54 protein-coding genes, 2 tRNA genes and 2 pseudogenes (2 of these 58 cut by a window edge) are annotated in these 56734 nt (G+C 66.3%); 29 read left to right on the top strand and 29 right to left on the bottom strand.

The annotated features are described in order from the left end of the window. The 3 genes from C2868_RS14585 to C2868_RS14575 all read right to left on the bottom strand — a co-directional run. Positions 1-193, bottom strand: the 5' portion of a protein-coding gene (locus C2868_RS14585; RefSeq protein WP_258034462.1) for an SDR family NAD(P)-dependent oxidoreductase. 311 nt of this gene lie to the left of the window's left edge; only the first 193 of its 504 coding nucleotides appear in the window; its start codon is at positions 191-193; its stop codon lies off the left edge, out of view. A 44-nt stretch (positions 194-237) separates the two neighbouring features. Beyond that, positions 238-1161: an amidohydrolase family protein gene (locus C2868_RS14580; protein WP_157813846.1), complete on the bottom strand. Its 924-nt coding sequence runs from the start codon at positions 1159-1161 to the stop codon at positions 238-240. A gap of 654 nt (positions 1162-1815) precedes the next feature. Next, complete coding sequence (locus tag C2868_RS14575; RefSeq protein ID WP_146048083.1) at positions 1816-2133, bottom strand: helix-turn-helix transcriptional regulator; 318 nt, start codon at positions 2131-2133, stop codon at positions 1816-1818. Between the two features lie 382 nt (positions 2134-2515). Here C2868_RS14575 and C2868_RS17505 point away from each other — a divergent pair, with 382 nt between their 5' ends. The 12 genes from C2868_RS17505 (at position 2516) to C2868_RS14520 (ending at position 13622) form a co-directional block, all read left to right on the top strand. After that, positions 2516-3268: a hypothetical protein gene (locus tag C2868_RS17505; RefSeq protein WP_157813845.1), complete on the top strand. Its 753-nt coding sequence runs from the start codon at positions 2516-2518 to the stop codon at positions 3266-3268. A gap of 1 nt (position 3269) precedes the next feature. Beyond that, positions 3270-3893 carry a M23 family metallopeptidase gene (locus C2868_RS14570; protein WP_157813844.1) on the top strand — a complete coding sequence of 208 codons (624 nt, stop codon included), beginning with the start codon at positions 3270-3272 and terminating at the stop codon, positions 3891-3893. A 23-nt stretch (positions 3894-3916) separates the two neighbouring features. Continuing rightward, a complete protein-coding gene (locus C2868_RS14565; RefSeq protein ID WP_100809635.1) occupies positions 3917-4219 on the top strand; it encodes a hypothetical protein in 303 nt (100 codons plus the stop codon). A gap of 3 nt (positions 4220-4222) precedes the next feature. Then, positions 4223-5665, top strand: a complete 1443-nt coding sequence (locus C2868_RS14560; protein WP_100809634.1) for a hypothetical protein — start codon at positions 4223-4225, stop codon at positions 5663-5665. Beyond that, on the top strand, positions 5662-7158 hold the full coding sequence (locus C2868_RS14555) for an SCO6880 family protein (RefSeq protein WP_100809633.1): 1497 nt from the start codon (positions 5662-5664) through the stop codon (positions 7156-7158). Before C2868_RS14560 ends, C2868_RS14555 begins: the two co-directional genes overlap by 4 nt. Positions 7159-7217: 59 nt before the next feature. Next, positions 7218-8750 (top strand): hypothetical protein, encoded by a 1533-nt coding sequence (locus tag C2868_RS14550; protein ID WP_146048082.1) that lies wholly within the window; start codon positions 7218-7220, stop codon positions 8748-8750. Further along, the gene (locus C2868_RS14545; protein ID WP_100809631.1) at positions 8747-10012 is read left to right on the top strand and encodes a ParA family protein; all 1266 of its coding nucleotides are present in this window, start codon (positions 8747-8749) and stop codon (positions 10010-10012) included. Before C2868_RS14550 ends, C2868_RS14545 begins: the two co-directional genes overlap by 4 nt. Before the next feature lie 17 nt (positions 10013-10029). Next, positions 10030-11838, top strand: coding sequence for a type IV secretory system conjugative DNA transfer family protein (locus tag C2868_RS14540; RefSeq protein WP_232711080.1), 1809 nt, complete (start codon positions 10030-10032; stop codon positions 11836-11838). Further along, positions 11835-12227: a hypothetical protein gene (locus C2868_RS14535; RefSeq protein WP_100809630.1), complete on the top strand. Its 393-nt coding sequence runs from the start codon at positions 11835-11837 to the stop codon at positions 12225-12227. Before C2868_RS14540 ends, C2868_RS14535 begins: the two co-directional genes overlap by 4 nt. Then, positions 12224-12703 carry a hypothetical protein gene (locus tag C2868_RS14530; RefSeq protein WP_100809629.1) on the top strand — a complete coding sequence of 160 codons (480 nt, stop codon included), beginning with the start codon at positions 12224-12226 and terminating at the stop codon, positions 12701-12703. The genes C2868_RS14535 and C2868_RS14530 overlap by 4 nt, the downstream gene beginning before the upstream one ends. 37 nt (positions 12704-12740) lie before the next feature. Further along, positions 12741-13187, top strand: coding sequence for a single-stranded DNA-binding protein (locus tag C2868_RS14525; protein ID WP_100809628.1), 447 nt, complete (start codon positions 12741-12743; stop codon positions 13185-13187). 126 nt (positions 13188-13313) lie between these two features. Beyond that, on the top strand, positions 13314-13622 hold the full coding sequence (locus C2868_RS14520; RefSeq protein WP_100809627.1) for a hypothetical protein: 309 nt from the start codon (positions 13314-13316) through the stop codon (positions 13620-13622). Between the two features lie 48 nt (positions 13623-13670). Here the strand turns inward: C2868_RS14520 and C2868_RS14515 are convergent, their stop codons facing one another. Further along, positions 13671-16442 (bottom strand): AAA family ATPase, encoded by a 2772-nt coding sequence (locus C2868_RS14515; protein ID WP_100809626.1) that lies wholly within the window; start codon positions 16440-16442, stop codon positions 13671-13673. 154 nt (positions 16443-16596) lie between these two features. Between C2868_RS14515 and C2868_RS17840 the strand changes: the two genes are divergently transcribed. Genes C2868_RS17840 through C2868_RS17305 form a run of 3 tightly spaced genes read left to right on the top strand, consistent with a single transcriptional unit; the run spans position 16597 to position 19809 of the window. Beyond that, positions 16597-17850 carry a DNA cytosine methyltransferase gene (locus C2868_RS17840; RefSeq protein WP_100809625.1) on the top strand — a complete coding sequence of 418 codons (1254 nt, stop codon included), beginning with the start codon at positions 16597-16599 and terminating at the stop codon, positions 17848-17850. A gap of 43 nt (positions 17851-17893) precedes the next feature. Further along, positions 17894-18958, top strand: coding sequence for a ParB N-terminal domain-containing protein (locus tag C2868_RS14505; RefSeq protein ID WP_103663511.1), 1065 nt, complete (start codon positions 17894-17896; stop codon positions 18956-18958). Then, complete coding sequence (locus C2868_RS17305) at positions 18955-19809, top strand: hypothetical protein (RefSeq protein WP_146048081.1); 855 nt, start codon at positions 18955-18957, stop codon at positions 19807-19809. Before C2868_RS14505 ends, C2868_RS17305 begins: the two co-directional genes overlap by 4 nt. A 90-nt stretch (positions 19810-19899) precedes the next feature. On the opposite strand, the gene C2868_RS17300 is transcribed toward C2868_RS17305, so the two are convergent. The 10 genes from C2868_RS17300 to C2868_RS14455 form a co-directional block, all read right to left on the bottom strand. After that, positions 19900-21894, bottom strand: a complete 1995-nt coding sequence (locus C2868_RS17300; RefSeq protein ID WP_146048080.1) for a hypothetical protein — start codon at positions 21892-21894, stop codon at positions 19900-19902. A 263-nt stretch (positions 21895-22157) separates the two neighbouring features. Next, entirely contained in the window at positions 22158-22718 is a 561-nt protein-coding gene (locus C2868_RS14500) for a recombinase family protein (protein ID WP_157814048.1), read from the bottom strand. Next, positions 22715-23584: a zeta toxin family protein gene (locus tag C2868_RS14495; protein ID WP_181003474.1), complete on the bottom strand. Its 870-nt coding sequence runs from the start codon at positions 23582-23584 to the stop codon at positions 22715-22717. Before C2868_RS14495 ends, C2868_RS14500 begins: the two co-directional genes overlap by 4 nt. 530 nt (positions 23585-24114) lie before the next feature. After that, a complete protein-coding gene (locus C2868_RS14485; RefSeq protein ID WP_100812810.1) occupies positions 24115-24369 on the bottom strand; it encodes a hypothetical protein in 255 nt (84 codons plus the stop codon). 115 nt (positions 24370-24484) lie between these two features. Continuing rightward, positions 24485-25408, bottom strand: coding sequence for a hypothetical protein (locus C2868_RS14480; protein ID WP_100812809.1), 924 nt, complete (start codon positions 25406-25408; stop codon positions 24485-24487). 6 nt (positions 25409-25414) lie between these two features. Then, complete coding sequence (locus C2868_RS14475; protein ID WP_181003473.1) at positions 25415-25726, bottom strand: glutaredoxin family protein; 312 nt, start codon at positions 25724-25726, stop codon at positions 25415-25417. Next, positions 25726-26178, bottom strand: a complete 453-nt coding sequence (locus C2868_RS14470; protein ID WP_219811481.1) for a hypothetical protein — start codon at positions 26176-26178, stop codon at positions 25726-25728. The genes C2868_RS14475 and C2868_RS14470 overlap by 1 nt, the downstream gene beginning before the upstream one ends. A 2-nt stretch (positions 26179-26180) precedes the next feature. Next, entirely contained in the window at positions 26181-26840 is a 660-nt protein-coding gene (locus C2868_RS14465) for a ParA family protein (protein ID WP_100812808.1), read from the bottom strand. A 280-nt stretch (positions 26841-27120) separates the two neighbouring features. Continuing rightward, positions 27121-27585 carry a helix-turn-helix domain-containing protein gene (locus tag C2868_RS14460; RefSeq protein ID WP_100812807.1) on the bottom strand — a complete coding sequence of 155 codons (465 nt, stop codon included), beginning with the start codon at positions 27583-27585 and terminating at the stop codon, positions 27121-27123. 34 nt (positions 27586-27619) lie between these two features. Further along, a complete protein-coding gene (locus tag C2868_RS14455; protein WP_232711389.1) occupies positions 27620-27850 on the bottom strand; it encodes an AlpA family transcriptional regulator in 231 nt (76 codons plus the stop codon). A 113-nt stretch (positions 27851-27963) separates the two neighbouring features. On the opposite strand from C2868_RS14455, the gene C2868_RS14450 reads away from it, so the two are divergent. Both C2868_RS14450 and C2868_RS14445 read left to right on the top strand, forming a co-directional pair. After that, entirely contained in the window at positions 27964-28554 is a 591-nt protein-coding gene (locus C2868_RS14450; RefSeq protein WP_100812806.1) for a hypothetical protein, read from the top strand. Next, positions 28547-29686, top strand: coding sequence for a site-specific integrase (locus C2868_RS14445; protein ID WP_100812805.1), 1140 nt, complete (start codon positions 28547-28549; stop codon positions 29684-29686). Before C2868_RS14450 ends, C2868_RS14445 begins: the two co-directional genes overlap by 8 nt. Before the next feature lie 37 nt (positions 29687-29723). Here the strand turns inward: C2868_RS14445 and C2868_RS14440 are convergent. The 5 genes from C2868_RS14440 to serS all read right to left on the bottom strand — a co-directional run bounded on the left by C2868_RS14440 (position 29724) and on the right by serS (position 33645). Beyond that, positions 29724-29815, bottom strand: a tRNA-Ser gene (locus tag C2868_RS14440). An 89-nt stretch (positions 29816-29904) separates the two neighbouring features. Next, positions 29905-31167 carry an LCP family protein gene (locus C2868_RS14435; protein WP_103663510.1) on the bottom strand — a complete coding sequence of 421 codons (1263 nt, stop codon included), beginning with the start codon at positions 31165-31167 and terminating at the stop codon, positions 29905-29907. 39 nt (positions 31168-31206) lie between these two features. After that, positions 31207-31291, bottom strand: a tRNA-Ser gene (locus tag C2868_RS14430). Between the two features lie 153 nt (positions 31292-31444). After that, positions 31445-32383 carry an HAD-IIB family hydrolase gene (locus C2868_RS14425; protein ID WP_103663509.1) on the bottom strand — a complete coding sequence of 313 codons (939 nt, stop codon included), beginning with the start codon at positions 32381-32383 and terminating at the stop codon, positions 31445-31447. Continuing rightward, positions 32380-33645 (bottom strand): serine--tRNA ligase, encoded by a 1266-nt coding sequence (gene serS / locus C2868_RS14420; RefSeq protein ID WP_100812802.1) that lies wholly within the window; start codon positions 33643-33645, stop codon positions 32380-32382. Before serS ends, C2868_RS14425 begins: the two co-directional genes overlap by 4 nt. A gap of 69 nt (positions 33646-33714) precedes the next feature. On the opposite strand from serS, the gene C2868_RS14415 reads away from it, so the two are divergent. Genes C2868_RS14415 through C2868_RS14405 form a run of 3 tightly spaced genes read left to right on the top strand, consistent with a single transcriptional unit; the run spans position 33715 to position 37516 of the window. Next, a complete protein-coding gene (locus C2868_RS14415) occupies positions 33715-35007 on the top strand; it encodes a diacylglycerol kinase family protein (RefSeq protein ID WP_100812801.1) in 1293 nt (430 codons plus the stop codon). A 2-nt stretch (positions 35008-35009) separates the two neighbouring features. Then, positions 35010-36389 carry a deoxyribodipyrimidine photo-lyase gene (locus C2868_RS14410; protein WP_100812800.1) on the top strand — a complete coding sequence of 460 codons (1380 nt, stop codon included), beginning with the start codon at positions 35010-35012 and terminating at the stop codon, positions 36387-36389. A 41-nt stretch (positions 36390-36430) separates the two neighbouring features. Continuing rightward, a complete protein-coding gene (locus C2868_RS14405; protein WP_100812799.1) occupies positions 36431-37516 on the top strand; it encodes an LLM class flavin-dependent oxidoreductase in 1086 nt (361 codons plus the stop codon). Between the two features lie 66 nt (positions 37517-37582). Here C2868_RS14405 and pheA read toward each other — a convergent pair whose 3' ends face one another. Both pheA and C2868_RS17295 read right to left on the bottom strand, forming a co-directional pair. Then, positions 37583-38551 carry a prephenate dehydratase gene (pheA, locus tag C2868_RS14400; RefSeq protein WP_100812870.1) on the bottom strand — a complete coding sequence of 323 codons (969 nt, stop codon included), beginning with the start codon at positions 38549-38551 and terminating at the stop codon, positions 37583-37585. 110 nt (positions 38552-38661) lie between these two features. Beyond that, positions 38662-39087, bottom strand: a pseudogene (locus tag C2868_RS17295) (HNH endonuclease signature motif containing protein); the annotation flags it as partial. Positions 39088-39158: 71 nt separating this feature from the next. Between C2868_RS17295 and C2868_RS14395 the strand changes: the two are divergent. Beyond that, positions 39159-40423 (top strand): IS3 family transposase gene (locus tag C2868_RS14395; protein ID WP_100813234.1). Its coding sequence is split into 2 segments (ribosomal slippage): positions 39159-39510 and positions 39510-40423, totalling 1266 coding nucleotides; the frame shifts between segments, so codons are not numbered across the junction. Here C2868_RS14395 and C2868_RS14390 read toward each other — a convergent pair. Together C2868_RS14390 and C2868_RS14385 are read right to left on the bottom strand one after the other, a co-directional pair. Next, positions 40406-40750, bottom strand: a complete 345-nt coding sequence (locus tag C2868_RS14390) for a hypothetical protein (RefSeq protein WP_146048078.1) — start codon at positions 40748-40750, stop codon at positions 40406-40408. The two genes, C2868_RS14395 and C2868_RS14390, sit on opposite strands and share 18 nt — an antisense overlap. A 105-nt stretch (positions 40751-40855) precedes the next feature. After that, a complete protein-coding gene (locus tag C2868_RS14385) occupies positions 40856-41317 on the bottom strand; it encodes a DUF222 domain-containing protein (RefSeq protein ID WP_146048077.1) in 462 nt (153 codons plus the stop codon). 167 nt (positions 41318-41484) lie between these two features. On the opposite strand from C2868_RS14385, the gene pgm reads away from it, so the two are divergent. The 3 genes from pgm to C2868_RS14370 all read left to right on the top strand — a co-directional run bounded on the left by pgm (position 41485) and on the right by C2868_RS14370 (position 45383). Next, positions 41485-43125: a phosphoglucomutase (alpha-D-glucose-1,6-bisphosphate-dependent) gene (gene pgm, locus C2868_RS14380; RefSeq protein ID WP_100812796.1), complete on the top strand. Its 1641-nt coding sequence runs from the start codon at positions 41485-41487 to the stop codon at positions 43123-43125. Between the two features lie 84 nt (positions 43126-43209). Then, on the top strand, positions 43210-43875 hold the full coding sequence (locus C2868_RS14375) for a TetR/AcrR family transcriptional regulator (RefSeq protein WP_100812795.1): 666 nt from the start codon (positions 43210-43212) through the stop codon (positions 43873-43875). Continuing rightward, positions 43872-45383 carry a carboxylesterase/lipase family protein gene (locus C2868_RS14370; RefSeq protein WP_100812794.1) on the top strand — a complete coding sequence of 504 codons (1512 nt, stop codon included), beginning with the start codon at positions 43872-43874 and terminating at the stop codon, positions 45381-45383. The genes C2868_RS14375 and C2868_RS14370 overlap by 4 nt, the downstream gene beginning before the upstream one ends. Here C2868_RS14370 and C2868_RS14365 read toward each other — a convergent pair. From C2868_RS14365 to C2868_RS14355, 3 genes are all read right to left on the bottom strand, one after another. Next, complete coding sequence (locus C2868_RS14365; protein WP_100812869.1) at positions 45356-46192, bottom strand: site-specific DNA-methyltransferase; 837 nt, start codon at positions 46190-46192, stop codon at positions 45356-45358. The two genes, C2868_RS14370 and C2868_RS14365, sit on opposite strands and share 28 nt — an antisense overlap. Positions 46193-46248: 56 nt before the next feature. Beyond that, positions 46249-47298 carry a lipoate--protein ligase family protein gene (locus C2868_RS14360; RefSeq protein ID WP_100812793.1) on the bottom strand — a complete coding sequence of 350 codons (1050 nt, stop codon included), beginning with the start codon at positions 47296-47298 and terminating at the stop codon, positions 46249-46251. Between the two features lie 70 nt (positions 47299-47368). After that, positions 47369-48229 (bottom strand): alpha/beta fold hydrolase, encoded by an 861-nt coding sequence (locus C2868_RS14355; RefSeq protein ID WP_100812792.1) that lies wholly within the window; start codon positions 48227-48229, stop codon positions 47369-47371. Positions 48230-48304: 75 nt separating this feature from the next. Here C2868_RS14355 and C2868_RS14350 point away from each other — a divergent pair. The 4 genes and pseudogenes from C2868_RS14350 (at position 48305) to C2868_RS14335 (ending at position 52134) form a co-directional block, all read left to right on the top strand. Then, positions 48305-49918, top strand: a pseudogene (locus C2868_RS14350) (DHA2 family efflux MFS transporter permease subunit). Positions 49919-50062: 144 nt separating this feature from the next. Beyond that, positions 50063-50449: a MarR family winged helix-turn-helix transcriptional regulator gene (locus C2868_RS14345; protein WP_100812868.1), complete on the top strand. Its 387-nt coding sequence runs from the start codon at positions 50063-50065 to the stop codon at positions 50447-50449. Beyond that, positions 50446-51732: an MFS transporter gene (locus C2868_RS14340; RefSeq protein WP_100812791.1), complete on the top strand. Its 1287-nt coding sequence runs from the start codon at positions 50446-50448 to the stop codon at positions 51730-51732. The genes C2868_RS14345 and C2868_RS14340 overlap by 4 nt, the downstream gene beginning before the upstream one ends. A gap of 129 nt (positions 51733-51861) precedes the next feature. Next, positions 51862-52134, top strand: a complete 273-nt coding sequence (locus C2868_RS14335; RefSeq protein WP_100812867.1) for a Rho termination factor N-terminal domain-containing protein — start codon at positions 51862-51864, stop codon at positions 52132-52134. 9 nt (positions 52135-52143) lie between these two features. Here C2868_RS14335 and C2868_RS14330 read toward each other — a convergent pair whose 3' ends face one another. From C2868_RS14330 to C2868_RS14320, 3 genes are read right to left on the bottom strand one after another with little or no spacing between them, the layout of a single operon-like run. Continuing rightward, entirely contained in the window at positions 52144-52989 is an 846-nt protein-coding gene (locus C2868_RS14330) for a transglutaminase family protein (RefSeq protein WP_100812790.1), read from the bottom strand. Further along, positions 52986-53918, bottom strand: a complete 933-nt coding sequence (locus C2868_RS14325; protein WP_100812789.1) for an alpha-E domain-containing protein — start codon at positions 53916-53918, stop codon at positions 52986-52988. Before C2868_RS14325 ends, C2868_RS14330 begins: the two co-directional genes overlap by 4 nt. After that, entirely contained in the window at positions 53912-55603 is a 1692-nt protein-coding gene (locus C2868_RS14320; protein WP_100812788.1) for a circularly permuted type 2 ATP-grasp protein, read from the bottom strand. Before C2868_RS14320 ends, C2868_RS14325 begins: the two co-directional genes overlap by 7 nt. 122 nt (positions 55604-55725) lie before the next feature. On the opposite strand from C2868_RS14320, the gene C2868_RS14315 reads away from it, so the two are divergent. Beyond that, positions 55726-56734: the 5' portion of a molybdopterin-dependent oxidoreductase gene (locus tag C2868_RS14315; protein ID WP_100812787.1), read on the top strand. 575 nt of this gene lie beyond the right edge of the window; the window shows 1009 of its 1584 coding nt (coding positions 1-1009); its start codon is at positions 55726-55728; its stop codon lies off the right edge, out of view.

Genomic DNA, 56734 nt, shown 5'->3' with positions numbered 1-56734 from the left:
TTCGGCCGAATGTGGAGAGCACCCGCGATACTGCGCGTTCCACGGATTCCGGATCACGCACATCCGCACTGATGGACAGCCCATGGCTCGATACCTTCTCCTCAGCGGCCCAATCGAGACTGGCAGTCACGTAACCGGCGTTGACCAAACCCGCGATGACGGCTGCCCCGATCCCAGAGGCCCCGCCGGTCACCACTGCGACACGAGGTCGCTTGGGATCGCCGTCGGGCACCACGACTAGACCGAAGCGGCAAGCATCTCGCGATGGTCATCAACGTGTGACGACTGAGGGGCATCCAGGCCGAGAATCCTGGCGGCGTTTCCGAACATGATCTTGCCGAGAGCATCGTCGCCGATTTCGAACTGTGCGAACCTCTCGTATGCAGTTATCGGATTGAAGGGAAATGCGCTCGCGTAGACGACCTGATCCTGTAGGACCGTGCCGGCAGCTTCCAGGAACGGCTCGGAGCCAGGGAGCGCGTAATAGATGGACGCCTCGAGATAGATGTTGCTTCGGCGATACGCAAGCGCGATCAGTTCAGTGACATGGGGGTAGGTGCCGTGAGACATCACGAACGTCACCTCAGGGAAGTCCTCCGCGACGATGTCCATGGCCCACGGATCGGCGAATCGCCCGCACACCGGTCCGACCGTCACCACCACGGGGATCTCGAGCTCGGCTGCCGTCTCGTAGATGGGATAGAACTGCCGGTGGTCGGGCGTCTGCCGGAATCCCTCCGGGTCAACCGACACTCCTCGCATGCCAAGCTCTCCCACGGCTCGCCGCAACTCCTTGGTGGCAACGCGACGCATGCCAGGGTCAACTCCTGCGAACCCGATGAGCTTTCCGTCTGACTTCTCGACGCACTCCGCAATGTAGTCGTTGGTGAAGCCAACGGTGGGTGACGACGGATCGCCCACCTGCCGCCCCGTGAACACGCCGAGCGTTACGTCCGACTCGCCAACCTCCGCCAACCAAGACTCGAAGCTCTGCTCACCTGGGTACGGCCCGAACTTGGGGCGGGCCCACAGCTTCTCCGCCGCCGGGCCGGAGCAATGCTCCATGTATGTCGGTGTATTCGGACGCAACCGGAAGTCGATGATTCCCACGTTGTAACCCTTCTCGCTGATCTGATGAGCCTCTCCGGCTGTGTTCATCATCCGCAGAGTCGAATGAACAGTCCAATTGAATCTTCTGCGCCTTGCCATAAGCGCAGCTAATTTGCTCAGCTTCGGGATCACGAGATTTAGATTCCGGACGGCATAAGCGTGCGCGCACTCTGGCGTTTCTTCGCACGCCCTCAAGTTGTCCGCGACGTAGCTTGGAGACTGACGGAGCATGACCCGCTTTTCGCGACACCTGAGTTGAGACGATGATCGTCTCGGAACGAGTCCGTGAGATGCCCACCATATGAGCCGGAGTTTGGCGTCGAGCAGTTGATCTTGTCGCGCAGTTCAAGCCTGTCGCGCAGGCGGCGCGTGATCTCTGGATCAGCGAGTCATGCCTGCGGAATTGGATGAAGCGCGAGGCGGTCGACAGTGGACGCAAGGCGGGGGTGACGACCGACGAGCACAAGCAGCTCATCGAGTTCCGGCGTCGGAACCTGGTGTGGAGGTCGCAACCGGGTATTGGAGATGGAGATAGAGATTCTCAAGCACGCCAGCGCCTACTTCGCCCGGGAGAACGTGCTCCCAACGGTTTCGCCGGACGATGCACCTAGCGAGAGGTGCTGGTGGTGTGCGGGCGTGGTCGAATCATGAGGCAGTTCCGTGATCCCGACCGCAGGAACCCGACCATCAGTCAGCGACGAGGGTCTAGAGTTCGCCGATCGCTTGCCCGAGCTGCAGATACATGTCGCTGACCGCAGCGTCGTTGACCTGATATCGAACACGCTGCCCCTGACGGACCTCATCCATCGGCGGTTCAGAAATCAGTAGGCCCGATGTCATCAGCGCTGCAAGGGACTTAGCAACCGTCGGAATCGGTATCTCGAGCGCCCGCGAGATCTCAGCGCGAGAAGCCGGTCCGTTGGTCCGAAGGAAACCGATGATGCCCGCGCGCACCATATTGCCAAGGGCTTTGATGGGGTCCTCCGCATGCTCGCTATGACGAGGGCGGGCGTATTTGGGCACGGGACTATTGTGGCGCACCGGCTCCGCGAGCACTCGACAAACTGGGTAATTTAGTGATTCACATGATGAGTGTATCTCTGTAGTATCCACATATGTCAACCGCTAGATCAACCCCGCAGTCGCTCAGAGTCAGGCATAGCCGAGCCATGTCCCCCATACTCCCTACAGACAAAGGCGGATCAACGCGGCTATTCTGCGAACGGCCAGTTTTTTGCACAACCACACTCGCCCACGACGGACCCCCGTGGCGCGAGCACCGAAACATTGCGCCTCACCCTTTACGGTTCTTTCGCGCCTGCATAGGATGCCGGAAAGGCAGCTCGAGCTGGCCCCACCGTCGCGTCTCGCTCCACTGCTCACAACCAGCAGGGAGGCCAGTGCCATGACGACGCCGCAGACACCACGCCGTTCGACCGGACTGCCCTGGGCAATTGCCGGCGGGGTTGTCCTTGTTGGCGGCATCGCGGCGCTCGTCGCTGCGGCGATCATCAACACAACAACATCCGATGCTGGACCACGCACCTCGCCTCCCAGCACCAGCGCGAGCGGCGCGCCCTCGGCCGCGCCGCCCACGCAACCAACCGAAACGGGCGTCGTAGACGACGGCGTTACGGTGCAGGGTTGGGTCCCTGAGCCGATAACGCGCGATGAAGACGTCTATATCCGCGCAGCACTAGCAGCCGCCGCGACCTTCGACACCACCCTCGCAACACGAGACGAATGGCTGGCGTACCTCGACACATGGTTTACACCGGATACGCGATACGCATCAGGGGTTGATCGAGAAGCTCAGCTTGATCAGGCTCGCCTTGAACTCCGCCAGTCCGTCGTTCTCCCCGAAGACATGTGGAACTCCCTCGCGGCAGAAGACGGCCGAGTCGAGGCAGCCGCGTCGGCGGAGATCGCCTACTCCCCCGTGCCGGAGAACCCCCCTGGAGACATGTTCATCGGCGAAGCGGATGTGCTGCTCACCTTCACATCCAAGACAGAGGGGGCACAGGAGACGAGCTACGAGCAGACGGCGCGCGTTCGCGTGCAGGTACTGTGCGGCGGCGAGTCAATCCCGACCCTCGGCTCGGCGCAGCAGGTTGGCGATTGCAAGGTCGTTCGCTTCTTCGGCGCGGACGGCAGTTGACATGCCGCATCCCTCAGTCGTTGCCGCCGGTATCGTCGCGCGGTCAAAGACGTTGCGCCGCCTGGTTCTGCTCGCGGTGCTGGCGGTAGCCCTGGCGGGCGGAGCTATCGTCACTCCCCTCGTTGCGCTTCCCCTTGCCATCGCAGCGCACGGTACACCCGCAGTGCAGCCCGGAACGATCGACGGACGCACACCGGTCGTCGTCGGCGAATGGGGCTACCCACTCGCGGGCGATTACACCAAAGGTCGCGGTTTCGGCTTTCACCCGGTCAAGGGATGCTCCTACTGCCCCGCGGACCACAAGGGCTATGACATGTCGCAAGGATGCGGCGCGGCCATATTCGCTGCCGGCCCTGGCACCGTCACAACCGCCGGCAGCATGGGCCAGTTCGGCAACAGCGTTGTGGTCGACCACGGCGATGGCATCCAAACGATCTACGCCCATCTGGAGTGGGGCTCGATCGCCGTCGAAAAGACTCAGCAGGTCTCGGCGGGCACGCGCCTCGGCGCCGAAGGGACGACGGGCCTCTCCTGGGGATGCCACCTGCACTTCGAACTGCGCATTGACGGCGCCCGCCTCGACCCCGCACCATTCATGGCCGCCCGCGGTCTTCCCCTCGCCTGACCGACGAACACCAAGGAGCCCGGATGCCACTCAACGACCTACTCGTCCCGTTCGACGTGGACGTCCCCGAAATTCAGCCCGACTTCTCGGCGCCCTTCTTCCAGGGGTTTCAAGTCATCGCGTCCTACATACTGGCCGGCGCGATGATCGTCGTATTCATCATGCTGGTCATCGCGGGTGCCGCCCTCGCTTTCCGCGGACTCGCGCCCGACCGCGTCAGATCGTGGGCGGGCGAGAACATCGCTTGGATTTTCATCGCCGCCGCCATCCTGGGCGCCGCGAGCGGCCTGTTCGCCTGGTTCGTCAACTTCGACTTCGGATTCTGACCTATGCGTCGGCTCGGGATGTTTCTCCTCGGCACGCTGGTCGCTGGCGTCGCCGTTGTGGGCATCGCCGAGCCGGCACACGCAACAGCCGAAGCGTCGGGCACCATTCGGGTGGACACGGCAACGCCCGTCACGGGTCAGACGTGGTCTGCGCCGACGTTCCCGGTGACCTGCTCGAGAGAGACCGATCAGGTCAGTTGCACCCCCGAAAATGCCGCCGACATCAAGGCGCAGCGCTGCTTCACCGGCGTACTGGTCGCGGGCGAGAACGCGATGGTCTGCACGACATACGAAGGACACCACCAGAAGCTGAAGGATGCCGGAGGCAAAGAGCTCACAGTCGGATACGACTGCAGTGTGGGTGATCTCGTCTGCGTCAGCTTCGAGAACGCAGGCCGCGGCATGGCCCTGGCAACGACAGGCGGACTCTTCGTTCTCGCATCGAATATGCGGTTCGACACCTCAAGCACCCTATGGGCCGCGGCCGTCGAAGAATGGTCCTTCTGGAACTGGGCTGTGCTCGCGGTCGTCTTCGCAGCCATGATCTGGGCGATCGCAGCCGCCATCGTCGCACGGGACCGCGACCAACTCGTCGGTGCAATCATCCGGTCCTTCATCGCGATCCCCGCCGTCCCGATCACTCTCTGGCTCACCGGGCATGTCGTCAACGCTGTGGACGACATGGCGATGTACATCCTGACCCGCGACGGAGACTTCGCCCTCATCTCTACGCTCCAGAGCGTGATGTGGGCAGGCGGTCACGCGAACTACTTCTTTGCGTTCCTCATCCACGGCCTTCTGATGATCGCAACCGTGCTCCTCACATTGGTCTTCGCCTTCCGAAACCTCGCCCTCGCCGTTCTCATCATGGTCGGGCCGGTCGCATGGATGATCTTCCCGGTTCGCGGAATCGGACCGCAGTGGGTGGTTCGCTACCTCAGCGCGGTCGTCGTTCTGCTCCTCACCGGGCCACTCACGATCGGATTCCTCGCGCTGATCATCAACGGGCTATCGACAGTCCGCACGATCTGGGACCCTCAATCTTGGCCTCTGCTCATCGGCCTCGTTCTGGTCGCGTTCGCCCCCTTTGCGGTCTTCGGCCTCTTCACTTTCACGGGCGCCGTCGCCGCCGACTCGTTGGGTTCGCGGCTCGGCGGTCAAGCGGGCCGCATGGGCGCCAACGCTGCGCGAAGCGCCTCGCGTCTTCCCTCTCGCCTCGGCAGTGCGCCCGCAGGTGTCTCGCCCGGATCGACACGTGGCCGCGCTGGCAGCACCGGCCCATCCGCGACCACTGCGAAGAGCAGTCCCTCGCGGCCGACATCCGGACCGACCTCGCCCGCTGGATCAGGCGCTTCCGGATCGACCCCACCGAAACCAACGGCAACATCCGCTACTTCCACGCCCCCGACGCCCGCCGCGTCTCGACCCGTGAGGAGCACACCGTGACCGCCACCGCCGCAGAACACGCACGCCCGGTCCGACTTCCCCGTCGCTCCCGCCAAGGGGTTGTACTCGGGCTCGACCCGTGGCAAATCGGATTCGTCGCCGCAGCCGCCCTTGTCCTGCTCATCGGTGTCAATGGGTTCGGTCCCGCGGGCATCCTCTACGCAGCACCCGTCTATCTCCCCGTAGGACTGGTCGCCGTGACGACCGTGCGGGGTATCTCCGCGCCCCGGATGCTGGGACTTTGGCTCTCGAAACAATTACGGCACTCCGCAGGCGCTACGACCCACGCCTACCGTCCAGAACGCGTCCAGCTCGAAGGAACACTCAACCTGCCCGGCACGCGCGCGTCCGTGCAGATGTGGGACGTCGACGGGCTCGCCTGCGTCTACAACCCGCACGACCGATCGGTGTCGGTAACGGCGGAACTCGAAGTGCAGGGATTCCTCATGAAGGACACCCCCGACCGCCACGACCTCGCACAACAGTGGGCGCAGGTACTCGCCACGTTTACGCAGCGCGTCGGCGTCAAACGCGTGACGCTGCAGGAACGGACGACGCCCACCACGATCCGAGCGGGCCGCGAACACTTCGAGTCGAGCGCGCATCGTGCGGGCATCGACGACGACGCAGACGTGACAACGAACTATCGACAGGTGATGGATGCTTCGGAGCGCTTCGCCGTCGCCCACCGCAACTACCTGACGCTGACCTTTGACCTCGTCGCGCTCGGCCCGCAGGTTCGCGCGCTCGGGGGAGGCAAGTCCGCGATCCAGGCACTCGCCCATGTCGAGGCCAGCAACATTGCCGACGCCCTCCGCTCAGCCCGCATCACCGTCCGACGGTGGCTAACGCCGAGAGACATCGCGAGCCTGGCTCGCACCGCGTTCGATCCAGAGTTTCTGTCCACGGTGCAGAACCGCGACGCCGAGAACACCGGTGTCGCATTGAACGCAATCGGTCCGATGTACCTCGAAGAGCCGCGCGGCAAGAACGGCGTCGTGATCACAGACTCAGGAATTCACACCACCATGTGGGTGCACGAATGGCCTCGGTCCGATGCGGCGGTCGGGTTTATCTCCCCCCTCGTATTCGCGCGTCATCCCGTGACCGGCGAAGCGGTGACGCACATCTTCTCGATCGTGCTGACCCCGGTGCCCGTGAACAAAGCACTAAAGCGCATCCGTGAAGAGAAGAAGGTCTGGCGGGGCAACGAAAGGTTGCGCGCCAAGCGTGGCGCTGACGGCTCCGCCGCTGACGAAGCGGATTGGCTTGCCCTCGAGAAGCAGGAGGACGAGCTTGTCGCCGGTCACGGTGAATTCCGCTATGGCGCGTACCTGACCGTCACGGCACCTGATGAGAATGCTCTCGAACAATCGATCGCTGGCGCCCGCAACGCTCTTTCACGGGCAGGCATGGAGGCGCAGATCCTGTACTGCCAGCAGGCCGAGGCGCTGCTGGTGAACGCGCTGCCGCTCGGGCTGGGGGTGAAGTGATGGCCCGCCGAACCTTCGTCGTCTCCCCCGCCGGTCAGACGCGTGCCGAGCGTCGCGCGGTGCAGCGCGAGATCGCCGCACGAATGCGGGAAGCGCAGCCGACCAGAACCTCAAAGCGGGACCGCGCGCTACCGGAGCCAGCGGTACCAGGTCCTTTCGGCCCGGGACTCACCGAAGGGGGCTACTGGAACCTTTCCGCTCCCGTGATCCCAGCCCACCAAGCAACGTCCCAGCACCTCGCTGGAATCTATCCCTTTGTCGCGGACGCGGGACTTGGCCACCGAGGTCCGATTGTTGGCGTCGACCTCAATGCGGACGCGCTCTGGCATTTCTCACCGTGGGAGGCCTACGCGGATCCCACGGAGCGTGGGTCCTTCTCTACCAACGTCCTGGTGCTGGGGTCGTACCGGTCGGGCAAGAGTTCAACGATCAAGACACTGATTACCCGCTCCATTCCTTTCGGACACCAAGCGGTCGTCCCCTCAGACCCGAAGGGTGAATGGGTGGTCGTTGCTGAGGCCGTCGAAGGCACCGTCATCAAACTGGGTGGGGCAACAGGCGCCCGACTCAATCCCCTCGATCGCGGCCCTCGCCGCACGGGTAGCAGTGATGAGCAGCACGAGCAGATGGTGCGCCAGCGCCGCATCGCGACGCTCATCTCGCTCGTCGAGATGGCGGTCGGCGGCACGAAGCTGTCTGCGGTCGAACACGCGTGCATCCACCTCGCTCTCGAACGCGCGATCTCGGCAACGGGCGACGATCCGACGCTTCGCGAGGTCTACCGTCAGCTCGCCCGCATCGGCGCGGGCGAACTCTCCGACGAACCTGAACTCAGCGCCGCAGCCTCGCAACCTCGATTCGTACTGCGGCGGTTTGTCGAAGGCGACTTGTCCGGCCTGTTCGAGGATGAATCCACCGTGCAGTTCGACGATGCATCCCCACTCGTCGTCGTCGACACATCCGAACTCTTCGCCCGCGGCGACCTCGTCGCGCAGCTCACCCAGGTGTGCACCACATCGTGGGTCCAGGCGGTCATCTCGGATCGCGAGGCAAAGCGCACGCGCTATGTGGTCCGCGAGGAGGGGTGGCGGGACATGACCTCGCTCGCTGCCCTCCAGATGTACCAGCAGTGGCTCAAACTTTCACGCCACTACGGCATCAGCAATATCGTCATCCTGCACAAGATGGGCGACCTCGACGCAGTCGGCGAGGCCGATTCGCAGGAGCGAAACCTCGCCTACTCGATCGTCGGAGACATCGAGAACAAGTTCGTCTTCCGGGTCAACCACCAAGAACACGCGAGCCTGCGAGACCGTCTCCAAATGCCGACCGCACACGTAGACATGGCTCGGCAGCTCAGGAAGGGCGAGTTTCTGGCCTACGTCGGCCAGTTCTCGTACCTCGTCGATTGCTTCGCGACGTCCACCGAGTGGGAGTACGACCTGTTCAAGACCGACGATGCCTTGCTGCCCGCTGCCGAAATCGCGGGGTTCAGCGAGTTGATCACGCCGCTACCGCTAGACGACGTCTGGCCCATCGACGACGGCACCGATTTGGCCGGATGGCTGAGCGCTGAGAAGGAGACAGGATGACCATTGCCACCAGACCGCTCGTCTACGCCAACGTGAGCGGCGATACCGCGGAGTTCATATCTATCGATGGAGACACCGAGAGGCTTCACGCGGCTCCGGCAGAAGACATCCGTGCATCGATCGTCCGTCGCGCGATCGCCGAAGCGCAGGTAGCGGGCTCCGAGCTTGAACTGGTCACCTCCGGCGACCGCGGCGATCATCGCCTACTCATCCGTACAGACGGCAGCGTCGAGGGGGTCAAGGTCGACGAACCCGTTGACGAATCCGCCGACAGTGCGACTGATGTCGCGACCGGCGCCGTTGCGATCGGTAGCGAACAGCCCACCACCCGCCGCGCCGCTCGCACCGAGCGCCGATCCTTCATCACCACGGACGACGAGACGGAGCGCTCGCCATCCACAGGATGGCGCGCCATCCTCGCCCGTCTCGGCATCACCGTTCGTGCCTCTGCAGAGGAACTGCGACGCGAGGCCGACCAGCGAGCGGTCGCGCAACACTGGGCCGGGTGCCGCACCATCGCGGTCGCCAACGGCAAGGGCGGCGTCGGCAAGACGATGACCACCGCGATGCTCTCCGCCGTTTTCGCCCGCTACGGCGGCGGTCCCGTGCTCGCATGGGACAACAACGACACACGAGGGACCCTCGGCTGGCGCACGGAAAGCGGACGCTACGACTCGACCGTGCAAGACCTGCTGCCCGCCGCCGACTGGCTTCTCTCCCCCGACGCACCAATCTCTGACATCGCCAACTACGTCCACCACCAGACGCAAGACCGATACGACGTGCTGCGTTCCAACCCCGAGCTTCTCGCCGCCCGACAGCGCATCGAAAGCACCGAGTTCGATCTGTTGATGCGTGTCGCCGCGCGGTACTTCCGCATGGTCGTTTTCGATTCCGGCAATGACGAATCCGCCGAGCGCTGGCTGAGGATGGTTGACGCCTCCTACCAGCTCGTCATCCCCACTATCGCGGCACGAGAATCGGCAGAGTCGGCCGCACTGCTTCTCGAAGCGCTGTTGGCGCGCGATGACCACTCGGCGGAACTGGCGCGAAATGCCGTCGTCGTCGTGACTCTCTCGGAGCGTGCATCGGCGTCTGAGATTCGGCCAATCGTCGAGGGATTCACTGACCTCGTCCGCGCCGTGCACGTCATTCCCTTCGACCCGGCGCTGAAATCAGGTCCGCTGCGCTTCGACGCGCTCCGCCCGGTGACTCAGCGCGCATGGGTGCGCACGGCGGCATCGGTCGCGGAGAAGCTGTAGCGAGTAGGACTCCACTCATGGTGAGCGACGGTATCTGGCCCAAGATCGCGGCGATCGGCATCGCCGCGGTCATCCTGCTCAACATCGGATTCGCCTTCGCTGCCGAGGCGGTCACACAGATCGTGTGCGGCGCACGACCCACGCCGACTGGCTTTCTGTCGGGACTGTGGCTCGCGCTCTCCGGCGATTCGGGGACGTACACGATCGACAGATGCGCCCTGCCTGTGACGGCGATCAGGGTCGCCGATCTCGCGCTCGTGCTCGCAGTCGCCTTCGTGTCGGCGTGGGCCGGGGTCGCGTACTCGCGCTATCGGCAGTCAGATCGCTACTTCATCAACGATCTGCAGAGCCGACCCGGGTTCGCCCCCGCATCCGAGATTCGCAAGCACCTCTCCGCGCGAGCGGTTCTCCGTCGCGCACCTCAGTTGCGTCCCGAACTCTTCCAGCCGAGCCCGACAGACGTCGGTTGGCGGGTCGGTTCGTCTCGAGGACTGGATGTCTACGTGTCGATCGAAGACTCCGTCGCGCTCGAGGGTCCGCCCCGCTCGGGCAAGGGGTACCGCGTCCTCGTCTCCGCAATCCTCGACTGGTCGGGTCCGTTGATCACCACCTCAACGACGAACGACAACCTCACCGCCACCATGAAGATGCGTCGGCGTCGCGGTGCCGTCAGCGTCTTCGACCCTCAGGGCCTGTCGGGCATCCGTGACGCCATGAGGATCAGCCCTTTCGCGGGATGTGAAGACCCGCTCGTGGCTCTCCAACGAGGTTCGGCGATCATCACCGGCACCGCGCTTGGAGCCTCAACGACCAACGGCGAATGGGCCCAGGCATCCACCATCGTCCTCTCCCGCCTTCTGCACGCCGGGGCGGTCGGCGGACGGTCGATCGCCGACCTCTACGACTGGGGGACGAGCCCATCGCTCGCGCGGTCGGCAGTTGAGGTGCTGCGCTCCGATGGCGCGCCTGGGTGGGGAGACAGCCTGGAAGCCCTCGTCTCGGGCGACGAACGACTCGTGTCATCCACCTGGTTCGGTGTGCAGAACGCGGTTGCGCCGCTAGCTGTGCCGCAGATTCGAGACGCACTCTCGCCGCGATCCGGCGATCCGCGCTTCGATGCCGAGGAGTTCCTGACCGGCGAAAACACGCTGTACTTGGTTGGCTCATCGTCGGGGTCCGCCGCGATGGGCGGGTTCCTCGGTGCTCTTCTCGACGACGTCGTTGAGCTCGCACGCCGCAAAGCGCTCGCATCCCCGAGCTCGCGACTCGCACAACCACTCGGCTTGATCCTCGATGAGATCGCGAACATGTTCCGATGGGCGAACCTGCCACGCACGATGGCCGACGGCGGCGGCCGCGGCATCTGCACCTTCGTCGTACTGCAGGCCCTCTCCCAGGCCGAGACCGCCTGGTCACGGGCCGAGGCAGACACGATCTGGTCCGCCGCAACGGCCAAGATCCTTCTCGGCGGCGCAGCGCAAGTCGACCACCTGCGCGACATCGAAGCCATCCTCGGCTCACGGGAACGCCGCCGCACCCAGCGATCCTGGAGCAGCAGTCAGGCCGGCGTGAACACGAGCGAGCAGCACGACCGACTGCCCCTCATGACAGTCGACGAGATCCGTCGAATGCCTCAGACCGTCGGCCTGCTCGCCTACCGCAACCGCCGAGGCGTGCTCCTCGACCTCGCCGGATGGGACAAGCGCGCTGACGCGCGAGCGGTCAGCGCCGGCAAGCGCGAAACGGAACGTGAACAACGCGCCGTGTTTGCCGAGGACCTCGCGCGAGCAACGGGACCCGCCGCGAACGAGACCCCGGAACCATGACCAACATCCGGAAACCCCGCCGCCTCAACTCCTACCGCCGTGGCTATCTGCGCTCACCCGCTTGGTTCGCCCGTCGCGACCAGTGGTTCAGAGACGAACGGCGCCGTACGGGCACCGTTGCCTGCGCGGCATGCCTTGTGGACGGCACCGCCCGAACCCTGGAACTGCACCATCTCGACTACTCCGGCGTCGAGCGCACCGATGCCGGCTGGCGCGCGCACGAAGCGCACTCGGACCTCGCCGCTGTTCACCCCTACTGCCACGAACTGCTGCACCGACTGCTCGACCGCGACCGGCTGTTGGCACACCACCGTGATCGACGGACAGCATCCCTCTCGGCGCTTATTCGTCTGCGACGCAAGTTGCGCGCGATTGGAGGCGCGGCATGACTGATGAGACCGACGAGGCATACGAGACGATGCTCGCCGCCGAACTCGCCGAGTGGGATCCAGGCGACCGCCGCGGAAGCTCCGCGCCCCTGGGCGCCGCCGTCGTCGATTGGAAGGAGCTACCCGACGCGCAGGCGGCCGACGCGTGGCGAGCCCTGCGCGACTGGGTCGAGTGGCTGACGATCCGGTACGACGTACCCGTAACTGGCATCCCGGACTGCTGGTGGAAACACGGAGCGCTCGTGGAGGAACTCTCCGCCCTGCACACGGCCCACCGCGCGTCGTTCGATGCAAGCGACAGCGGCTACGGACCCATCGGGTGGCACGAGCGCCTCGCACAGGCGCGCGGCCGCTGGCGGCAGGCCTACGCCGGCGGCTGCGCCCACGGGCACCAGCCGCAAAAGCCTCGCTCATGGTCGTCCGCGACCGACGAGCAGGAATGGGATGCGTGGACACGCCAGTCTCACGCGCCATAACGCACCGACCGGTGCATGACAGAAAGGAACGAAAACCATGTCCACACGAATTCCGGTCACCATCGAGGGCAACCTCACGGGCGACCCCGAACACGGCACCGCCGACAACGGCACCGACTACGCGCGGTTCAGCGTCGCGGTCAACGATCGCCGACGCAACGAGCAGAGCGGAGAGTGGGAAGACGCGGGCTCGGTCTTCCACCGCGTCGTCGTCTTCAACAGCCAAGCACGTCACGTCGCCGACTCCCTGCGCAAGGGCGACGCCGTGCTCGTCGCTGGCGATTTGCGGTTCTCGACCTACACCGACCGCGAAAGCGGTGCGACTCGAGAAGCACGGGACATCGTCGCGGACAACGTCGGGGCGTCGCTGAAGTTCGCCGACGTCGAGGTCGAGCGATCCCCAAAAGCTAACGGCCCCGTAGCTCACGCTCCGGGGCCGGAAGCCACACCGGTTTCGCACACCGGTGCAGGGTTCGCTCGCTGACCATCCGCAAAGACAGAGCGGGCGGGAGTTACGTTACTCCCGCCCGCTCCTGCATGTCACGGATGAGGGTCCGTGATGGCTTCCTTGGGTCGTACCATTTAGAACATATGTTCGATCGGAGGAATTGTGGGCACGAATCGTCGATATGCCGCCCAGATCGACGAGCGCATGAACCAGAAGATCCTCGACCAGCTCGCGGCAAGATATCCGATCCAGGCACTCACCGAGCGCGAGCTACGCCTCGACCTCTACCCCGTGACCGCCGATCCTCAACCACGGCGCGTGCGCGCTTGGGTCCGATTCGGCGCGATCGCCTCGCAGATCGAAGGAGACGCGATCGCTTGGACTCCTCGAGCCGTGCAAGTCGAGTTTCGGTTGGACGGTCGAGATCAACGCGTTTGGGTCTGGGCATCGGCCGTCGACCGCGTGGAGTGATCCCGGCCTCTCGCGGCGATCATCTCGGGCCGTGAGCCTGGATAGCCGTCAGCTCAGTGAGGCTCCGCCAGGGGTCAGCATCGGCGAGACGATCGGATCCGACTTGACGATCTGCGGCCTTGCACGCGGCTCGATACGCGACCCAAGCGTGGTCGCCGCCCGGCCAACCTCGAGCCACGCCGCCTGCCGATTCTCTTCCATCGTGGGTTCCATCGAAGGGCGCAGCATCCGGGTCGCGAGCTCTTCGACTGCGTCCACGCCGGGACCGAGGGCAATCACGGAGTTCACAGCGCGTCCTCTGGTCATCCCGACATACATGCCGGCCGCATCGACGCCTAGACCAACGAGCGCGGCCTCCGTGCTTTCGCCTTGGATGCCATGGACCGTTGACGCGTAGGCGAGATGCACGTGCTCAGCGACATAGTCAAGAGGGACAAGTCGCGTATCGCCAGAGTCAGTAACACTCACGAGCCGAACTCCTTCCGGCTCGATGCGACCAACCGTCCACATCGCGCGATTTTCGACTCCCAGGCCCTTATCGTTCCGCCGCGTCTGGACAACGTCGCCCTCCACCAACCACTGATCATCCTTGCCGATGACGGCGCGTGCCGAGTCGAGTTCGCCCTGGTCTACCCGTCGCTGTTGGATAGCTTCGTTGATCGCCTGGGCTTCCGCGTTCGTGGCTGTCACCAGCGCCACGCGCCTACCAGCAGTTGCCCACGCGAAGTACTCATCAACCATGATCTGCTCGGCCTCCGCCTCGTTCGCGGCGCGACGGATCAGCCCCCGAGCACCAAGCTCATGCGCAACGTCGAGTGCGTCGTCCTTCGTGCGCGGTTCGCGCATGCGGAGCGTCAGCGCGGCATAGGTGGGATCGCGGAAGCGATGTACCGCGGTGAGTTCGACGCCCGCGGTCGAGCGCCGCGCCATGATGGCCATGGCACCCGAGTGTCCGACGGGGCGAGCTTGTAGGTGATCACCGACCATCGCGATTCCGGCACCGGTCTGAGCGGCGACGGCTGCGAGTGCGTTCGCGACCCGCAAGTCGACCATTCCGGCCTCATCTACGACGATCCGATCGCCGGCCGTCATACGGAATCGGCGGGGCCCGCCGTAGACCTGCCCCGTCGCGTCCGTGTCGCCCACAGTGAGTTGCCGCCATTGCTCAGCGCCGGCGGCCTCGGTGTGCCAGCGCCATCCGTAGTCGAGCAGCAGAGCGTGCAAGCTCGATGCACTTGCACCGATCTCGTGGGCGGCGACGCTCGCTGCCTTCTTCGTCGGCGCAACCACGAGCATCGCCCTGCCCTGCCGCTCGAGGGCTCGCTTTGCCGTCACGAGCATCGTCGTCTTGCCCGTGCCGGCGGGACCGGTGACCGCGACCAGCCGATCCGTCCCGGCGATCGCCGAGGCAGCGTGGAGTTGACCCGTGTCGAGCTCACGTCCTTCGGGTAGGACGGTCGTCGATATGTCTCGGACGACTTCGAGCGGAACCCTCGCGCCCTGCTCGGAGAGGCGCTCGAACTGCTCGGCGAGGTCGGTCTTGAGAACAGCCGTCGTGACCGCCATGAAGCCCTTCACATGGGACGGGACGCCTGCACGGTCATCCAGCAGATTCACAACGTCGCGAACGGCTCGCGCGACTACATCGTCGATCACGTGCTCAAGCAGTTGGCGGTCAGCAATGACGCCGGATGCGGCAACCGCTCGCATCGCGCCCGCACGGATATCGAACATGCTGAACCGCCCGCCGCTGCTCGCCGACCGGTTGTCCGCATCAACTACGGCCATGCGCGCGAGCAGATCGCGGTCGAGATCTGCGATCACGACCTGGTGCGGCTCAGCAGGCGACCGAGAACCGAGCAGCGCGGGATCGAGCGATGCAAGCTCGTCGCGGGCCCATTGCTCCCAGTCGCCCTCATCAATGTCGTCGGGTTTGTTCGGGCGTCCCTGCGCCCACGCCCACCGATCGATCGCTGCGAGAACGTCGTGCGATGGCTCCTGTCCCGGGTGTCCGGCGCGCCACTCCGCCGTCTTCGCCTGCCGGTTTGTCTCGATTTGGTTCGATCGGCGCGACATAGGCCGCACGGCATGTGCGAGCTGAGCGATCTCGCCCCTCTCATCGAGGGTGTACCCGTGGCGGGCCAGCGCGGCGATCCATCCGGGATCGGTCCGGGCGGCGATCTCGCCCTCTGCGTTGACGACCGTGTGCAGCTTCATCGCGACCCGCGAGTCGACGTTCGACCACCTGCCATCCAGCCCCTGCACCTTGACGTTCAGCCACAGGTGCCGGTGGATGTGCGGGTCGAGCGCCCGAGACCGTCGGTGGCGCAGCTCCACGACTTCGATGCGCTGAAGATCCTCACGGATGCTGCCGCCGGCCCCTCGCCGAGCGTTGAGTTCGCGCTGCCATGTCTTGACGATGCGGTCGCGGAGGCGATCTTGGAGCGCCTCGAACTCGGCAGCAAGCTCGGGGTGAATCAGTGAGGCGAGGCTGAACGATTTGGGGGCGTTGATCGTCCCATCAAGTACGAGGTCAGCATCCGGTGATTGGAGGTCGCGTCCCCGACGTTCCCCCGTTGCGGGGTCTTCGCCATTCACCCACCGGCGAAGCGACGTCTGGTCGAGGCTGTCCTCGAGGATCCGTCCCGCCTCGACGGTGAGTCGGGGGACGGATGCACCGGCGGAGTACGCGGCGAGCGCGTCAGTGCCCAGCGGCGCAGCGATGTGCGAGTCACACGTGCCTTCGAACGCGTACGCGACAGCCTGACGGACTCCCCCGGAGTCGACGCCCCGCTTCCATCGCTCGAGTCCACCTCGCATGAGGCGAGGCTACGCGAAAATGTTAAATCCCGACAGCGTTACACAGAAAGTGCCTGCGTGCATCGTCTCTCCGAAGGTCGATCGTCTCCATGCGCCAGCGCGAGCGCGCCGGCTGGCGTGGCTCGCTTCGACTTGACTTGGTGCCGCGAATGGTGTGAGCTCGGGTTGGAAAGGAAGTACTTTGACGACGCTTCTGTCTTGCTTCAGCGGGGTGGGCGGTCTCGACCGGGGTCTTGAGGCCGCTGGGTTCGTCACGCTCGGCTGCCTAGAGATCGATAGGGACGCGCGCGCCACGCTTGCAGAGAATCGTCCCGCTTGGCGTTTGCTTGAGCCCTCCGACGTCGTCGAGGCGGGTCGCGCTCTAGCTCCCCAGGACGTCGGAATCGCCCCGCGGGAGTTGACGCTCTTGGCAGGTGGCCCGCCCTGTCAGCCATTCAGCAAGGCTGCGCAATGGGCTGCGCCTAAGCGCGGCATCAAGGACGACAGAGGGACGACTGTCGACGGCATGATGGATCTCGCTGCATCGTTCCTGCCGAGAGCGATCCTCATGGAGAATGTCGCTGGTTTCTTGAGCGGAAAGAACAATGCAACCGCACGCATCAAGAAGCGGCTTCGGGAGATTAATAGCATGGCCGGTACGCGGTACCGGCTCAGGTCCTGGGTGGTAGATGCGGCGGACTACGGCGTCCCCCAGCACCGAGCGCGTGCCATCATGATTGCATTTCGCGACGGTGAACCCGCGCCATCTGTTCTTCCACGACCGCACGGGGAGGATCACCGCACCGTTTGGGATGCATTGGAAGACCGCGTTCCGGATCCTGTTCCATCAGCTAGGGGCGGGTATGCGGACTTGCTGACTAGCATCCCGGAGGGCAGCAACTACCAGCATTTGACAGCACGAGGGGGCGGCGAAGAAGTCGAACTTTTCGGCTACCGGACCAGGTATTGGTCCTTCCTGCTCAAACTGGCGAAGGATCGGCCAGCGTGGACCCTGCCCGCGAGCCCTGGGCCCTCGACGGGCCCGTTCCATTGGAGCGGCCGTCCGCTTGCGAGTTCGGAGCGCATGCTTCTCCAGGGCTTCCCAGCAGACTGGCGTCTTACAGAGAACGAACGTGTCAATGTAAGGCTCGCTGGCAACGCCACCCCCCCGCCACTCGCCGAAGCGATGGGAAAGCTCATCCTGCACTTGCTCGAAAAACCCGGTGAACCAATGAACGCAGAGACAATTCGGGCCTCGCTAGCAACCACCAGAAGCACCAAACCCGTGCCGCCTCCTGCCGACCCCGCACCTCTTCCCCCTCGATGGAAGGCAGTAGTGGGACCTCAGATCCCACATCCGGGGAAAGGCGCGGGGCCCGCTGGCTACCATCGCGCCAGCTCGTCCAATAGCGTCATCGTTACGGACTGAGCCAAACGGACTCACCTCCGATCACCCACGGGAGACACAACCGATGGATCAGGCCCATCACGAGGATCGCGCATCATTGATCTACCTGCGTGTAGATGAGTTGACACTGGACACGCGGAACCCGCGTTTGGTGACGGCGGCCGCACCGAGCCAGAAGAGTCTTCTCCGTCAGCTCTATGAGCAAGAATCGCTAGACGAACTCGCGCAGTCCTTCGTTGATAACGGCTACTTCGCTGAAGAGCCCCTGGTTGTCGTGAAAGAGAACGGCGAGTGGGTTGTTGTCGAGGGCAATCGGAGGCTAGCCACCCTGAAGCTTCTGCTAGATGAGAGTCTGCGAGCCGATCTGAAGGTCGATGGGTGGCCCGAACTGTCCATCGCCCAACGAGACCGCATAGTCGAAGTCCCGTGCGTCAAGTACGACAACCGAGAGGAAGTGTTCCCCTTCCTCGGCTTTCGGCACATTACCGGTGCCAAGAAGTGGGCCCCCTTCCAGAAGGCTCGATTTATAGCCCAACTCATTGATGCAGGACGATCCCTCGACGAGGTGGAGGACCTGATCGGAGACAACTCCCAAACAGTGAAGAAGCTCTACCAGGATTACATTGTCTTCAACCAGATCAAGACTGAGCTGGACATGCCCGAGCGACCCATCCGAGATCGCTTTTCACTACTCGAAGTGACGCTCGGTCAACGACCCATTAAGGCCTTCCTCGGTATCCCCAAAACCCTTCCCAAGCAGGCAACCGACAAGCTCGTCCCAGAGGAGAAGCTAGACGCTCTTGAGGAAGTGGTCGGATGGGTTTTCGGAACGCCGTCGCGCGCGCCGATACTTCTCGAGTCACGCGCTATCTCAAATCGATTGGCGCCCGTGCTCGCTAGCTCAGAAGCCACCGATCGCTTGCGCTCCACGGGCGACTTGGAGTCCGCCTATGAATACAGCGCTGGCGAGAAGGAGTTCCTGCTCAAGAAGATTCAATCCGCCGAGCGCGCAATCAGAGACGTTTCTGGTCTAGTCTCCGTCTACCTGGAAGACCCCGACGTCGTCCGCGGAGTCTCGCGACTCATTCAACTCGCGCAGGGACTGGAGAAGCTGGTAGACGAACTGTGACCATCGATCTTGCGTTCCCGGCCGGAGAAGGCCCAGATTTCAGAGAGGTAGCGGATTGGTGCGAGTACACCGCTCTGACGCAAACAGCAGACTTCAAACGCGGCGATCTGAAATCGGCTATCTCGCGCGAAAACATCTCTTCCGCCGACCTCTTGGAAGAGCAGGCGTGGGCCGAACTCACGACTAGGGCGGGACTCTTCGGAGCGACCTGGCCGCTAGAACTCGACGGATCTCGGCTGCGACGGGCGGCTGCGACAGAGGACGCGCGCACTCTCTACCGTTACCTTTGCCTGCTCGGGATGGGTCAACTCGATAATGTCGACCGAAAACTCTTCGAGGAGATCGTTCGTGCGATATTCGCTGTAACTTTTGGCGAGAACACAATGCGTATTGGTCACCCGGCCTCTGCCGGGATGAGCACCTCGTTTCGCGAGCGCGCAAAGCACTACGCGACCGCTGCGGGACTCACGTCAAGCGAGTACCTCAATGACCCTCTACCTGATGACAAGGATCTCGGTCTTGACGTCGTGAGCTGGCACGGTACCGGGGACAACCGCGGCGGTGAACTCCACTTCCTCGTACAGTGCGCAACCGGGAAAAACTGGCCAGAAAAGGGGGATGACATACATCTGGGCACAATTTCGCCTCATCTCAATTGGGCTGTGACACCTGTCCGTGTGTTCTGCATTCCTGCGGTCGCACATCTCCCTGAGCAGCAATGGATTCGATTCTGCCGAAGGGCAGGACTCGTTCTCGACCGACCGCGGTTGATCGAAGCAGGGACGAACATAGAACTTAGCGATGCACTTCGCACAGCAATCCATACCCGCGAGGTGGCTCTCGTCGGTTAGCCGCCGCGGCGCACCGCACATGATGACGAACTAGGGGATTTCCGAGGGACGAGCGTGGTGAGGACGTGCGAACGCCTGGCATCGAAGCCGCTAAAGTGCCACTACTCGGCGGCCTCGTTCCACTAGATATGGCCTAGCGACGGAAGGATCTCGACCCGATTGCGCCTCCGTCGATCCCGGCAGCCGCTCGACAGGTCCCCATACCTTCCACCAATATCGAAACCGGACGAGAGGCTGCCAGCTGTCAACTGCGGCGGCGCTGAGGGGGCCAGGTGCCGCTTCTATCTGAGCAATCAGCGAACCTACCTCCGTCAGCACGCTCGTGAGCCTGAGATTCGGCTCTTCCAGAAGCCCGAGGCATCCCAGGATCGCCCGAGATGTAATGCTCAGACGCACCACCAGCAGCCGAACGTCTCCTTCCTCCCATATGGGCGGAAGTCCATCTATCGCATCTAGCGCGTCATCGACCGCGATCCAGCTGACCGATCGCAGTGCGGCAGGCCAAGCCTCAAACGCGCGACGTGCATCAAGATTCGCGGGCAAGAACGCACCAAGAGGCATCACCCCCAGCTCGCGATGTGCGAGATCGAGAGCATCTTTGCTCTCGTCCAGGGCCGCGGCGCTCACATTGACGCGGGGAGTGGTTTCATTCAGCACTGATACCTCGAAAACGCGAGCGCGTGGCAAGAGACCCCTGACTGTCACTAGTGCTTGGAAGCAAGGATTTACGTCAGCCACACCCAACCGCTCGACTTTGACGCGAACGACCGCGCCCGCGGCCGCAAGATCGACCAGTCGTATCCCGTTCGAACCGAAAAATGCCTCAGCGCGCGACCACTCAGGCATCCGATTGAGGTCTCCTGCCGCTGGCCAGCCAGCCGGCTCTGACGCACGCATTGCTCGATCAAAGGCAAGAGCCGCGTGACAGCCGCGGTCGAAAGCGACCAACCGCCGAACGCAGTCCTCGAGGGAACTAAGAGTGATCACATCACCCTCGCCGCGTAGTACCTCGTCGAAGCCATCCCATTCGAGGGTCTCGTGAGCAAAAGCATTCCGGAGGCCCACAAAGACCGAGGAGATGGCCAATCGGCGCAGGAACTCATCACTAGCTAGCATCGCGTCTCGGACGTTGGAAAGACTTGGCGGCTCCGTCCATCGTCCTGCTCGCAACGACAAGATCGCCCAAACAAAGGGCCGGATCGATCCCTCGACGAGGTGCCGGTACGCACCCGTCAGTAACTGCGCGCGACGATCACTCGATGCTTCCGCCGCGACCGAGGCCATCGCCTCCATCACAAGAGCATGAGTCTTCCGTCCAATAGTCTCTCTTGATCTCAACGCTGCACTGAGTTCCCGACGCACACCACGGCTCTCGCCGACCGATAAGGCATCGAGCACGATGTGCATCGTCCAGGCAGCTAGTGGTGGATCCGGAGAACTCGCAATCCAGCCCACTACAGCCACTCCCGCAGATGCGTCAGAGACCGGCGCGAGGCCGAGGGATAGGAGATGCTGGCCAACTCGCGACATAAGCTCGTTCGTCCTGTACGCGAAGTGCCCAATCACTATGTCTGGTCGGAAGACACCGCGGTCATCAACCGGCTCCCGATCCCCACCGAACATCGTTCGGAGGGGGGATACGTCTCCGCGAGCTGACCTGATTGCCGTGAGGTACCGTTCGCTTACTATCTCCGCCGGCAGCGAAACCTCACGGCCTGCGCGGACGCCATTCAGCTGATCTCGAACCGTCTGGCAGAGTTCGCCCAATACGCCGACCGCCAACGCACTGCCAAACGGCTCGAAGCGCGCGAGGGCGGAAAGCCTCTCGCGCACCGCCGTCAACGAGTGCGTTTGTAGCTGTGCCCAGTCCCGCAAGTCGTTGAAGTTAACGCTGGAGGGTTTGTCAAGACCCAGCACTTCGGTAGCATCTCGGATCAGCGCGATGAGCGACTCCGAGTGGGTTCCCGTTACTTGGGGCGTCAGCGGAATCGTTGAGACGAGCGGGAAGTCGCGCTTCAGCGTCTCGTCTAGCCAGCGTTGGAGACTAGCGATCGCTCGGGACCGAGCATCCTCCGGCAACACCATGCGACAAAGCTAGCGCCCTGTCTGCATGTGCGACGGAGATGGCCGGTTCGTCGCGCGACTAGTAGGAACGCTTCAGCGCCTGTGAGCTGCGTAAACAACTCTTGGTCGCGTCAGTCTTGAGAGCCGATCTCTATCCCAACCATTCGAATCGCCCCCGCCCGACGCGACGATTTTCCTGTGACGAATCTCTCCTGCAATAGCCGGAACGAGCTTCAGTAGCTCCGACGTGTGTTGATCTCGCAACCTCACGATTTTCAGTTCGTCTACACGGTACGGAGCGCGCGACGAACGGCGCTGGCGCTCACGCCCACGACATTTGCAATGTGAGCCACCGATCGGCCGTGGGATCGAAGCTCGGTCGCAATGCCGATCTTGTCGGGAGTCATGACAGAAGGACGCCCCGCCCTGCGGCCCTCCATCCTGGCGGCTCGGAGTCCTGCGCGAACGCGGTCACCGAGCAAGGCGCGGCGGACATCATCCAACGCGATCAGGTAGGCGCTTGTTTCTGAAGTGGACGCCGGAGCCAGATCTAGTTTGGGTTCGGCGATAGACCGAAAGTAGATCGAATCATCGTCGAGGGATCGCAGCGTAGAGACGAGGTGGTTCAAGCTGTGCGAGAGCCGCGCGGCGCTCGTCACCACGAGAGTGTCGCCTGCGCTGAGCCTCGCGAGGCATTCCTTGAGCTCAGGCCGATCGCGCGGGTGCCCCTCCCCCGCATCGACGAAGACCTCTTCCGCGCCGTGCGCCTTGAGCACGGCTACGTCCTCATCAATCGGCGCACCTGCGCGCAAGGTCCGGGTGTAGCCGACGACGCGTGAAGTCATCGGCCGATCACAGGCATCTCGGGAGCAGCTGTCGTAGACGGATCGCTCGTCGGCAATGCGGAGAGCTGGCGGCGCAGCGACTGGGCCTCGGCCGCTAGACGAGACTCCAGTTGCGGGCCTGTGGTCGAGCTCGCGGGCAGGTTCATGGCCGGGACGACCTCGCGGAGAGCCACCTGATGCAACTCGATGAGCAAGGCGAGATCTGTGGCTCGCGGCGGTAGCGAGCGGGCAAAGTCCGTGATGCGGCGCAGCTCTCCTAGCCATTCGACTGCGGCTCGCTTCGTGGGTCCGCCCGCGCGGGCGCGATTGAACGAGTCGCTCGAACCGGTGGGCAGTCCGTTTCCGGACCCGTCGAGCATCGTCACCTCTACGCCCCGTTCGGCGGAGACCGCGGCAAGCACGTCGCGGACATCGGTCCAACGTGCATCGTGTTCAGCGACGGATACCTCGACGGCATGGCCTGTCCGTTGGATCTGCCGAAAGTGTGCCGACGCGACAGCAAGCAGCGATTCTGCGCGCCGAGGCACAACAACGACCATTTGCACTTGGTAGCGGGCATCGAGGAACTGCGTCGCGACGCCCAGCGCCGCGAAGGGCGTGCGGAAGTCGCCTTCGATAATGAGGGGGCGTCGCACCTCACGGGCATGGGAGATCGCCGCACGCAGCCACTCAGCAACATCCGCGTTCACGCTCGCAGTCGATGCCGTGCCCGTCTCTGCGACCGCAGCATGAAGGGCGCGAAGTTCCGTCGACGAGAGCACCGTGGCGGTCGGCGAGGCGTCAAGCGCACGCGCGATCGCTCGTCCCCGGCCGCTCCCCGGCCCCCCAGCAATGAGAGTGAGGTGAGGTGAAGTATCCCCATCCACAGGCGGGAAAAGGATTGGCTCGATAGTGCGTTCGTATTCGTTGAGGGGATCTCTGCTGCCCCCTGCTACGACGTCGCTCACGTGTTGCTCGCAACGCTTGAACCGCGTGATTCGAGTTCAGCCGTGAGCCGGTCCACAGCCGCACGATCGAACCCATTGACGGCGTTGGCCTGCGCACGAAGCCTGACGACGGAGTCCAGCGACGCACCGCCCTGTTGGGCTCGCTGGAGAAGCTGGGACGCGAGCGCGCTGGCTCCCTCACGCATCTCGTCGTACGCAATGGCGTCATTCACACGCCATGCAGATTGGCCAGCCGCCATGTTTTCCGCCTCCTGGCGCGAGTTTAGCTGGCTAAACCGAAAAGGCTGAAGCGGTATTTCGGCGTTCCTGTCCTTCGCCGTGATATCTAGCTTCCTCACGGCGGTCTGCGGTTGTCAGGGGCACGGCGCCAGCCGTGTCGCAACGCGACGCGAAGCGCCCTTGACGGCCGCGCGACGGCGCGTACGATCGCGGATCACCGGCCGAAGGGATTACTCGCGTGCGAGAGAGCTGATGTCTCTGATGAAAGCGCGCCGGTCGGCGGCGGGGTCGGTGATGAGTCCAGCGATGCGCAACCGCCACACCCCGCGCGCTGGCCCCTGCAAGCCGACGAGTGGCTTGATACACCAGGCGACGTCCTCGCCGAGCGTGTAACCCGGCTCCTCGGTCGCGCGCTCGGGGTAGTAGGTGAAGGCCGCAACAGCAACTCGCGTGATGGTCGCTTCGACGTCTGTTCTATCGATCATGCTGGTCCCTTCGTTTCGTGCGCGCAGGAGCGGCTGCGCCAATATTCTCGTTCCCCGCGATGCACAGGGCTAACTCGCGAGTGAGCACCACACCAACGACGCGCCTGGGGAGGAATCATCGCCCCATTCCTCTCGTCTGAGAGTTCGGGCCGGCGTGTGGTCGGGCGGCGTCTCCTCGCTCGATGACGCGCTTTTCGCCGATCCGGAGCCGTGCATTGATCTCGCGCGCAACGTTCTCCATGCGTTGCTCTTCGGCGGAAAGTCGGCCCGGTACATCGTGTCGGAGTTCGGGGTTGCGGGCGGCGTAGTGGGTGGTGCGGGCGCGGTAGCAATCGCGTTGCCATTCGTCGAGGAGACGTTGCGGCGTGCGACCTTCGTCGCGGAGGGCAGCGACCGCGTTCGCGTCCCGATGCGGCGCGAAGAACAGCGTGGCGCTCTCGAGGTTGGTGTCTCGTTCGGTGGATGTTGCGCGGTGTCTCCTATGCGGTGGGAGCCCGGCCTCGATGCGGCGGCGTTCTCGTGCCTTCCAGGCGCGAGCCGCCGCGAGTTCGCGTTCCTTGTTTGCCGCGTAGTACTCGCGCCTTCTTGCCTTGATCTGCTCGGCATTGCGTTCATAGTGGCGGCGTGCGTTTTCCTTCTTCTGCTCCGGGTCGTCCCGATACTTGTCACGGCGTTTCGCCGCCCGTTCTTCCTTGTGCCGCTCACGCCACTCCGCGTTCGCACGTGAGCGTTCCTCGCGATACGCGTCAGGATCTGCGGCCTTGCGTCGAGCAAGGTAGTCACGCTGGTACGCGCGACGTTGCTCGATGTTGGCGTGATAGTAGTCGCGCGACTTCCTCGCGTTCTTCTCGCGGCGCTCTTCCTCACGGCGCTTCTGCTCCGCGGCGCGGCGGTTGCGGTCCACCTCGTTCCGGTTGATCCGTTCGCGGTTCGCGGCGTCGTAGTTCCTCCGGTATTCGCGGATGTGATCCTGGTTGTTCTGCCGCCACTGCCGCTTGTACTCACGGATCCGCTCGCCCGCCTCCTCCGATTCCTCCATCGGGCATCACCGCCCGATCCCGGCCATGAACGTGGCAGCCGGACCGGATGCTGGCGAATGGGTCGTGCCTGCGCTGGCGAGCCGGTCTACGAAATCGGGCCGGAATCCTGACCAGTGGTGCTGCGGCTCATTGTCGACGATGACCACGGGCGCTTCGCTGTACCCGAGATCTTCGGTGATGAAATCGCGAGCCGCCAGATTGCCCACATCCGTCACGTCAATCACGGCGAAGCGGATGCCGCTCTCCTCCAACTTGCGGATCGTCAGCCGACACCGCTGGCAGGACGGCCCGGTCGAGTAGACGTTCACGGACAGCATCAGGACAACTCCCGCGCCGTTCGTTCGACAGCCGACGCCCCGATCCTTGGCACTCCTGAAGTTGCAGAGTCCGGGACTCCTGAAGTCCGAGAGTGCGGATGTTCGGAAATCACGGACTGCAGGAGTGCGTCCTCGGTGTCGCCGACGAGCTGATCCGCGTTCGCCAGCAGCAGGTCGATCGCAACGCGGACGAGCGTGTTCTCGGTGATCCGCTCCTGACGGTCGGTGCGGCGCCGCATCAGTGCGCGAGCGAGTTGGGTGAGCTCGACATACTGGTCCTCCCGCAGCCGAGTTTCTTTCCGGGTGAGACGTGCGTATTTCGCCACGCCTCGCACGAGCGGAGGGGCTTTCGCCTCCATCTCATTGGCCATTGCGCGCCCGGTCGGCGGGGCAAGTGACGTGACGCGCGCTCGCGCGTCACCCAGCTGTCCTGCAAGGTCGATCTTGCCCATCGTCACCACCTCGAGTGCAGTCCGGACTGCAGGTGTGACGTCAGCTCGAATCCGACGCGGGTGATGTCGGCGATCGATCCCTCGGTGCGGCGGGTGTCGGCGAGGTTGGTGACTAACCGTCCGAGCATCGGAGCATGGGCGTGGATCAGGTACTGGCGCAGATAGGACTGGAAGGTGAGCAGTCCGAACGAATCCTGCAACACCGTCTGCCACTGCTGGTACTGGCCCGGGATACGCCCGTCCACGCGGTTCAGCAGCACCCGGTAGGGCAGTCCGCGCGGTTCGATCAGGCGGGTGACCGTGCGGAGCGTGGGGTCGATCGCCATCGGCTCGGGGACGACCGGAACGATGACGTAGTCCGCAGCGTCGAGGACAGCCTCGAGGGTGCGGGTGTCTTCGAGACTTCCTGGAGTGTCGACAACGACGAGGTCGTACAAGTCGTCGAGTTCACGCAGTCGGGTAAGCACGCCAGGGTCGTGGTCGTCGGCGAAGTCGAACGGGATGTGTGCGGCCATGTTCTGCGCCCACCACGTGGTTGAACCCTGCGGATCGACATCAACGACCAGCATCCGAAATGTCCTGGACAGGTGAGCCGCCAGTTGCATCGCGACGGTCGTCTTGCCGACCCCGCCCTTCTGATTTGCCACGGCGACGATTTTCACGACGCACTCCCGAAATGCCGGACTTCGGAAGGTCGGATGTGTCGGAGTACGGAAGTCCCGAGGTTCGAGAGTGTCGGAGTTCCGACGCCAGCCGTCCCTCCCCGTAGCCGGATAGCCCGGATCCGCGGATTTGCCGTTCGGTGTTCCCTTCTCTGTTCATCTCCCTGATCTCTCACTACTAGTGAGACAACAGACCGATATGCGCGCGACGTGACGCCGATAGCCCTCTCGGCGTGATGCCGATACCGACAGGACACGAAACCGACACCCGCTGTCGGCCCTATCGGTGTCCTGCCCGGATGCGCCCCGACAATGGCCTGCCATCGGACGGAGCGCCGACACTGTGGATAGTGCCGTTCGCTGCGGCGAACCTCTGGCGATGCATCCACGCTTGATCCTTCTCGCGGTACTCCTCGGGAACCGCGGGGAATCGGTAGATGCACGACAGCCACCTTCCGTCTACCCGCCGGTCGCGAGCGACGTGCACCAGTCCCGACTCGCCGAGCACCTTCACCACCCGCTGCACGGTGCGTACGTTCAAACAGGTACGACGTGCGATCGTTGCGTACGACGGGTAGGCGTACCCCTCGGCCGCGCTCTCCAGCTCCGCCAGGCACAGCAGCACCAGCTTCTCGGCCGGGGTCAGTGGCACCCAGGGCACATCTTCCAGACCTGCGGGCGTATCGGTCGCGATCCTCGGGCGGTTGTCCGTCTCCCACGCCCAGTTGCGTGCGCTCAAGCTCATGCTCGGCCTCTGACCTCGTCATCCACGTCACGAGTCACACCGCCTCGGACGTGCGATCGCAGGTTGACGCCTCGATCCACTCCTCCAACTCGTCGAGCGCGTAGACGATTGTGCGCCCGAGCTTGCGGTACCGCGGACCCTTGCCCTCGTACCGCCACATCGCGAGTTTGCCCTTGGTCACCCCCGGGAGCATCGCCGCGACTTCATCCGGGCTGAGGAACGTGTGGGCCAGTCCCGTTCGCATCGTGTTCGTGGTGTTTGCCATGATCCAACTCCTTTGCGTATACCCGACAAGGTTTGACGAGAGTGAATCAGATGTGACAAACTACGTCAAGGTTATACATGCATATTCGTGACGCGGAGAGGCAAACTAAGGAGGTGAAAATCGACGTGCGAACACTCGAAGGCGACCCCGTCACCTGGCGCGACGCCACACTCCCGATCGGGTCCGCGTTGCGCATCGTCCCGGCCTTCCGGGCGACCATCGAAGAAGACGACGTCCCGCACGAAACAACCGTGCAAGCCCGCTACGACCGTGAACTCGGCCGCTACCGTGTCACGTCCGTCAACGTGGTCATCGCCGAACCCGGCGGCGAGATCAATGGCGCCGCGCTCCGCCGCGTGCGCGTCCAAGAAATCGTGCAGGCAGCAACACCGTCATGCATCGCGATCTCCCTCGACGACGGGAACGACCCCACAACTGTTAGCGAGCTAACAACTGCAGAGGGTCGTCTCGTCCCCGAGTGGATGGCCGAACAGGCACGGCAACGCGCTAACAAAGAAGCGCGGATGGATCTCGTCGAACTGATCTACAGCGCCGCCGCGCTCTCGGGTCAGCCCCCCACCAAAGCCGTCCAAGCCGAACTCAACGTGCCCTACCGCACCGCCGCGGACTGGATCTCCAAAGCCCGCACCGCAGGACGCCTCGAAGGCATGAGCTACATCGCCGGCCGACAGGCGGATGGGTAGCGTCCACTCATACGACTCCGCGAAAGGCCGCCGGTATCTCGTCCGGTACCGCAAGCCGGATGGCAGCAACGGCGCCAAACGAGGGTTCAGCCGCAAGCGAGATGCGGAACTCTGGCTCGCTGACGTCGAGTCCAGCCGGGCGCGCGGCGAGTTCATCGATCCGAAAGCGGCACGCGTCACGATCAACACGCTCGGCCCAGGGTGGGTCGAAAGCAAACGTGCTTCTATGAAGCCGTCTTCGTTCGCACCCGTCGAGACGGCATGGCGCCTACGTGTTCAACCCACGTGGGGTCGTTGGGCTTTGTCCGACATCCGACACTCGGACATCAAAGACTGGGTCGGCAAGCTCAGCAAGCAGGTCGGCGCCACGGTCACTATCCGGACTTTCGGTGTGCTTGCAGGCATCCTGGACGATGCCGTACACGACAAACGCATCTCGCTGAACCCAGCACGCGTGGGCGACATCCCACTACCCCGGAAGAAGAAGCGCACCCACCGGTATCTGTCCCACGAGCAGGTTGCCGCCCTCGCACGGGCATCAGGCAGTCACAGGCTGCTTGTGCTGGTCCTCGCCTACACAGGCATCAGATGGGCGGAAGCTACAGGGCTGCGCGTCCGCCACATTGACTTCGAACGCGGGCGTCTTCGGATCGAAGACAACGCAGTGGAAGTAGGCAACAGGGTGCATCTGGGAACACCGAAGTCACACAAAAGCCGCGCCGTGCCTGTGCCGCGCTTCGTCTTGGAACACCTCCGCCTTCATACCTCGCGCCTTGACGGCGACGCGCTCGTCTTCGCGGGCCGGGATGGCGGCTACATGCGCCGCACTCGGGCTAGCGAAGGATCGCGATCTTGGTTCAAGGTCGCCCTGAAGGAAGCGAACTTGGCCCTCATGACTCCACACGACCTGCGTCACACTGCCGCATCGCTCGCGGTTCAATCCGGCGCGCACGTCAAGACCATCCAAAGAATGCTCGGACACGCGTCCGCGGCGATGACACTCGACGTGTACAGCGATCTCTTCGACGACGACCTTGACTCGGTTTCGATCGCGTTGGATGCAGCTGCGTCCCGTTCGGGTGTTCTCAATTTGTTCTCGAATGAGGACGAAGCACCCGAGCAACGATCCTGAGACCCGCGTGAATACGCCACTATGTCGCAGAATTCTGTGGCGGAGACGGAGGGATTTGAACCCTCGGTCCCCGTAAGGGGACTCCACCTTAGCAGGGTGGTGCACTAGGCCGGACTATGCGACGTCTCCAGGCATTCCGACGCGAACGTCGCGAATGCACTCCGCAATACTAACCCGATAAGCACCCTCGCTACGAAGCGAGGGACGCCGCGATCGGGTCAGCCGTTGCCGTTCGAGCAGGTGTCCTGCGCCGCGGTCGATCCGGTGATGGCGGAAGGGAGCGCCACGGAATCTTCGGCGGGCGCGATGGGAGCGCCGGAGGTGGCGGCGTCGGTGGGGGCGACCGGCTCGGTCGGCGCGGGCGTCTCGACGATGACACCGTCGCCCTGGCTCGCCTTGCCCGTCAGCTGCAGCGGGCGGTTGGTCTCGAGCGCGGCCCACAGCGCATCGGCAGCGGCGTAGTTGGGGACGACCTTGTTCGAGTCGGAGGGGTCTCCGTTGACGGGGTACTGGATGAAGACAATCTCGTCGAACGGGACGTTCTTCACCGCGAGCGCGATCTGCGTGAGCGTCAACGGGTTCCGCAAGGTCTGGCTGGGGGTGACGTTGGACAGCGCCGTCGTGGCGAGTCCGAACAGCGTGGCCGGGTTCGACAGCACCTGCTCGCTGACGAGCTTGCGCGCGAGCTTCGACATGTACTGCTGCTGGTTGCTGATGCGGCCGAGGTCACCGCCGTTGCCCACTCCGTGTCGCGTGCGCAGGAATTGCAGCGCCTCGATTCCCTGCAGGGGAACGATGCCCGCGGGCAGGTCGAGACCCGTGTGATAGTCCTTGATGCCGTTGGCGATACAGACCTCGACACCACCGATGGCGTTCGTGATCTCGATGACGCCACCCCACGTGACGGCGGCCGCGAACGGGATGTTCTGACCCGTGAGCTCGGAAATCGTCTTGACGGCGCACGAGAGCCCCCCGTACGAGAACGTCGAGTTGAGCGGCTGCTTCGTCATCGCCGAGGTCGTGCGGCCCGTGTCGGGGTCGGTGCACTCGGGGATCGGGATCATCAGGTCGCGCGGAAAGCTGATCACCGTGACACGACGCGGCTCGTCCGAGATATGGACGAGCATGTTGACGTCGTTGAGCTCGCCGCCCGCATCCGCGCCGGTGCACCGGTCGCCGAAATACGCCGCGTAGGCGGGCTCACAGGCATCCGTTCCCGCGACGAACAGGTTGACGCCACCCTCGATCTCGCCGATGTCGGGGGGAACCGACTCCTGCCCCTCGAGTTCTACCGCGCTCTCCGAGAAATCCGCAACCGCGGTGTATGTCGTGTAGCCCACGACACCGAGGCCGCTGACGAGCACCACGGCGAGCGCGACCGCGACGAAACGCGCGATCTGTCCGCCGATGCTCGGGGACGAGAGGATGCCGTGACGCGCGACGGTCCTGCGGCGCCTGGCGTCCTTCGTCGTCTCGCTCACTCGTGTCCTTTCGGCGGTCGGGTCCACCGTGTGATTGTGCGGAGGGTGTGGGATTCGAACCCACGGGACATTGCTGCCCACTGGTTTTCAAGACCAGGTCCATCGGCCGCTCGGACAACCCTCCCGGCGAAGCACCTCGGCACTTCGTCGACAGGCACCGAGTGTACTCGACGGACAGTCGCGGCCTATTTTCGCAGGAAGTGCTGTCAAGGCCCTGAAAGCGGATGCCTCGGCGCGGCGAACCCGCAGAGCCAGCCCAGCCCGCGCACCGAACGCGCTACAGGCGGCGGAGGATCTCCGAAACGCCACCCTCTTGCACCGACAGGGTGATCTCGCCCGCCGCATCCCGCACCTCTTGCGGTCCCTGCGCCATCGCGATCGCGCGGCCACCCTTTTCGAGCGCCCAGCGGAACATGCCGACGTCGTTCCGCCCGTCGCCCATCACCAGCACCCGGTCGGGCGGAATGCCGAGCCAGCGGCGCACCAACTCGAGCGCCGTACCCTTGTCGACACCCTGCGGCGCGATGTCGAGCCATGCGGTCCAGCCGATCGCGTACGAAACCTGGTTGAGCCCGATCTTGTCGACCAGACGCAAGAAGTCGCCCTCGGCGTGCTCGGGCGAGACCACGACGACGCGGCAGACCGGATGCTTCGCGAGCTCCTCGAACGGCACCCGATGCGCCGCGAGCAGGTTCCAGTCCTCGAGGTAGTCGGTGTAGTACCGGTCGCCAGCCGGAAGTTCGACGAGGTACTTCGCGTCGGGCAGGTGCTCGCGCAGCAGCGTCAGCACCTCGGTCGCGTCGAACGTCTCGGTGTGAACGCGCTCGTAGTGCACCTGACCGGCATCGCGGCGCTGCAGGATCACCGCGCCGTTCGAGCAGACGACATACTCGGGATCGAGTTCGAGAACGCGCAGGATGCCTCGGGTTCCTTCCCAGCTGCGCCCCGTCGCGAGCATGACCTCGTTGCCCGCCGCGCGCGCATCGGCCACGGCCTCGACGATTCCCGGGCTGAGCGTCTCGTCCTCGAGCAGGACCGTGCCGTCGATGTCGAGCACGATCAGCAGCGGAAGGGTCGTCAGTTCCGGGTCGGCCGAGTCCTGGGCGACGTGTTCGATGATCTCGGCGGCTTCATCGCGGTCGACGACCTCGACCTCGCCGGTGTCGGGGATGCGGTCGCGGACGTTCGCGCCCCCCGCGTCTGGAGCCTCCGTCACGCGATCGGCTCCAGGACCTCGAGCCCGCCGAGGTACGGACGGAGCGGCTCGGGCACCCACACCGAACCATCCGCGCGCTGGTGCGTCTCGAGCAGCGCAACGATCCAGCGGGTCGTCGCGAGCGTGCCGTTCAGCGTCGCGACCGGCTGGGTGCGCGCCCCGTCGGGCCGGTGACGGATGTCGAGGCGACGCGACTGGTACGTCGTGCAGTTACTCGTCGAGGTCAGCTCGCGATACGCATCCTGAGTCGGGATCCACGCCTCGATGTCGAACTTGCGTGCCGCGGACGACCCGAGATCTCCCGCCGCGACGTCGATCACGCGGTACGTGAGCCCGAGCTTGCCGAGCATCTCTTCCTGCCATCCGAGAAGCCGCTCGTGCTCGGCCTCGGCCTCTTCGGGCGTCGTATAGACGAACATCTCGAGCTTGTTGAACTGGTGGACGCGGATGATGCCGCGGGTGTCCTTGCCGTGCGACCCCGCCTCCCGGCGGTAACAGGTCGACCATCCCGCGTAACGGAGCGGCCCGTCGGCGAGATCGAGGATCTCGTCCTTGTGATACCCGGCGAGCGCCACCTCGCTCGTGCCCGTCAGGTACAGGTCGTCGTCGGGCAGGTGATAGACCTCGTCCGAGTGCTCGCCGAGGAACCCGGTGCCGCGCATGATCTCGGGCCGCACGAGCGTCGGGGTGATGAGGGGCACGAATCCCGCCTCGAGGGCGGAGTTGAGGGCCAGGTTCATGAGCGCGATCTCGAGGCGCGCGCCGATGCCCTTCAAGAAGTAGAAGCGCGCGCCCGAGACCTTCGCCCCACGCTCCATGTCGATCGCGCCGAGCTTCTCGCCGAGTTCGAGGTGATCGCGGGGTGTGAAGTCGAAGGTCGGGACCTCGCCGACACGGCGGATCTCGACGAAGTCGGCCTCGCCACCGGCGGGCACGCCGTCGATGATGATGTTCTCGATCTTCGCGAAGGCGGCATCCGCTGCTTCTTCCGCCACGGCGACAGCGGCCTGCGCCTGCTTGACCCGGTCGGCGAGACCCTTGGCCTCGGCGACGAGCGCGGCCTTCTCGTCCTTCGGCGCCTTGGCGACGTCCTTACCGAACGCATTCTGCGCCGCGCGGAGCTCTTCGAACGTCGTGATCGCGGCACGACGTTCGCGGTCCGCGACGAGCGCGGCTTCCACGGTTTCGGGCGAGTGCCCGCGGGCGACCTGGGATCGGGTGACGAGGTCGGGGGCATCACGAAGAAGCACGGGGTCGATCATTCGTCAAGTCTAGTTGCGCTCCTCCCGCATGATCCCCGGGTCGACGGCGGCTGAGCCTAGGGTGGGACCATGACTGCGGCATCCTCTCCTCCCCCCGACGACGCCGCGGCAACGTCCGACCAAGAACCGGTGAATCCCGCGGTCCCACGCGACGCGGAGAGCCTCGACGACGTCGACGGATTGCCGAAGGGATTCGACGACGAATCGGAACCCGTCGACGGCCCGGAAGACAACCCCGACCCGGCCGAGGCGGCGAAGCCCGACGACGTCATCCGCGAGCCCGAGGACATCGCGCCCGACAAGGCGGACGGTGAGACCGGTGAGGCGCGACAGGTAACCCCCGAGGGCGAGACGACGTCGATGGACGCCGACGACCCGTCGCCGAAGAAGCGCGCCGCGCTCGTCTACAACCCCATCAAGGTCGACAAGAATCGTCTGCGCAGCCAGGTGACCCGGCTCTCCGCCGAGGCCGACTGGGCCGAGCCCCTCTTCTTCGAGACGACGGTCGACGACCTGGGCGACGATGTCACACGCCAGGCACTCGCCGAGGGGGTCGACGCCGTGATGGTCGCGGGCGGCGACGGCACGGTGCGCGCCGTCTCGGAGGCCATGTCGGGCACCGGCGTCCCGCTCACCATCGTTCCGAGCGGCACGGGCAATCTGCTCGCTCGCAATCTCGGCCTGCCGCTCGGGGACTCCGAACCCATGGTCGCGGCCACCTTCGCCGGGACGACGCAACCCGTCGACATCGGATTCGCCGACATCCGCCGCACCGACGGCAGCCGCGAGCGCCATGCCTTCGTCGTCATGGCCGGCATCGGCCTCGACGCGGCCATGATCGCGAACACCAACTCGCAGCTGAAGAAGACCGTCGGCTGGGTCGCGTACGTCGACGGAGCGGCCCGGTCGCTCGCCACGGCGAAGCCCTTCCGCGTGATGTACCAGATGGAGAGCGGTCGCCTGCACGCCGCGAAGGTGCAGAGCGTGCTGTTCGCGAACTGCGGGGCGCTCCCCGCGGGCATCGCCCTCATCCCCGAGGCCTCGGTCGTCGACGGACTGCTGGATGTCGCGGTCATCCAGCCCTCCGGATGGCTCGGATGGCTCGGCGTCTGGCGCAAGGTCTGGTGGGACAACAGTGTCCTGCGCCGCTTCCGCGCCGGCCGCCGGGTGCTCGAGCGCCGAGGCCGCAACAGCTCCGTGCGGTTCCTGCAGGGTGAGGGCATCGAGCTCGCGACCTCACCCGCCCAGCCGATCGAACTCGACGGCGACGAACTCGGCGAGGCCGTACGCATCCGGTGCACGATCGAGCAGGGCGGCCTGAGCGTCGTGGTCCCCCGCGGCCACGACACCTCGAACTTCTGACGATGTCGTCCGCATCACTCGTCTGGTTCCGCGACGACCTGCGGGTCGCCGACAACCCCGCGCTGCGCGCGGCGATGGAGCGCGGCGGGCCCGTCGTCGCCCTGTACGTCCTGGATGAGGTGTCTGCCGGCATCCGTCCCCTCGGCGGCGCCGCACGCTGGTGGCTGCACGGCAGCCTGACCTCGCTCGGCGAGCGCCTGCGCGAGCTGGGCGTCCAACTGGTTCTGCGCCGCGGAACAGCCGAAGACGAGGTGCGACGAGCGGTGACGGATGCCTCGGCCGGCGCCGTGTTCTGGAACCGGCGTTACGGCGGCGCCGAGCGCAGCGTCGATTCGACGCTCAAGGCCGGGCTGCGCGACAACGGTGTGATCGTGGAGTCGTTCGGGGCCTCGTTGCTGTTCGAGCCGTGGACCGTTCGCACCGGCGCGGGGCAGCCCTACTCGGTCTTCACGCCGTTCTGGCGCGCGTGCCGCAACCTGCCCGCGCCGCGCACGCCGATGCCGGCCCCACACGAGCTCACCGGAACGACCGATATCGCCAGCGATGCGCTCGAAGGCTGGGCGCTGCTCCCCACCCATCCCGACTGGGCGGCGGGCCTGCGTGAGACGTGGGTGCCGGGCGAGCCCGCCGCACGCGCGCGGTTGCGGGAGTTCTTGCGCGACGACCTCGACGACTACGACCGAGCACGAGACGAGCCCGCCGCGGGCGTGACATCCGGCCTCTCGCCGCGCCTGCGCTGGGGCGAGATCAGCCCCCACGAGGTGTGGCATGCCACCGTCGCCGATGTGCAGGGCGGCGACGGCGCCGGCGGTCCGCGAGCCGTCGCGGCGCAGCGATTCCTGTCCGAGATCGGATGGCGCGAGTTCGCCGCGCACGTGCTGTTCCACAATCCGGATCTCGCCACCGTCAACCTGCGCCGCGAGTTCGACGACTTTCCGTGGCCACGGCTGAAGCCGACCGCCCTGGAAGCCTGGCAGCGCGGACGCACGGGCATCGCCCTGGTGGACGCTGGCATGAAAGAGCTCTGGCACACCGGCATCATGCACAACCGGGTGAGCATGGTGACCGCCTCGTTCCTCATCAAGAACCTGCTGATCGACTGGCGGCACGGCGAAGAGTGGTTCTGGGACACGCTGGTCGACGCGGACGGCGCCAGCAACCCTTTCAACTGGCAGTGGGTGGCGGGCTCCGGCGCCGACGCCGCGCCCTACTTCCGAGTCTTCAACCCCGAATTGCAGGCGAAGAAGTTCGACCCGCAGGGCGAGTACATCGGCCGGTGGGCACCCGAGTACGGGCGCGGCGGGGCACCCGAGCCGATCGTCGACCTCGGGGAGACGCGCAAAGCCGCACTCGACGCGTACGAGCGGATGCGTCGCGGCTGACGCGGGAATGCCGGACCCCGCTGTCGTGGTTGACCCACCTGATGACTTCTCACGCAGCTCCCGCACTCTCGGTCCTCGACCTGATCCCCGTTCGCGCGGGCCAGAACAGCGCGCAGGCGATCGCCGCATCCCTCGACCTGGCGCTTCACGCCGACCGTCTGGGTTACCGACGGTATTGGTTCGCCGAGCACCACAACATGCCGGCGGTCGCCTCGACGACCCCACCCGTTCTGATCGCGGCCGCGGCCTCACGCACCCACCGCATCCGTGTGGGCTCGGGCGGCGTCATGCTGCCGAACCACGCGCCCCTGATCGTCGCCGAGCAGTTCGCGGCGCTCGAGGCCATCGCCCCCGGCCGCATCGATCTCGGGATCGGTCGCGCCCCCGGCAGTGACCCCGTCATCACCCAGCTGCTGCGGCAATCGGGCGCGACGAGTGACGTCGATCGATTCCCCGACCACATCCGCGACATCCTGGCCCTGTCATCGCCCGAGGGCGCGACCCTGCGGTTCACGAGCGGGGGCGAATACACCGTCCACGCGACACCCGCGGCGTCCGGTGTTCCCGAGGTGTGGCTGCTCGGTTCGAGCGACTACTCGGCGCAACTGGCGGCCTCACTCGGCATGCCGTACGTGTTCGCCAACCACTTCTCGGGTGAGGGCCTCGAACGCGCGCTGTCGCTCTACCGCGACCAGTACCGCCCCACCGAGGCGCACCCCGAGCCCCGCACGCTGCTCACGATCAACGCCGTCGCCGCGCCGACCGCAGAAGAGGCGGACGCGCGGGCCCTGCCGCAACTGCGAATGATGGCGCGGCTGCGAACGAACAAGCCACTCACCCCGCTCGAGACGGTCGAGCAGGCCGAGGCCGCACAACGCGATGGCACGGGCGGACTCTCGGACGGCCTGGCCGTGTCGTTCATGGATGCCGCGCGCTCGCGCTGGGTGATCGGGACCGGTGCGGACGTGGCATCCGCTGTCGCGTCCTTCGCCGCGAAGCACGGTGTCGACGAGGTCATGCTGTCGCCCGTCGCGGGCGCATATGACTCCGAGGCGCTCGAGGCATCCGAGGGCCGCGCGCAGACGCTCGAGCTCGTTGCCGAGAGCCTGCTCACGCCGACCCCCTGACGCACCGTCAGCAGTTGCCCGAGGGTCGGCGTTACCGATGGCGCGATGGCGGCGCGCCTGCGGTGATCAGAGCCCGGGTTCGCCGCTCAGCAGCCCGCGCAGCCAATCGCGAGCCTCGACGAAGATCTCGTCCGAGTAGCGGTCGGGGTAGCGCACGACCACGCGATCCGCGCGCGGGTACGACCCGAGGAAGATCACCTGGGGGCTGAAGCGCCGAAGCCCGAGCAGCGCATCGGCCATCCGCTCGTCCTGGATGTGTCCGTCGGCGTCGATCACGAATCGATAGCGGCCGAGGGCGTCGCCGATCGGACGCGATGCCAGCAGGCTGAGGTTGATGCCGCGGGTCGCGAACTGCTCGAGAAGCTCGAGCAGCGCGCCCGGGTAGTCCTTCGGCAGTTCCACGATCAGCGAGGTCTTGTCGGCACCCGTCGGCGGGGTCGGAGCGACCGTCCGCCCGACGAGGACGAACCGCGTCACGGCGTTGGGGTTGTCGCCGATGTTCTCGGCCAGTACTTCGAGGTCGTGATGCTCGGTGATCGTCGGTGGGGCGATCGCGGCATCCGCCTCGCTCGTGCCATCGAGGAGTCCGACGGCGCTCGCGACATTGCTCGCGGCGGGGATGTGCGAGTGGGCGGGCAATTCTCGCGTCAACCACTGCAGGCACTGCCCATAGGCCACCGGATGCGCCGCCACGAGCGACACGTCGGCCAGCTTCGTCCCCGGGCGGGCGACGAGCACGAAGTTCACCGGGACGAGGTACTCGCCGATGATCCGCAGACCGGGCACGGTCGCGAGGGCATCCTGCGTCGTCGAGACGCCGCCGTCGATGGAGTTCTCGATCGCGATCATCGCCGCATCCGACCGGCCCTCGACGACGTCCGCGAGCGCCTCGCCGACGTTGCGCACCGGAACCCACTGGTGACCGCGGGCCTCGGGGACCTGCGCGAGCGCCGCCTCGGTGAACGTGCCAGCCGGTCCGAGATAGCTGTAGGTGCGGCGGACGGGTTCGGCGGCGGGTTCGAAGGCGGCTGTCACGAGCACTCAGCCTAGTCCCGCGGGTGCGCGGCCCGTTTGGGTGGTTCAGTGACCGGTGGTTCAGTGACCGGTGGCTCCGTGGCTGGGCGTGCGGGCGCAGCGCCCCATGCCTAGAAGGGTGGTGGGTCGGTGCTCGGCGTGAAGTGGACGGCGGGGGGTGGTTTGTCGATGTAGACGTGCCCACCCGGCGACGTCCATTCGAGGATTCCGCCGCCGAGTTGGCGGACGGTCCAGCCCGTTTCGCCTTTCAGGGTGTGGTGTCTCTTGCAGAGGCACGCCAGGTTGCAGGCATCCGTAGGCCCACCCAATGCGTAGTCGAGGGTGTGGTCGCGGTCGCACCGGTGGGCGGGTTGCCGGCACCCGGGGAACCGGCAGTGCTGATCCCGTGCGCGCAGGAACCGTTTCATGTCCGCCGACGGGGTGTATCGGTCGACCGCGAGAACGCACCCGGTGATCGGGTCGGCCAGGACCCGTTCCCACCCCGTCGCGTGCCCCGCGAGCTGCCGGGCGGTGGCGGGGTCGATCGGGCACCGCCCGGGGGCCCTGACCCCAGTTCTTGGACACGCTGAATCCAGCATTTTGCTGGGGAAGCGAGATGATCAGAATCATGGTTAGGAAGAACTACTCCGACGGGTTCCGGCGGCAGGCCGTGGACTTGTACGAGTCCACTCCCGGGGCGACGGTGCGTGGCATCGCCGCTGATCTCGGGATCGAGCGCGGCACGTTGCGGCTGTGGCTGGAGCGGCACGGGACGGGCCGGAAGACGGCTGCGGACGGCACCGCCGCGCGCAGCCCGTTCAAGGCGTCGGCGACCTCGCCGACGGCGGATGCGGGGGCGGATGAGACGCCCGCGCAGCGCATCGCACGCCTGGAGGGGCGGGTCGCGCAGCTGGAGGTCGAGCAGGTCAAGCTCGTCACCGAGCGTGAGATCCTGCGGCAGGCGGCCAAGTATTTCGCGGGGGAGACGAACTGGTGAACCGCTTCCAGTTCGTTGAGGACCTCTCAGCCACCTACCCGGTGAAGCGGTTGTGTCAGCTCGTCGAGATCACGAGGTCCTCGTTCTACGCATGGCGGGCCGGCGCCGCCGCCCGGCGGGCGCGCGCCGCGGAGGACGACGTTCTGGCGGGGCGGATCCGCGCCGTCCACGAAGGCGACAACACGATGGGCGCGCCACGGATCACCGCCGAGCTCAATGACGGCGCCGCGCCGTCCGAGCGGGTCAACCGCAAGCGGGTCGCCCGCGTGATGCGAGACAACGAGATCCACGGGTACCAGCGCAAGCGGCGGGTGCGCACCACCGTCCCCGAGCCGTCGGGACAGGTCGTCCCCGACCTGCTGAAACGGGACTTCACCGCCGAGGCGCCGAACCAGCGGTATGTCGGCGACATCACCTATCTGCCGCTGGCTGACGGGCAGAACCTGTATCTGGCGACCGTGATCGACTGCTGCTCGAGACGGCTGGCCGGGTGGGCGGTCGCGGACCACATGCGCAACGAGCTCGTCGAAGATGCGCTGCGTTCGGCGAGGCTGACCCGCGGCAGGCTGACCGGGTCCGTGTTCCACTCGGACCACGGATCGGTCTACACCTCCAAGGCCTACGCGGGACTGTGCAAGCGGCTCGGCGTGACACAGTCCATGGGCGCGGTGGGCACGAGCGCTGACAATGCCCTCGCGGAGGCGTTCAACGCGACGCTCAAGCGCGAGGTCCTGCAAGACCGGGCCGTGTTCGCCGACGAGGCCTCCTGCCGTCGCGAGGTGTTCCGGTGGCTCGTGCGCTACAACAACACCCGCCGCCACTCCTACCTCGGCTACATCGCGCCCGTCGCATTCGAAGCCGAACTCACCGCCGCTACGCTACCGATAGCGGCATAATCCCACCCCGTGTCCAAGAACCGGGGGCAAGGCCCCGGCCAGCTCCGCGGGCTCATCCGTCACCCCGGCCAGAGCGAGGGCGGGGACGGTGACGTTCACGATCGCGCGGATCGCACCCAACCCGCCGAAGCCGTCTGAGAGTCCGGCACCGGTTTCGACGGTCGGTGTGGTGGTGAGCAGCATGTCCGCGACGAGGTCGGCACGAATCTGATCCAGGGTCCGGGCGTCGGCCGGGTCGGCGTTCTTGATCGCCTTAGCTTGTTGCGTGATCCGGTCGTGCATCGCATGCGCGAGGACGGCGGGTTGGATGGTGCTGAACTCCGCCATCCCGTCCCCGATGTCCCGCACACACGCACCCCGACCCGCGCGCGCTTCCCGGTGCCGCTCCGCCAACGTCCGCGGCTGCAACGACTCCGCCAATCGCGCCAACGTCTACCCGAGCCGCCCCGGTGTCGTTCCCTCTGCCCGGGCCAACGCTGCAGCCTCGAACTCCGACCGCGCCTCGGCATCGGCAAGGGGGAGTCCGTGTTCCATGATCACCGCGACATGTCCGGCACTGACGCGCCCTGCGTCCCACGCGTCGAACGTCGAGGGAAACGCCTCGGCAAGGGTCGCGGCGTCGTTCATGCGGCGTTGCACCGTCCGGTCGGACATGTTCGCCGCGACACCCAACTCCGCCGCCAACGCCCGCACCGGCAACTCCGCCTCACGCGACGAGACCGACACCAACTCGGCAACCCGCCGCATCCCGAGGTCCGCCGCATCCGCCAACACCCGCGCCTGTGCGGCTTGCGCCCGCGCCACCGTCCGGGAAGCCTCCGCGAACCGCACCGCCAGATCACGCGCGGCAACATCGACATCCTCACCGGATGCGAGACATGTACTCGAATGCATGTTCGAAACTCTACGGACGACCACCGACATCCGACGCCCGAAAAGCACCGAAATCACGCCAAGACCGAGCGCGAAAGATGAGAGTTCACTCACATGGCCGACAGATGCCACCGCCAGCCGTCCACGAGGAAGTGTCGTCGAGCGCCCCGGCGAGGCAGACTAGGACGATGAGCCGCGCAGGACAGCCAGCCGAAGCATCCGACCTGATCGACGTCGACGCATTGATCGCCGCCTACTACGACCTGAAGCCGGATGTGTCGATCCCCGAGCAACGCGTCGCGTTCGGCACGAGCGGCCACCGCGGCTCGTCGCTGTCGACGAGCTTCAACGAAGACCACATCCTGGCCACGACCCAGGCGATCGTCGACTATCGCACGTCGCAGGGGATCGCGGGCCCCCTCTTCCTCGGACGCGACACGCACGGGCTCTCGCTGCCCGCCGAGCGGACCGCGATCGAGGTGCTCGTCGCGAACGGCGTCGACGTGCGCGTCGATGGCCGCGACTCGTGGGTGCCGACCCCGGCCCTCAGCCACGCGATCCTCGCCTACAACCACGGAAAGGCCGCGGATGACCCGGCCCGCTCGGACGGCATCGTGGTCACCCCGAGCCACAACCCGCCCCGCGACGGCGGCTTCAAGTACAACCCCCCGCACGGCGGCCCCGCCGACACCGACGCGACGTCGTGGATCGCCGACCGCGCCAACGCGCTCATCACGGCCGGTCTCGAGGGCGTCGCGCGCATCCGTCACGCCGACATCGACATCGACGCTCTCGGTCGCTACGACTTCCGCGACGCGTACGTGCGGGACCTCGCGAACATCATCGACATCGACGCCATCCGCACCGCGGGCGTCCGCATCGGCGCCGACCCCCTGGGCGGGGCGTCGGTGGAGTACTGGGCGCTGATCGCCGAGGTGTACGGGATCGACCTGACGGTCGTGAACCCCGACGTCGACCCGACGTGGAAGTTCATGACGCTCGACTGGGACGAGAAGATCCGGATGGATCCGTCGTCACCGAACGCCATGGCGGCGCTCGTCGCGCGTCGGCACGAGTACGACATCCTCACGGGGAACGACGCGGACGCCGACCGGCACGGCATCGTCACGCCCGACGCCGGGCTGATGAACCCCAACCACTACCTCGCGGTCGCGATCGACTACCTCTTCTCGCACCGCCCGGGCTGGTCGGCGGACGCCGCGGTGGGCAAGACGCTCGTGTCGTCGATGATCATCGACCGGGTCACCGAATCGCTCGGCCGTCGCCTGCTCGAGGTGCCGGTCGGCTTCAAGTGGTTCGTGCCCGGGCTGCTCGACGGCTCGGTCGCGTTCGGTGGCGAGGAATCAGCGGGGGCGTCGTTCCTGCGGACCGACGGGTCCGTCTGGACGACCGACAAGGACGGCATCCTGCTCGCCCTGCTGGCGGCCGAGATCCTCGCCGTCACCGGCAAGACCCCGTCGCAGCGTTACGCCGAGCTCGAGGCGGAGTTCGGGGCATCCGCGTACCAGCGTGTCGACGCACCCGCGACGCCCGCGCAGAAGGCGACGCTCGCGAAGCTCTCCCCCGACGCCGTCACGGCGACCGAACTCGCGGGCGAGCCGATCACCGCGAAGCTCTCGCACGCCCCGGGCAACGGCGCGGCCATCGGCGGACTGAAGGTGCAGACCGAGCACGCCTGGTTCGCCGCTCGCCCCTCAGGCACCGAGGACGTCTACAAGCTCTACGCCGAATCGCTCCGCGGCCCCGAGCACCTCGCCGAGGTCCAGGAAGAGGCCCGCGCGGTCGTCGCGGCAGCACTCGGCGGCTGATCGTCGAGTCGCGAGCGGCCGAGGTGCGCGGCGCACAGAAGTACGTGGACCCTCGGTGCAAGGCATCGGGTCTACGCTCTACCCATGAACCGACGAGGCGCCTACGCGAAGGGCGTCGCCAAGCGCGAGGAGATCCTCACCACGGCCCTCGAGGTCATCGCCCGAGAGGGCCTTCGCCGCACGTCGGTACGCGAGCTGGCAGGTGCTGCGGGCCTGAGCCAAGCGGGCCTGCTGCACTACTTCGGCAGCAAGGAAGAGCTCTACACGGCGATCCTCCGCAAACGCGACGAGCTCGACGGCGAGAGGTTCGCGACCCTTCGGGGCGCACCCGCCCTCGCGGGTGACGACGAGGGCACCGGGGGGAGCGCGACGCGCTCCGCCGAGGATGGCCGCGCCGACGCCGTGTTCGCTTCGTTTCTCGACATCATCCGCCGCAATGCCGGCGTGCCGGGCCTGGTCCAGCTGTTCGCGCACCTCTCCGTGGACGCCGCAACGCCCGAGCACGCCGCGCACGAGTTCTTCATCGATCGGAGGCGCTACGTGGGCGAACTCCTCGCCCCCGCGATCTCGGAGCTGCAGGCCGAGGGCCGGATCGTCGACACCGTCCCCGCCGCGAGCCTCGCGACGATCGTCCACGCCCTCGCCGACGGTCTGCAAACCCATTGGCTGCTCGAACCGGACCTCGACATGGCGGGCACGATCGAAGCCCTCTTCGCCGCGCTCGACCCCCGGCCGGTGACGGCGCGGTGAGCTCGTCTGCTCCCGAGACTCGGACGCTGCAGGGACCGGTGCGCGGCATCTGGCACCGCGGGGGCGAGGCCTATCTCGGCATCCCCTACGCCGAACCGCCCGTCGGTGACCGGCGTTTCGCGTCTCCGGTCCCGCCACGCCCGTGGAATGGCATCCGGGATGCCTCGACGAACGGTCCGACGCCGCTGCGCCGCGACTTCGGCGATACGACCCTGATCCCCGAGCCTCCCGTCCCCGGTGACGCGACCCTCAATGTGAACGTCTTCACTCCCGCCGCCGACCCCGGCTCGGGTCTTCCCGTGTGGGTCTGGATCCACGGCGGCGGTTACACGACGGGCTCGCCTGCCAGCCCCTGGTTCGATGGCGCCGCGTTCGCCCGCGACGGCGTCGTGACGGTGACCCTGTCGTATCGCCTGGGCTTCGACGGGTTCGGGTGGATCGACGGGGCACCGCAGAACAGGGCCGTGCGGGACTGGATCGCGGCGCTCGAGTGGGTGCGCGAGAACATCGGCTTCTTCGGCGGCGACCCGGACCGCGTCACGATCGCCGGACAGTCGGCCGGAGGTGGGGCGGTGCTGACGCTCCTCGGGATGCCTGCGGCGCAACACCTGTTCCAACAGGTGTGGTGTTCGTCCCCCGCACTGGGGGACATCGCGGCGGATCGCGCCCGCGCGATCGGCGGGCGCCTCGCCGACCACCTCGACGTCACGGCCGAACGGGGCGGCTTCGCCTCCGTGGACCCCGATCGGATCGTCGCGATGCAAGAGGGCGCGGTACAGGAGCCGAACACCAAGGGACTCGCGGTCGTGCGGGCGCTGTTGCGCGACGGAGTCGGGCTCGGTCCGGTCATCGACGGAGAGCTGATCCTTCGTCCGACGCTCGAGTCGTTGCGCGCGGGCGTCGGCGCCGACAAGAGCCTCGTCGTCGGCGCGAACGACGACGAGTTCACGATGATCACGATGGGATCGAAGATCCTCCGCTTCGTTCCCGCACGCCTGGCGCTGGCGGCTCTCGGCGCGCCGCGCCGCGTGGCCTCCGCCTACCTCACCGACAATCGCGCGGTCCGTCGGCGCGGCACCGGCAGGCTCGTCGGTCGGTACGTGAGCGACCATACGTTCCGCGCGGGCGTCGCGCGGGTTGCCGATGCGCGCGCAGCCGGGGTCGACAGCACCGGGGCGCGAGGAACGGATGCGTCGACCGCACCGACGTGGCTGTACCGACTCTCGTGGGCCTCTCCCACGCACGGCATCGCCATGCACTGCCTCGACGTGCCGTTCGTGTTCGACGTCCTCGATGCGCCGCGCGTGACCGCCATCGCGGGCGACGCTCCCCCGCGCGCGCTTGCCGATGCCATGCATGGCTCGGCCGTTGCGTTCGTCCGCGACGGCAGCCCGGGCTGGGCGCCGGCACCCGAGGGCCGACGCGGGCCGACGCGGATCTTCGACGTCGGGAGTGCCGCGCCGGACGTCGTGGTGGACGCCTACGCCTCGGTGGCCGCCCTGGGCTGACGACGGACATTCGCCCGCGGCATCCGGTTCGCCATCACCTCGATCGCGTCGGGATTGTGGTCGATGAGCACCGCGCGCCGGCCGAGGGCCTGGGCGACGGCGCCCGTCGTGCCGCTGCCCGCGAACGGATCGAGCACGGCGTCCCCGGGCCGGGTCGAGGCCGCGACGATCCGGCGCAGGATCCCCTCGGGTTTCTGAGTCGGGTAGCCGGTCTTCTCACGCCCCGTCGTGGGCACGATGGTGTGCCACCAGACATCCGTCGGCAGCTTCCCGCGCGCGGCCTTCTCGGGTGTCACCAGTCCCGGAGCCATGTACGGCTCGCGGTCGACCGCGTCGGAGTCGAAGACGTAGTTCGCCGGGTCCTTGACGTAGACCAGGATCGTGTCGTGCTTGGTGGGCCACCGGCTGCGCGACTTCGCCCCGTAGTCGTAGGCCCAGATGATCTCGTTCAAGAAGCAGTCGCGCCCGAAGAGGGCGTCGAGCGCGACCTTGGCGTAATGCGCCTCACGGTAGTCGAGGTGCAGATAGAGCGTGCCGTCCGCCGCGAGCAGGCGCCAGGCCTCGGCGAGGCGGGGCACGAGGAAGTCCCAGTAGTCGACGAAGCGGTCGTCGTACGAGCGCAGCAGGCCCACGACACGTTCGTAGTCGCGGCCGTGGAACCCCCGGAAGACGGGTCCACCGTCCGCCGGAACGGCGCTGTCGGACGAGGATCGACGAGACGTGTGCACGGCCCGACCCTGCACCCGGCCCGTGTTGAACGGCGGGTCGAGGTAGACGAGTGTGAACGAGGCATCCGGCATCCCGGCCATGGCCGCCAGGTTGTCGTCGTGGACGACGGTGACGGATGCTTCGGCCTCCGCACCGCTCACGGAACCCGACGCAGCCAGGCGTCCGTTGCGAACTTGGACTCCACCAGCGCCTCCGCCTCGGCATATTCCTCGGGGGTGATATGTCCCGACTCGGCGCCATAGAGGCGTGTGAACGTCTCGACGAAGCGGTCGATGACCGCCTCGCGCGGGAGCCCCGTCTGGCGGCGCAGAGGATCGACGCGCTTCGCCGCCGAGACCGTGCCCTTGTCGCTCAGTTTCTCGCGACCGATACGCAGCACCTCGGTCATCATCTCGCCGTCGATGTCATAGCTGAGCGTCGCGTGGTGCAGCACCCCGCCGTTCGCGAGGCGCTTCTGGGCCGCGCCACCGATCTTCCCCGTCGGGCTGGCGATGTCATTCAGGGGTTGATACGTCGCGTCGATGCCGAGCGAGCGGAGCGCCTGCAGCGCCCAGTCGTCGAGGAAGGCGTAGGAGTCGGCAAAGGTCATGCCCGAGACGAGGGCGGCCGGAACGTAGAGCGAGTACGTGATGATCTGACCCGCGGCCATCATCATCGCGCCACCGCCCGAGATGCGACGGACGACATCGAACCCGTGGCGCGCCGCGCCCTCGGGATCGACCTCGTTGCGCAGCGACTGGAACGAGCCGATGACGACGGCGGACTCGTTCCACTCCCAGATGCGGAGGCTGGGCCGTCGCCGCCCTTCGCCGACGCGGGCCGTGAGCACTTCGTCGAGCGCGAGGTTCATGCGCGGAGAGACGGCGGTCTCGTGCAAGACCTCCCAGTCGAAGTCGCTCCAGCCGGGCGCGACCACCAGCGCGCGGCGCACGGCCGTGCCGACGGCCTCGGGCGTGAATCCGAGCATCTGCGTCTCGGGGGGAAGCGCCGCGCGCACCGCCGCCGCGATCGTCGTGGCATCCGCGGTCTCGGGCAGGCCTCGCACCGCGGCGTCGATGGCTTCGAGCGCCGTGTCGGGTTCGAGGAAGAAGTCACCGGCCAGGTGAAAATCAGAAATCAGGCCGTTGCGGACCTCGAGATCGACGACGACGAGCTTGCCGCCCGGAACCTTGTATTCGCCGTGCATGGATCCAGACTAGGCGTGCGGCTCCCCCGGTCGTCGAACGAGGTCTGCGGGCTCGAGCCGAAACACCCCGTCAGTCGCGGACCGCGAAGCGCGCGTCGAGCCAGGCCAGCAGATCGGCGCGCACGTCGGCCTGCCGCACCTCGTTGAAAACCTCGTGCCGCGCACCCGGGTAGACGAGCGTCGTGATGTCATCGAACCCGCTGCGCTCGCGATAGGCACGGGCCAGCCGGTGCGCGGAGGTCGCGCCCCCGACCGTGTCCTCACGCCCGACCATGATCAGCACCGGGAGGTCGGACGCGCGTCGCCCGCGCAGGCCCTTTCGGGGCCGACCGAACAGGCGCGCGGCGTCGATCGGGCCGAACAACGCGAGCAGGGGCCGGTCTGTCGTGAGGGGGTCGGCGCCGAAGGCCTCGCCTACGGCGGGGTCGGACGACAGCCATTCGCGGCCCGTCGCATCCGGGCCCTTCCACGGCGCGTTGAGCGCTCCCGCGTTCAGCGACCCCGGCCACCGCAGCGCAGTGCCCGTCAGCACGACAGCGTCGTAAGCCTCGGGGTCGTCGTTGACGAGCATCTGGGCGAGAAACGATCCCCAGGAATGTCCGAGGAGCACGAGCGGAAGGTCCGGATTCTCGGTGCGGATCAGCTCGGTGAACTGCCGCAGTGCGGCGACAGCCGCGGGCATGCCGCCACGACCCAGCCGACCGAGGTGGGCCGGGTCGCCGTGTTGGCGAAGTCCCGTGCGCCCGTGACCACGGTGGTCGTCGGCGTAAACGGTGTAACCGTTCGCGGTGAGTTGCGCGATCAGGGCGCCGTAGCGACCCGCGTGCTCACCCACGCCGTGGAGCAACTGCACGACGGCGCGGGGGGCGGTCATCGCGGGGTGAACGTCGTAGACGATCGCAACGCCGTGGTCGTCGGTGTACTCCGGCATGTCGTCGACTCTACTGGCGGAAGCACCCGCACACCCGGGTGTAGAGTCACGCCGTTCCCGCGAGAAAGCGCCCCCATGATCGACCGTTCCAACCGCCGCTGGGTAGGACTCGTATTCATCAGCCTCGCGGTCTCGCTGATCATCGTCGACTCGACGATCGTCAACGTGGCCGTGCCTTCGATCGTCGACGAATTGAAGATCAGTTCGACCGAGGTGCAGTGGGTACAAGAGGCGTACACGCTCGTCTTCGCCTCCCTCCTGCTGTTGTTCGGCAGCCTCGCCGACCGCGTCGGTCGACGCCGCCTCATGCTGATCGGCGTCGTGATCTTCGCCCTCGCATCCGTCTTCGCGGCCCTCGCCCCCGACGGACGCCTGCTGATCCTGGCTCGCCTGGTGCAGGGCATCGGCGGCGCGATGATCCTGCCGACGACTCTGTCGCTCATCAACGCCACCTTCCGCGGCCGCGAGCGCGGCATCGCGTTCGCGGTGTGGGGGTCCACGATCGGGGGGATGGCCGCGCTCGGCCCGCTGCTCGGCGGCTGGCTCACCACGGCGTTCTCGTGGCGCTGGGCCTTCGGCATCAACGTTCCCTTGGGGCTCATCATCCTGGTCGGCGTCTTCCTGACGATCGAGGAGTCACGCGAGCCGGTGCGTCGTGGGCTCGATATCGTGGGGGCCGCCCTGTCGGTGCTGCTGTTCGGCCCACTCGTCTTCGGTCTGATCGAGGGGCGCACCTACGGGTGGTGGTCGAGCGATCGACCGTTCTCGATCGCGGGGTGGACCTGACCGGGCCCACTGTCTCCCGTGCCGGTTGCCTTCCTGGTCGCCGCGCTCGCGCTCGTCGCGTTCCTGCTCTGGAGCCGCTATCGGCGACGTCACGATCGTGCCTCTCTCCTGGAGCTCTCGCTCTTCCGCATCGGATCGTTCCGCAACGGCAATATCGCTGCGCTCGTGATCGCACTGGGCGAGTTCGGGCTGATCCTCTCGCTTCCGCTGTGGCTGCAGTTCGTCCTCGGCTTCGACGCGCTCCAGACGGGGCTCGTGCTGCTCGCGCTCGCGGTCGGGTCGTTCGTCGCCAGCGGGGTCGCGGCGTCGACCTCGGGGCGCATCCGCCCGGTCGTCGTCGTGCGGGTCGGCATCCTCGCCGAGCTCATCGGTGTTGCCTGGGCGGCCGTGATCATCGCCCCCGATGCCGCGTGGGGATGGTTGCTCCCCGCTCTGTTCGTCTACGGCTTCGGGGTGGGATTGGCGACGGCGCAGCTGACCGGCGTCATCCTGCAGGACGTACCCGTGGCCCTGTCCGGGCAGGGTTCGGGCACGCAGTCCACGGCGCGGCAGGTCGGTTCGGCGCTCGGAATCGCGATCCTCGGAACGGTGCTCTTCACGAGCACGGCAGGGATCTTGGGCGCCAAGCTCGATGACGCCGGAGTGCCCGCCGCCGCACGCGATCAGCTGGTGAGTGCCGTCGTCGACTCGGCGGGTGGTGCGATCGCCGGACTGGGCCAGAACCCCGAGACGGCGCCGTATCAGGACGCTGCGCGTGAGGCGTTCTCGGATGGCACACGCCTGGCGGCCTTCACGGCGGCGGGATTCCTCGCCGTGGGTCTGGTCGCGACTCTGGCCCTCGGCTCCGGCCGCAAGCCCGAAGAGCTCGACCGGGCCGAGGGGGACGCTGTCGCGACAGGCTGAAGCGTGGGACGCATCCGTGGCCCATTTCGTTAGCAAAGGTAATGAGCTAGACTAACGATCGTGTCTACCGGAACCGATGTCGCCGCATCCGCCGCCGCATCCGCCGCCACGCCCGGTCTCGACGAACAGGCGTCGAACCTGCGGATGGCCGTCCTACGGTTCTCGCGTCGCCTCCGCGCCGAACGCGCCGTCGACACGATGAGCGACGGGCAGATCGCCGTACTCGGCTGGCTCCGGCTCAAGGGCCCGCACACCCTGAGCGAACTCGCCGAGCGCGAGCGCGTCTCGGCGCCCTCCATGAATCGCACGGTCAACTGCCTGGAGGAGTGGGGATACATCACCCGCACACCCGACGACACGGATCGGCGCAAGGTGAACATCGCCCTGAGCGATGCGGGGCGCGACGTCGTCACCGAGACCGCGCGCCTGCGCGACGCTTGGCTCGAGGCTGCTCTGTCGGAATTCACCCCCGCCGAGCGGGTGACTCTCGCCCAAGCCGCCGGGCTGCTGGCACGGATCGCCGACCGATGAGCGCCATGTTTCGCTCCTTCTCGGTATTCAACTACCGGGTCTGGTTCATCGGCGCGATGGTGTCGAACGTGGGCGCCTGGATGCAGTCCACGGCCCAGAACTGGGTCGTTCTGACGCAGCTGACCGACAACGATGCCGCCGCTGTCGGCATCACGATGGCGCTGCAGTTCGGCCCGCCGCTGCTGCTGGTGAGCGTGACGGGCTGGGTCGCCGACCGCTTCGAGCGCAGGCATCTGCTGATGCTCACCCAGAGCATCCTGCTCATGCTGGCGATCGCGCTCGGCGTGCTGCTGCTCGTCGGCGCGATGACACTGCCGCTGATGTACGCCTTCGCCCTCGCGCTCGGCGTCGTCATGGCCTTCGACAATCCGGCCAGGCAGACGTTCGTGACCGATCTCGTCTCGCGCGAGAACGCATCCAACGCCGTCGCCCTGAATGCGGCATCGTTCAACGGCGCCCGCCTGATCGGCCCCGCTGTGGCCGGCGTCATGATCGTCGCGATCGGCACGGGATGGGTCTTCCTCGTCAATGCCGGAACGTTCCTCGCGACCGTGATGGCCCTTCTGCTGATCCGTCCGAGCGAGCTCGTCCCGCGCGCCGTCTCGCACGCGGGAACGCGGCTTGCCGACGGATTCCGCTACGTGCGCAAACGTCCGGATCTCGTCATCGTGTTCGTCATGGTCTTACTCGTCGGCGCCTTCGGCATGAACTTCCCGATCTTCGCATCGACGATGGCGCTCGAGTTCAGGCAGGGAGCGGACGGTTTCGGGCTGCTCTCGTCGATCCTGGCGATCGGATCGGTCGTGGGCGCTCTGCTGGCTGCGCGGCGCGATCGCGCCCGGCTGAGGGTCGTCGTGCTGGCGACGCTGGGATTCGCCCTGGCATCCGCGACATCCGTTCTGATGCCGACGTATTGGACGTACGCGGCGACGCAGGTCCTCGTCGGGGTGTCGATCGTCACGATGCTGACGACCGCCAACGGCTACGTGCAGACGACGACCGACCCGAGCCTGCGCGGACGGGTCATGGCCCTCTATCTCGCGGTGATCATGGGCGGTACCCCGATCGGCGCCCCCATCGTCGGGTTGGTCGCTGCCGAATTCGGTCCACGCTCGGCGATCCTGGTCGGCTCCGCCGCGGGGCTCGCCGCCTTCGTCATCGGCGTGATCTGGCTCCTCGCCTCCGGTCGGCTGCACCGCCATCGCACGCGCCGCTTCGGCCTCGAGATGGACCAGACACGGCCCATCTCGGTCGTGACGGCGGCGAACCCGATTCAGGCCTGACGCATTCCGCATCACCATCGATTCGCACCCGACGTGTCGATCGGGCCTTGTCAAGTGCCTTCACCGCGCCTGGGCGACGTGATTTCGTGATCGTCTTACGAGAATCCGCGACACGTAAAGGAGATGGTCATGCCGCGCGATAAGGACTCCCGGCTGAAGGATCCCGAGATGTACGAGGCGCTCCGTGAGGACGGCGCCTCGAAAGAGAAAGCCGCACGCATCTCCAACGCCGCTGGCGGCACGAAAGCGGGCCGGTCGAACGTCGGCGGCAAGGGCGGCCAGGCAGGAAGCTACGACGACTGGACGGTGCCCCAGCTGAAGAAGCGCGCGAAAGAGCTCGGCCTGTCCGGGTACTCGAGCAAGAGAAAGAACGAGCTGATTCGCGCGCTCCGCGACCACTGAGTCGGAGACTCAGGCCTCGCGGGTGATCGTCACGCGAACGAACAGCTGACTCTTGAACGGGCCGGCGTACACACCGCGCAACGGCGGCACGTCGTTGTAGTCGCGCCCCCGTCCCACCAGCACGTGACGGTCACCGATCTCGATGTTGTTCGTCGGGTCGAATCCCTGCCACTCCCCCGCGAACCATTCGACCCAGGCGTGCGACTCGCCGGTCACGGCCACACCGACCTCGGCGTTGGGCTTGGGGTGCAGATAACCCGAGACGTAGCGGGCGGGGATGCCGACCGAACGCAGCGCGCCGAGCGCGATGTGCGCCATGTCCTGACACACGCCCTTGCGGGCCTCCCAGGCTTCGACGGCCGTGGAGTGCACGCCGGTGACCCCGGACATGTATTCGACGGCGTCGCCGATCGCGACGACGATGTCGTGGGCCGCACGCCCCGGATCGTCGTGCCGCGACGCGATCGTCTGCGCGATCTCGGCGACATCCGGGTGTGGCATCGTGCGATTCGTCTGCGTTAGCTGCTCGACCGTCTCGATCGACCGCGCCGCCTCCACCGCGAGCCGCTCCCAGGTGATGCCGCTGTGCTCGATGGGCCGCGGTCGCACCTCCACCAGACTGCGGGCCGTGATCTGCAGGTTCGCGTGGGGCGAGAGCACATCGAAAGCGCTGACGCGCGTGCCGAAGTAGTCGACGTAGGTGTTGACGGATGTCGAGGGCTCGATGTCGAGCGACGAGCTCAGCACGAACTGGCTGTCGGTCGTCCCGGGAAGCATCCGTGCCTCGTTGTACGACGCCGAGACGTCCCCCGGATACGAGAAACCCGTGGCGTGCTCGATCCTGAGGCGCTTCACGAGATCTCCCCGATCCAGCTCGGCTCGGCCTGCGTCGGGAAGAACCGGGCGCGGATCGCCTCGGAGGCTTCGCGCGTGACGCGTTGGACGCGATCCATGTGCCGGGGCAGCTCCCCGAGGATCTCGCCGATCGGGCGGTATTCGAGGTCGTTGCGGATCTGTCCCAGTGCGCGCAGCACACTGTTGGAGTGACCGACGCGGTCTTCGCGGGGGTCGATGGCGCTCATGCAATCCTCGGCACGCTGGATGGAGTAAATGATCGATCGCGGGAACAGGCGGTCGAGCAGAAGGAATTCGGCGGCGTTCTTCGCACTCGGCATGCCGCGGTACGTCCGCAGATACGCCTCGTAGGCGCCGCACGATCGCAGGATCGTCGTCCACGACGGACCGGATGCCTCGGTCAGCGACCGCGTCGCGAGCAGACGTGCCGTCATGTCGGCGCGCTCGATGCTTCGCCCGAGGGTGAAGAACTGCCACGACTCGTCTCGGCTCGTCGAAGAATCGACGATGCCTGTCGCGAGGGCCGCACGCTCGCGCACCCACTGGAAGAACTCGTGCACCTTGTCGGTCTGCAGGCGGCGAGGCATCCGGGCGCTCGTGGTGTTCAGGACCTCCCAGAGCTCGGTCGAGACGATCTCGCGGGCACGACGGGCATTCTCCCGAGCCGCGGTGAGCGAATAGGCGATGCTCGCGGGGTTCATCCGATCGACCGCAAGCCGCGAAAGCACGTCTTCGCGGCGGACGCTCTCGGCGGCTGCCGGCGCCGTCGAACCCATGACCGTGAGCATGGCGCGGCAGGCCGTCTCTTCGTCGATCCACGGGTCTTCGAGCAGAAGCTGCAGGTGCACGTCGAGGATGCGGGCGGTGCCGTCGCTGCGCTCGATGTAACGGCCGATCCAGAACAGACTTTCCGCGATGCGGCTCAGCATGAGGCACCGTCCTCGCCCTGTTGTTGCTGCTCCTGCTGTTCGACGCGGCTGCGCGGACGGTCCTGCGGCGAATGGGTCACCTCGGACTGCTCCTCGTCGCCGTCCTCGGCGTAGATGATCGAGATCGACTCGGTGACGGTCGCCGCCTGGTCGGCCACGAGCCCGGCCATGCCGTGCCCCTGCCCGTACTCGACGTGCGTCGGGGCGGAACCGCCGACGATCCAGGTGTCCTTCGAGCCGCCGCCCTGGCTGGAGTTGACCACGAGTTGACCCTCCGGCAGGGCGACCCGCGTGAGCCCTCCCGGCAGCACCCAGATGTCGTCGCCGTCGTTGACGGCGAAGGGGCGCAGGTCGGCGTGACGCGGTCGCATCCCGTCCTCCACGAGAGTGGGGATGGTCGAGAGCATCATGACCGGCTGCGCGATCCAGCCGCGCGGGTCGGCGATCAGGCGTTTGCGCAGCTGATCGAGTTCTGCGCGCGAGGCATCCGGACCCACGACCAGCCCCTTGCCGCCGGAGCCGTCGACCGGCTTCACGACGAGCTCGGGCAGACGATCGAGGACCTCTTCGAGGGCACCCGGGTCTTCCAGCCGCCAGGTGTCGACGATCGGCAGGATCGGCTCTTCCGAGAGGTAGTAGCGGATCAGGTCCGGCGTGTACGTGTAGAGCAGCTTGTCGTCGGCGACGCCGTTGCCGACCGCGTTCGCGATCGTGACGTTGCCCAGGCGCGCCGCGAGCATCAGCCCGGGGGCGCCCAGCATCGAGTCGGCCCGGAACTGCAGGGGGTCGAGGAAGTCGTCGTCGACGCGGCGGTAGATGACGTCGACCCGGCGGGGACCGCGGGTCGTGCGCATGAAGACCTTGCCGCCGGCGCACAGCAGGTCGCGACCCTCGACGAGCTCGACACCCATCAGGCGGGCGAGCAGCGTGTGCTCGAAGTACGCCGAGTTGTAGACGCCGGGCGTGAGGACGACGACGTTCGGCTCGTCGATCCCGGGCGGGGCGGAAGCACGCAGTGCGGCGAGCAGCTTGTTCGGATAGTCACCGACGGGGCGAACCCGCATCGAGACGAAGAGTTCCGGAAGCGTCTGCGCCATGACCCGACGGTTCGAGATGACGTAGCTGACGCCGCTCGGCACGCGAACGTTGTCTTCGAGCACGCGCATCTGGCCGTGCTCGTCGCGGATCAGATCGATTCCCGAAACCTGGATGCGTACGCCGTTGGCGGCATGGATGTCGTGGGCCTGCCGATAGAAGTACTGTGACGACGCGATGAGCTGCGCGGGGATCACCCCGTCGCGCACGCAGTTCTGCCGTCCATACGCGTCGTCCAGGAACGCCTCGAGGGCGCGAACGCGCTGCTTGATGCCGGCCTCGACATGCGACCACTCGTCGAAGTCGATGATGCGCGGAACCGCATCGAGGGGGAACGGGCGCTCCTCACCCGCGAAGTCGAACGTCACCCCCTGTGCAAGGTACGAGCTCGCGAGCGAATCGGTGCGTCCGCGCAGCTCTTCCTGGGTCATCCGCGCGAGCGCCTGATAGAGCTCGCGATACGCCTGGCGAGACTCGGCGAGGGCACCCGGATGCTCCGGTCCGCCGAACATCTCGTCATAGGCGGGAAGGCCCTCGGCTGTCTTCCGCGGCGCAAGAGTCGAGCCGTAGCCGTCGAAAAGGTCTCCCATGCCCCGAGCCTAGCCCCGGCCGTGTTGCCGAGATGTTTCGGTCGCGGCGCGGCCCCGCGCTGGCTCGAGGCTCACGGCAAACGCACCGCCCAGCCCCGCGAAACCGCACGTAAGCTCTCACCATGACGCACAGCGACCGCGCGCCGGGCCGCGTATCGGCAGGATGGGCGGGCGTCGCGGCGGTCGCGTTCGGCGCCGGACTTGGCGAGTTGGCGGCGGCGATCTTCTCGCCCACGGCGAGCCCGACCGCGAGCATCGGCTCGCTCATGATCGACCTCGCCCCGCCGTGGGCCAAGGACCTCGCGATCGCGCTGTTCGGCACGCTCGACAAGATCGCCCTTCTGACCGGGATCGCGATCGTCCTCGCCCTCATCGCCGCGGCGGCCGGACTGCTCGAGGCACGACGACCACCGTGGGGTCGCGTGATCGTCCTCGCGCTCGGGGCGTTCGGGGCGGTGGCCGCGATGACGCGGGCAAACGCCACCGGAGCGTCGTGGGTCCCCTCGGTGGTCTCGGCCGCGGCCGCGGCCATCGCGCTCGGCATGCTCATCCGGCGCCTGCCCGCGCGCTCGACCGCCAGCGCGACGGATGCGGCGGATGACGCGACGACTCGCCAGGCGCCGACGCGCACGTCTGAGCCGGATCGCCGCTCGTTCCTCATCTGGAGCGGTGGCGCGGCGGCCATCGGCGCACTCGCCGCCCTCGGCTCGAGCGCGGCGCGTGCCGGGAGTCGGGCCGCGACGGCCGTCCGTGACGCCATCCGCCTGCCGACCCCCTCGACGACGGCCGCACCGGTCCCGGCCGGTGCCGAGCTGAACATCGAGGGGCTGACGCCCGTCATCACCCCGAACGACCGGTTCTATCGCATCGATACGGCCCTGATCGTGCCGCAGGTCGACCCCGCGGAGTGGTCGCTGCGCATCCACGGCATGGTGGAGCAAGAGGTCACGATCGGCTGGGATGAGTTGCTCGCGCTGCCCCTGGAAGAGAGCGTGACGACCCTGACCTGCGTCTCGAACGAGGTGGGCGGCGATCTGATCGGCAATGCTCTGTGGCTCGGCTATCCGATCCGCCAACTGCTCGAACGCGCGCGCCCGAAAGCGGGTGCAGACATGGTGCTGTCGCGGTCGG

Source organism: Microbacterium sp. CJ77, assembly GCF_002911615.1.
Lineage (GTDB): Bacteria > Actinomycetota > Actinomycetes > Actinomycetales > Microbacteriaceae > Microbacterium.
This window is presented reverse-complemented; position numbering and strand designations above follow the sequence as displayed.

Coding starts and splice junctions, on each gene's coding strand:
- C2868_RS14560 (WP_100809634.1), top strand. CDS start 4,223: ATGCGTCGGCTCGGGATGTTTCTCCTCGGCACGCTGGTCGCTGGCGTC.
- C2868_RS14455 (WP_232711389.1), bottom strand. CDS start 27,850: ATGGCAAACACCACGAACACGATGCGAACGGGACTGGCCCACACGTTC.
- C2868_RS14540 (WP_232711080.1), top strand. CDS start 10,030: ATGGTGAGCGACGGTATCTGGCCCAAGATCGCGGCGATCGGCATCGCC.
- C2868_RS14355 (WP_100812792.1), bottom strand. CDS start 48,229: ATGCCGGAGTACACCGACGACCACGGCGTTGCGATCGTCTACGACGTT.
- C2868_RS14385 (WP_146048077.1), bottom strand. CDS start 41,317: ATGCATTCGAGTACATGTCTCGCATCCGGTGAGGATGTCGATGTTGCC.
- C2868_RS14405 (WP_100812799.1), top strand. CDS start 36,431: ATGACTTCTCACGCAGCTCCCGCACTCTCGGTCCTCGACCTGATCCCC.
- C2868_RS14580 (WP_157813846.1), bottom strand. CDS start 1,161: ATGATGAACACAGCCGGAGAGGCTCATCAGATCAGCGAGAAGGGTTAC.
- C2868_RS14375 (WP_100812795.1), top strand. CDS start 43,210: ATGAACCGACGAGGCGCCTACGCGAAGGGCGTCGCCAAGCGCGAGGAG.
- C2868_RS14345 (WP_100812868.1), top strand. CDS start 50,063: ATGGCCGTCCTACGGTTCTCGCGTCGCCTCCGCGCCGAACGCGCCGTC.
- C2868_RS14515 (WP_100809626.1), bottom strand. CDS start 16,442: ATGCGAGGTGGACTCGAGCGATGGAAGCGGGGCGTCGACTCCGGGGGA.
- serS (WP_100812802.1), bottom strand. CDS start 33,645: ATGATCGACCCCGTGCTTCTTCGTGATGCCCCCGACCTCGTCACCCGA.
- C2868_RS14360 (WP_100812793.1), bottom strand. CDS start 47,298: ATGCACGGCGAATACAAGGTTCCGGGCGGCAAGCTCGTCGTCGTCGAT.
- C2868_RS14570 (WP_157813844.1), top strand. CDS start 3,270: ATGCCGCATCCCTCAGTCGTTGCCGCCGGTATCGTCGCGCGGTCAAAG.
- C2868_RS17505 (WP_157813845.1), top strand. CDS start 2,516: ATGACGACGCCGCAGACACCACGCCGTTCGACCGGACTGCCCTGGGCA.
- C2868_RS14390 (WP_146048078.1), bottom strand. CDS start 40,750: ATGGCGGAGTTCAGCACCATCCAACCCGCCGTCCTCGCGCATGCGATG.
- C2868_RS14505 (WP_103663511.1), top strand. CDS start 17,894: ATGGATCAGGCCCATCACGAGGATCGCGCATCATTGATCTACCTGCGT.
- C2868_RS14485 (WP_100812810.1), bottom strand. CDS start 24,369: ATGATCGATAGAACAGACGTCGAAGCGACCATCACGCGAGTTGCTGTT.
- C2868_RS14365 (WP_100812869.1), bottom strand. CDS start 46,192: ATGGCCGGGATGCCGGATGCCTCGTTCACACTCGTCTACCTCGACCCG.
- C2868_RS14530 (WP_100809629.1), top strand. CDS start 12,224: ATGACTGATGAGACCGACGAGGCATACGAGACGATGCTCGCCGCCGAA.
- C2868_RS14340 (WP_100812791.1), top strand. CDS start 50,446: ATGAGCGCCATGTTTCGCTCCTTCTCGGTATTCAACTACCGGGTCTGG.
- C2868_RS14565 (WP_100809635.1), top strand. CDS start 3,917: ATGCCACTCAACGACCTACTCGTCCCGTTCGACGTGGACGTCCCCGAA.
- C2868_RS14535 (WP_100809630.1), top strand. CDS start 11,835: ATGACCAACATCCGGAAACCCCGCCGCCTCAACTCCTACCGCCGTGGC.
- C2868_RS14525 (WP_100809628.1), top strand. CDS start 12,741: ATGTCCACACGAATTCCGGTCACCATCGAGGGCAACCTCACGGGCGAC.
- C2868_RS14545 (WP_100809631.1), top strand. CDS start 8,747: ATGACCATTGCCACCAGACCGCTCGTCTACGCCAACGTGAGCGGCGAT.
- C2868_RS14460 (WP_100812807.1), bottom strand. CDS start 27,585: ATGAGCTTGAGCGCACGCAACTGGGCGTGGGAGACGGACAACCGCCCG.
- C2868_RS14415 (WP_100812801.1), top strand. CDS start 33,715: ATGACTGCGGCATCCTCTCCTCCCCCCGACGACGCCGCGGCAACGTCC.
- C2868_RS17300 (WP_146048080.1), bottom strand. CDS start 21,894: ATGGTGTTGCCGGAGGATGCTCGGTCCCGAGCGATCGCTAGTCTCCAA.
- pgm (WP_100812796.1), top strand. CDS start 41,485: ATGAGCCGCGCAGGACAGCCAGCCGAAGCATCCGACCTGATCGACGTC.
- C2868_RS14500 (WP_157814048.1), bottom strand. CDS start 22,718: ATGACTTCACGCGTCGTCGGCTACACCCGGACCTTGCGCGCAGGTGCG.
- C2868_RS14445 (WP_100812805.1), top strand. CDS start 28,547: ATGGGTAGCGTCCACTCATACGACTCCGCGAAAGGCCGCCGGTATCTC.
- C2868_RS14470 (WP_219811481.1), bottom strand. CDS start 26,178: ATGGGCAAGATCGACCTTGCAGGACAGCTGGGTGACGCGCGAGCGCGC.
- C2868_RS14325 (WP_100812789.1), bottom strand. CDS start 53,918: ATGCTGAGCCGCATCGCGGAAAGTCTGTTCTGGATCGGCCGTTACATC.
- C2868_RS14480 (WP_100812809.1), bottom strand. CDS start 25,408: ATGGAGGAATCGGAGGAGGCGGGCGAGCGGATCCGTGAGTACAAGCGG.
- C2868_RS14410 (WP_100812800.1), top strand. CDS start 35,010: ATGTCGTCCGCATCACTCGTCTGGTTCCGCGACGACCTGCGGGTCGCC.
- C2868_RS14320 (WP_100812788.1), bottom strand. CDS start 55,603: ATGGGAGACCTTTTCGACGGCTACGGCTCGACTCTTGCGCCGCGGAAG.
- C2868_RS14335 (WP_100812867.1), top strand. CDS start 51,862: ATGCCGCGCGATAAGGACTCCCGGCTGAAGGATCCCGAGATGTACGAG.
- C2868_RS14475 (WP_181003473.1), bottom strand. CDS start 25,726: ATGCTGTCCGTGAACGTCTACTCGACCGGGCCGTCCTGCCAGCGGTGT.